We start from the raw sequence: 57,671 nt of genomic DNA, 5'->3' as shown, positions 1-57,671 counted from the left end.
GGTGATCCGCGCGGGTGGTGAGGCGGTGATCGGCTTCTGCTGCTCGGCGGGCACGCCGCTGGGCCGGGTCACGCTCGTCGGCTCGCCGCGGGCGACGTCGCGGCGGCCGGTGGAGATCCGGATGGAGGCGAACGGGACGCTGGTGTGGACGCGGGAAGGGCTGGCGGGCACCAGGACTCGGGAGCTGGAGCGGTTCGACATCCCGGCTTCGGTGCTGCGGCCCGGCCAGAACGCGCTGACGGTCCGCAACTGCGGCTCCGAGGAGTCGGTCTACCGGCTCTACAAGGTCTTCTTCGAGCCGCTGTCCTAGGGTTGGGCCGTGCGCGCACGCCTCCAGCAGATCGTGGTCGACAGCCACGACCCCGCTCGGCTTGTCCGCTTCTGGGCGGAACTGCTCGGCGGTGAGCCGGTCGACCGCGAGCTGGGCTGGTCGCACGTGGAGCCGCCCGAGTCGCCGCGGATGTCGTTCCAGCCCGTGCCGGAGGGCAAGACGATCAAGAACCGCCTCCACCTCGACGTCCGGGTGGACGACGTCGAGGCCGCCGCGGTCCGCTGCGAGGGCCTGGGCGCGACCAGGGTCGGCGGGCTGGTGGTGGACGAGTCGGGTGCGTTCCAGGTGCTGCTGGACCCGGAGGGCAACGAGTTCTGCCTCGTGGTCCCGGCGGCCTGACCCGTCAGCGGTCCACCAGCCGCCACAGCTCCTCGCCGAACCTGATGGCCAGCAGCACCAGCAGCACGCCGAACGTGAACGTCACCAGGCACCGCAGGACCACCCGCCACGCGGGTCCCTTCATGGGGTTCTCCTCTGCCCGGTCACGCGGCGACGACGGCGCGTGGGGATCCGTCGGGGGCAGTGTCGCCGAGCGGCACGCCGGTGACCAGAGCCCGCGCGGAAAATGCGTCGCGGACCGCGGTCGAGCGGCGTACGACTTCGGGATGGGCTTCACGATCCGCACTCTCGTCGAAGACGACTACCAGTCGTTCTGCGCCGTGGTCTCGGCGGCGTTCCTGGGCGACCCCGACCCGGCGGACGCCGCGTTCGAACGACCGCTCTACGACCTGGACCGGGTGCACGGGGTCTTCGAGGACGGGGAGATGATCGGCAGCGCGGCCGTGACCACCAGGGACCTGACGGTTCCGGGAGGCGGTCCCCGGCCGACCGCCGCGATCACGTCGGTCGGCGTGAGGCCCGGCCACCGCAGGCGGGGCGTGCTGACCAGCCTCATGCGCGCCCAGCTGCACGGCCTGCACGACGGGGGTCGGGAGGCGTTCGCGGTGCTGTGGGCGTCGGAGGGGTCCATCTACGGCCGCTACGGCTACGGCCTGGCCGCGCAGTTCACCGACCTGAGCGTGCCGAGGGGTGCGGCGTTCCACCGCGGGGTCGACGTCGGCGACGGCGCGGTGCGCGAGGTCTCGCGGGAGGAGGCCCTGCCCGTCGCGCGGGCGCTCTACGAGCGGGTGGCGCCGACCAGGGCGGGTTACCTGAGCCGGACCGGGGCGGAGTGGGAGCAGCACCTCGCCGACGGCGAGCGGCACCGCGGCGGTCTGAGCAAGTACCGGTACGTCCTGCACCCGAGGGGTTACGCGGTCTACCGGGTCAAGTTCGCCTGGGGCGACCGGGGTCCGGAGAACGAGCTGCACGTCCGCGAACTGGTGGCGGAGGACGACAGGGCGTACGCGGCGCTGTACCGGTACCTGCTCGACGTGGACCTCGTCGCCGAGCTGAAGTTCTACACCGGCTCGGAGGACCCGGTGCTGCACCTGCTGCACAACCCCAGGCTGGCCAGGCGGGCGAACCGCGACTCGCTGTGGGTCCGGCTCGTCGACCTCGACCGCGCGCTGACCGGCCGCGGCTACCTGTCCGATGTGGACGTGGTGCTCGACGTGACCGACGAGTTCTGCCCGTGGAACGCCGACCGCTGGCGGCTCACCGTGAGGGAGGGTGCGGCGGGTGTCCGGCGGGTCACCGACGAGCCGGACCTGAGGCTCGACGTCGGCGCGCTCGGGGCGGCGTTCCTCGGCGGCACCCGGCTGACCACCCTCGCCGGGGCCCAGTTCGTGCGGGAGCGGACGCCGGGCGCGCTGCGGTCCCTGTCGCACGCGCTCCTCGGCGAGGTCGCCCCCCATTGCCCTGAGGTGTTCTGACGTCACCACCAGTGATCTCGATCATCGCGTTTTCCGGCGGGACGCGGTACGACTTAGCGCATGAACTTCTCGATTCGGACACTGGGTGACGAGGAGTACCGGTCGTTCGCCGACCTGGTCGCCACGGCCTCCAACTTCGACCCGGTCGAGTCGGACGCCGACCGCACGAGAGCGCTCTACGACCTCGACCGCGTGCACGGCGTGTTCGACGACGGCGAGCTGATCGGCACCGCGGCCGTGCTGACCAGGGCCGTCACCGTGCCGGGCGGCGGTGTCCGCCCGGTCGCCGCCGTGACGGGGGTCGGCGTGAAGCACGGCCACCGCAGGCGCGGCGTGCTGAGCGCGCTGATGCGGACCCAGTTCCACGGCCTGCACGACGGCGGTCGGGAGCCGTTCGCCGCGCTCTGGGCCTCCGAGGCCTCGATCTATGGCCGCTACGGCTACGGCGTGGCCGCGCAGTACGCCTCGGTCCAGGTGCCCAGGGGTGCGGCGTTCCGGCCCGGCGTCGACGTCGGCGACGACCGGGTGCGCGAGGTGCCGCGCGACGAGGCCATGCCCGCGATGCGGTCCGTCTACGAGCGGGTGGCGCCGACCAGGACGGGGTACCTCAGCCGCACGGACGCCACGTGGGCCCACCACTTCGCCGACGAGGAGCACCACCGCGAGGGGATGAGCGCCTACCGGTACGCCCTGCACCCAGGGGGGTACGCGGTGTACCGGATCAAGAACGGGTGGAACGACCGCGGGCCGGGCGACGAGGTGACCGTCCGCGAACTCGTCGCCGAGGACGATCGGGCCCACGCCGCGCTGCACCGCTACCTGCTCGACCTCGACCTCGTGTCGGAGGTGCACCACAGCACCGCGTCGGACGACCCCGTGTGGCACCTGCTCGCCAACCCGCGGCTGGCCACGCGGCGCGTCGCGGACTCGCTGTGGGTCCGGATCGTCGACCTCGACCGCGCGCTCGTCGCGCGGTCCTACCAGTCCGATGTGGACGTCGTGCTCCACGTGACCGACGACCGGTGCCCGTGGAACGCCGACCGCTGGCGGTTCACCGCGGAGAAGGGCGAGGCGGTTGTGCGTCGCGTCACCGACGAGCCGGACGTGGCGCTCGACATCAGCGCGCTCGGGGCGGCGTTCCTCGGCGGCACCCGGCTGTCGACCCTGGCCAGGGCCCAGTACCTGCGGGAGCTGACGCCCGGCGCGGTCGACGCGCTCTCCCGCGCGTTCCTCGGCGACCGCGACCCGCACTGCCCCGAGCTGTTCTGAGGGAACCGCCGACGAGGGGTCCTCGTTGAACGGGTATCTACCTCAGGAGGCACCGGTGGGCACAGTCGTGTTGCTCGCGATCGTCCTTGTGATCCTCGGTGGTGTCCTCTACCTGGTGAAGTCCAGCGCGGACACCAAACGCCGGGAGTTGGAGGACGCCAAGTCGGAGGCCCGGCGCTGGGTCGAACGGCTCGGCGGGCAGGTGATGAACCTGTCCGGCACCGACACCGCGTCGCAGCAGGCCATGGCGGACGCGTCGGAGCGGTTCACCGCCGCGGGTTCCCAGATGGAGCAGGCGCAGACGAAGGAGCAGGCGAGGCAGGTCACGCAGACCGCCATGGAGGGCCTGTACTACGTGCGGGCCGCGCGCGTCGCCATGGACATGGACCCCGGTCCGGAACTGCCGGACCTCACCGGCCAGAGCCGCGCGGGCCAGGTGTCCGAGGACCGCGACGTGACCGTCGAGGGCCACGAGTACGCGGCCTCGCCGAAGCCCGGTTCCCGCACGCCGCACTACTACCCCGGCGGTGTCGTCGCGGGTCGTCCGGTGCCGCAGGGCTGGTACAGCGAGCCGTGGTGGAAGCCCGCGCTCGTCGCGGGCGCCTGGGGTGTGGGCTCGTTCCTGCTGTTCGACGCGATGTTCTCCGGCATGGCCGGGTACTCGGGCGGCGACATGGAGGCCGCCTACGCGGACGGCTACCAGGACGGCGCCGCCGCTGACGGTGGAGGCGACGTCGGCGACTCCGGCGGGTTCGACGCGGGCAGCGACGGGTTCGACGCCGGTGGGTTCGACGCGGGCGGTTTCGACTTCTAGACCGAGACCGCTCCCCCTCGGCGGAGCGGGCCGAGGGGGAACGGCGCTACTCGGGCTGGCAGGTGGGGCACCAGTACAGGTTGCGGCCGGCCAGCTCGCTCGCCGCGACCGGCGTTCCGCACAGCAGGCAGGGCAGGCCGGTGCGGCGGTAGACGTAGACCTCGCCCCCGTGCCGGTCCTTCCTCGGCTCGCGGCCGGTCGCCTCGGGCAGGTCCTCCGGCCGGACCGTGTCGATCCGGCCGACCTTCACGCCGTCGCGCATCAGGAGCACGAGGTCCGCCCACAGCAGGTCCCACAGCGCCCGGTCGATCTTCCGGCCGGGCGTCAGCGGGTGCACGCCGTGGCGGAACAGGACCTCGGCGCGGTAGACGTTGCCGACGCCCGACAGCACCCTCTGGTCCAGCAGCAGCACCGCGATCGGCGTGCGGGACTTCGAGATCCGGGCGAAGCAGAGGTCCGGGTCGGCGTCGCGGCGCAGCGGGTCCGGACCGAGGCGTGCGTGCACGGCCGCCACCTCGGCGTCCGTCAGCACCTCGCACGCCGTCGGCCCGCGCAGGTCGGCCCAGTGCGTGCGGCCGACCACCCGCATCCGCACCTGCCCCACCGGGGTGGTCGCGGGCAGCGGGTGCTCGACGAACGTCCCGTACAGCCCCAGGTGCACGTGGACCGTGGCGTCCGGGCCGTAGACGTGGAACAGGTGCTTGCCGTGCGCCTCGGCGCGCTCGAGCACCCGACCGTCCACGAGGGACGCCGAGGACGCGAAGCGCCCCTGCGGGCTGGACACCTCGACCGGTGCGCCCGCGAACCTGCGCTGGTGCAGCTTCGCGAGCCGGTGCAGCGTGTGGCCCTCGGGCATTACGGCAGCGGCGGGACGACGTGGGTGGCCTCGTACTCCGAGACGATCCCGATGCGGCGGGCGTGCCGCACCTCGCCGGAGAACTTGGTCGTGAGGAACGCCTCGACGATCGCGGTCGCCTCCTCGGTGGAGTGCATCCGCGCGCCGACGCCCACGAGCTGGGCGTTGTTGTGCTCGCGGGACAGCGTCGCGGTCTCGACGCTCCACGCCAGGGCGCACCGGGCACCGGGCACCTTGTTCGCGGCGATCTGCTCGCCGTTGCCGGAACCGCCGATGACGACGCCGAGGCTGCCCTCGTCGGCGACGACGCTGGTGGCCGTGGCGACGCAGAAGGCGGGGTAGTCGTCCTCGGCGTCGTAGACGGCCGGGCCGATGTCGACGACCTCGTAGCCGGTGGCCGCGAGGTGCTGGGCGAGGTGGGACTTCAGCTCGAAGCCCGCGTGGTCGGATCCAAGGTAAACGCGCACGTCCGGGGAGTCTGCCATCCCCGTGCAGGCATGCTTGCGGCGTGTTCGGTCAAGAGGGGTGCGGACTTCGGCTCGAATGGGGCGGGGAGGGCGTCGCCGCCCTGGGCGGGCTGTGCGCGGTGCTCGTCGTGGTGGACGTGCTGTCGTTCACGACGTCGGTCGACGTGGCCGTCGGCCGGGGCGCCGCCGTGAAGCCCGTGCGCTGGCTGGACCGGGCCTCGGCCGCCCCGGCCTCGAACCCGGCGTGGACGCTGCGCCCCTCCTCCCTCGACACCGTTCCCGCTGGTGAGCTGCTGGAACTCCCCTCCCCGAACGGCGCGACCCTGTGCGAGCTGGCGAGCGGCACCGGCGCCGCCGTGCTCGCGGGTTGTCTCCGCAACGCCGACGCCGTGGCCCTCGCCGCCCTGGAGATCGCCGACGGCGGACCCATCGGGGTGATCCCGGCGGGCGAGCGGTGGGGCATCGACGTCAACACGACCGGGGCGGAGCAGTTCTTCGGTCCGCTCCGGCCGTGCGTCGAGGACTTCATGGGGGCGGGCGCGATCCTGTCCGCGCTGCTGGAGCACGCGCCAGTGCGGGCGTCGGTGGAGGCCAGGGTGGCGGCCGACGCGTACCGGGGCACGGGGGCGCGGGTGGCGGAGGTGGTCGCCGGGTGCGTGTCGGGGCGCGAGCTGATCGGGGCCGGTCACGCGGGGGACGTGGAGGTGGCGACGCGGGTGAACGTCAGCGGGGCGGCTCCCCGTCTGGTGGACGGGGTGCTGCGGGGCTGACGCCTACCGCTGGATGGACTTGACCTCGCAGAACTCGTCGAGGCCGAAGCGGCCGAACTCGCGGCCGTTGCCGGACTGGCGGTAGCCGCCGAAGGGCGCGCTGGTGTTGAACGCGCCGCCGTTGACGTCGACCTGCCCGGCGCGCAGTCGCTTCGCGACGGCCAGCGCGCGATCGGTGTCGGCGGAGAACACGGCGCCCGCGAGGCCGTAGACGGTGGAGTTGGCGATGCGGACGGCGTCGTCGGTACCGGTGTACGGCATGATCGACAGGACCGGGCCGAAGATCTCCTCCTGGGCGATGGTCATGTCGGTCGTGACACCGCCGAACACGGTCGGCGCGACGTAGAAGCCCTGCTCCAGCGGGGCGTCCGGGCCGCCGTGGGCGAGCGTGGCACCCTCCTCGACACCCTTGCGGATGTAGCCGACGACGCGGTCGCGCTGGGCGGCGGACACGGCGGGGCCGATGCGGGTCGCGGGGTCGGACGGGTCGGCGGAGCGGTACTTCGACGCCGCGGCGACGGCCAGTTCCAGCGCCTCGTCGTGGCGGTCCGCGGGCACCAGGAGCCTGGTCCACGCGCTGCACGCCTGACCGTTGTTCATGAACGCGTTGGCGACGCCGATCTTCACCGCGCGGCCGAGGTCGGCGTCGTCCAGGACGACGCAGGCGGACTTGCCGCCCAGTTCGAGGGCGACCCTCTTCACGGTCTCGGCGGCCAGCGCCGACACGCGGCGCCCCGCCCTCGTGGACCCGGTGAACGACACCATGTCCACGTCGGGGTGGCTGACGAGCGCCTCGCCGACGACCGGGCCGGTGCCGTGGACCAGGCCGAACACGCCGGACGGCACACCGGCCGCCGCGACGATCGAGGCCAGCAGGTCGGCGGTCATCGGGGCCAGCTCGCTGGGCTTGAGCACGACGGTGTTGCCCGCGGCCAGCGCGGGGACGACCTTGGCGACCATCTGCTGGAGCGGGAAGTTCCACGGCGTGATGGCGGCGACGGCGCCGATCGGCTCGCGCAGCACCAGCGAGTTGCCGATCTCCTCGCCGTCGAAGTAGCCCTGCTCCAGCACGTCGGCGATGCCGTTCGCGATGCCGACGGGGTTCGGGACCTGCACCTTCGTGGCGAACGTGAGGGGCGTGCCCATCTCGGCCGTCATGGTGGCCGCCAGTTCGCCGGTGCGCTCGACCAGGCCTTCGGCGATCCGCCGGACCACCCCCACCCGCTCGTCCACGGACGTGGCCGACCAGGAGGGGAACGCCGCGACGGCGGCGGCGACAGCGGCGTCGACGTCGGCGGGGGTGCCCGCGACGACCGTGCCGATCACCGCTCCGGTGGCGGGGTTGACGACCTCGATGTCCATGAACCCACTCCCTGTGACACCAGAAACGCGGAACGCCCCCAGGGTGTCACATCCGGGGGCGTTCCGCGTCAGAGGGCTCAGGAGAAGTCGAGACCACCCGTCCGGGTGCGCTTGAGCTCGAAGAAGTACGGGAAGCTCGCCAGCGCGCGAGCGCCGTCGAAGATCGTGCCCGCGTCCTCGCCCCTCGGGATCTTGCTCAGGACGGGCCCGAAGAACGCGACGCCGTCGATGTGGATCGTCGGCGTGCCGACGTCCATGCCCACCGGGTCCATGCCGCGGTGGTGACTGGCCTTGAGCTCCTCGTCGTACTCGGTCGACGTGGCCGCCTCGGCCAGCTCGGCGGGCAGACCGGCCTCGTCGAGCGCCGCCTTGATGGCGCCCTCGTAGTCCTTCTCGCCGTTGTTGTGGATCCGCGTGCCCAGCGCGGTGTACAGCGGCAGCAGGACCTCGTTGCCGTGCGCCTTCTCGGCGGCGATGGCCACGCGCACCGGGCCCCACGCCTTGTCGAGGAGTTCGCGGTACTCGGCGGGCAGGTCGCGGCCTTCGTTGAGGACGGCGAGGCTCATCACGCGGAAGCTCAGGTCGATGTCGCGGACCTTCTCCACCTCGAGGATCCACCGGGACGAGATCCACGCGAACGGACACACTGGGTCGAAGTAGAAGTCGACCTTCGCCTTGGCCTCTGACGACATGCGGTGAGCCCCATTCTGTTCACGTTGTGTGCGGGCGCCGGGTACGGGACGCCCCGAACAGAGCAACAACGCCCGGTCGACAGGTCTTCCCGATCCTGGAGTCCACTTCCGGCCGCGTCACGTGATTGGATGCGGATGTCGTGTTCACGGACATGACGACTTCCCATTCCGACGACGTCGGTGTCGAGCACGGGGACGCCGGCAGACGAGGTGACCAGTGGCGGCACCCAACCTCACTCGCGACCAGGCCCAGCAGCGCGCGGCGCTGCTGGAAGTCGACTCCTACCGGATCGAGCTGGATCTCACGGACGGCGGAGGCAAGCCGGGCTCGGAGACGTTCCGCTCGACGTCCACGGTCGCGTTCCGCAGCCTGAACGCGGGGGCGTCGACCTGGATCGACATCGTGGCCGCCACCGTGCACCGGGCCGTGCTCAACGGCGTGGAGCTGGACGTCTCCGGCTACCGCGAGGAGGACGGCCTGCCGCTCGCGGACCTCGCGGAGGTCAACGAGCTGACCGTCGAGGCCGACTGCCGGTACATGAACACCGGCGAGGGCCTGCACCGGTTCGTCGACCCGGTCGACGGCGGCGTGTACCTCTACTCCCAGTTCGAGACGGCCGACGCCAAGCGGATGTTCGCCTGCTTCGACCAGCCCGACCTGAAGTCCGTCTACGACATCACGGTGACGGCGCCCTCGGACTGGAAGGTCATCTCCAACTCGGCGATCGAGTCCACTGAGGACGCTCCCGGCGGTGCGGACAAGCACCGCTTCGGGACCACGAAGCCGATGTCGACCTACCTGGTCGCACTGGTCGCGGGCCCGTACGCGGAGTGGCGCGACGAGTTCACCGACGGTGACTTCACCATCCCCCTCGGCCTGTACTGCCGCGCGTCGCTCGCGCCGCACATGGACCACGAGCGCCTGTTCACCGAGACCAAGCAGGGTTTCGGCTTCTACCACGAGGCCTTCGGCGTCAAGTACCCGTTCGGCAAGTACGACCAGTGCTTCGTGCCGGAGTTCAACGCGGGCGCGATGGAGAACGCGGGCTGCGTGACGTTCCTGGAGGACTACGTCTTCCGGAGCCGGGTCACCCGCTACCTCTACGAGCGCCGGTCCGAGACCGTGCTGCACGAGATGGCGCACATGTGGTTCGGCGACCTGGTCACCATGCGCTGGTGGGACGACCTGTGGCTGAACGAGTCCTTCGCGACCTGGGCGTCGGTGCTCGCGCAGGCCGAGGCCACCGAGTACAAGCACGCGTGGACCACGTTCGCGAAGATCGAGAAGTCCTGGGCGTACCGGCAGGACCAGCTCCCCTCGACGCACCCCGTCGCGGCGGACATCCCGGACCTCCAGGCGGTCGAGGTCAACTTCGACGGCATCACCTACGCCAAGGGCGCCTCGGTGCTCAAGCAGCTCGTGGCGTACGTGGGCCTGGAGAACTTCCTGGCGGGCCTGCGGGTCTACTTCGCCAAGCACGCGTGGGGCAACGCCACCCTGGCCGACCTGCTCGGCGCGCTGGAGGAGGCCTCCAGCCGCGACCTGTCGTGGTGGAGCGCGCAGTGGCTGGAGACGACGGGCCTGAACCCGTTGCGCCCCAAGTTCTCCGTGGACACCAACGGCAACTTCACCGACTTCGCCGTGCTCCAGAACGGTGCCCGGCCGGGCGCGGGTGAACTGCGCACGCACCGGATCGCGGTCGGCGTGTACGACGACGACGGCAGCGGCAAGCTCGTCCGCACGCAGCGGATCGAGCTGGACGTCACCGGTGAGCGCACCGAGGTGCCCGAGCTGGTCGGCCGGTCGCGCGGCAAGCTCGTGCTGGTCAACGACGACGACCTCACCTACTGCACGATGCGGCTCGACCCGGACTCGCTCACCACGCTGGTCGACCGGATCGCCGACATCGCCGAGCCGCTGCCGCGCACGCTGTGCTGGTCCGCGGTCTGGGAGATGACCCGCGAGGCGGAGCTGAAGGCCCGCGACTTCGTGAACCTGGTCCTGGGCGGACTGCACGCCGAGACCGAGGTGGGCGTCGTGCAGCGCCTGCTGCTCCAGGCCCAGACTGCGCTCTCGTCCTACGCCGACGCCTCGTGGCGCGACGAGGGCTGGCGCCGCTTCACCACCAAGACCCTCGAACTGGTGCGCGCGGCCGAAGCAGGCTCCGACCACCAGCTCGCGTTCGCCAACGCCCTGGCGGGTTCCGTGCTGGACGACGAGGCACTGGCGGTCGTGCGCGGGTGGTACGACGGCACCGACGTGCTGGAGGGCTTGGAGGTCGACACCGACCTGCGCTGGCGACTGCTCCAGGCGCTCACCGCACACGGCGCGGCGGGTCTGGAGGAGATCCAGGCGGAGGAGGAACGCGACCCCACCGCGACGGGCCGCCGCCGCGCGGAGTCCGCACGCGCCCTCCGCCCGACGACCGACGCCAAGGACGAGGCGTGGGACCGCGCGGTCAACGACGACGACATCCCCAACGCCGTCAGCGAGGCCATCATCGCGGGCATCTCGCACCCGTCGCAGAAAGAACTGCTGGCCCCGTACATGGAGCGCTACTTCGCCGACGTCAGCAGCGTGTGGGACCGCCGTTCCAGCGAACGCGCCCAATCAATGGTCATCGGCCTCTACCCGGCTTGGTCGATCACCCCGGAAACCGTGAAGGCATCAGACGACTGGCTGGCCTCAGCAGACCACCCACCAGCACTGCGCAGGCTCGTCTCAGAGGGCAGGGCAGGCATCGTCAGGGCCCTGGCAGCACAAGAATTCGACAGGTCCTAGCACAACAGGAAGGGGCGGGAACACAAAGTTCCCGCCCCTCAGCAAGAACAAGGGCGAGACAGGGCCTTCCCTGAACAACGGCCGATTTTACTCGGGGGATTTGCCCCTTGCCCTGGTGGATCGGGCGGGTGGTCACCACCTGCCCTTGAGCCCGATCACAGGGGCACATCGAGGGGTCCCCGAGTCACATCGGCCGCCCCGCTGGGGCCGACAGCCACCCGATCCGACGGGACCGGCAGCCACTCCCCGGAGGACCGGCAGCCCTCAAGCACACGAACACCAAAGGCCGCACCCCACCACGAGCGGAGCACGGCCTTCGACGAATCCGGGGATCACACCCGAGGAGCGGATCCAGCCTGATCGGTGAGCATCCGCAGGCCGCCAACCAGGCCACCCGCGATGTCACCCTCCTTGAACGAAGCCACCATGCTCATCACGGCGAGCTTCGCCCCGCGGTCGGAGATGCGCCGGCGCGATTCCTCACCGGTGACGACCTCCACGACCCGCTGCCCAGGCGACACGGCGATCAGCACCGCGTGGGGCGCACGCGCGCCGACGCTGGCGTGCATCGCCTCGGCCGTCGCGCGGGTGTCGCCCGCCAGCTCACCCAGGTACACGCTGAAGTCCAGCCCGGTCTCCCGGCTGGAGAGCGTCAGCGCCTCGTCCAGGCTGGCCAGCTGGCTCGGCGTGAAGGGCAGGGAGGGCGCGTGCGGCTCGTACATGCGCGCGACCGACAGCCTGCCGCTGTTGGTGATCACCTCGCCGACGGCGAGGTCGGACGGGTCTACCTGCGGGCGCTGGGCGACTTCACCAGTTGCCACGGGCACCTCCCCTGGCGGTGCGCGCGGGCACGCCGTCGCCGGCCTCGCCCGCGTCGGGCGTCTGGTGGGTCGAGCTGACCCCGGCCGGGTTCCCGCTCCACCACACCGGTGCGTAGCCCCACTCCTGCCCAGGGCGGTACCGGGTGATGCGGGTGGCCTTAGGCCTCAGCGTCAGTAGCGTGATCACGCCGTAGATGGCCAGCGGGATCAGCGCGAAGACGAGCACGGTCTCCACGATGGTCACGGCGGCTACGGTAACCGATCGCCCACGTGGCGGCGCCCTCAGGTGCGCATGAGCGGGCGCGCGAGGACCACGGCGGTGATCACGGTGGTCGCGCCCGCCACCAGGTAGACCACGCCGAGGGACGTCGAGGCGGCCAGCGGACCGGCGAGGCCCGCCCCCGTCGGCGCCAGCCCCCAGGCCAGGACGCGGTACGCGCTGGTGACCCGTCCCATGAGCGGCGCGGGGGTCAGGCGCTGCCTGCGGGTGGCCGACAGGACGTTCCAGCCCGCCGACGCGGCGCCGAACAGGAGCACGGCCACCAGCCCGGCCGCCAGGTGCGGCACGGCGCCGTACAGGGCGAACGCGCCGCCCAGCAGCACCAGCGCGCCGACCATGACCCGGCCCGCGCCGAGCCGGGCGGCGAGGACGGGGCTGATCCGGGCGCCGGCGAGGGCGCCGAGCGCGATCACCACCACCAGCCAGGGCACGGCCGACGGCGCCAGGCCGAGTTCGGTGATCGCGTACAGGGCGAACATCGCGTTCACCGCGGACGCGCAGATCGCCGTCACGGCCACCGCGACCACGAGCACGCGCAGCTCGGGCGACCGCAGCAGGAAGCCCGCGCCCTCGGCGAGCTGGGTGCGCAGCCGGGCGCGCGGCGGCCGGTCCGGCGCGACCCGCGGCAGCCGGAGCACGAAGCAGGCGGCGACGACGAACGTGAGGGCGTCCAGCGCGAAGCAGGCCGCGGGCTGCCACCAGAACAGGGCGCTCGCGGCGAGCGGTCCGACCAGGTCCATGCCGACCGTCTCGACGGTCACGAACCGCCCGTTGGCCCGCTCCAGGTCGTCGGGGCCCGCGAGTTCCACCAGCAGCACCTGGGACGCCGTGTCGGCGAACGTCTCGGCGCTGGTGAGCAGGAACGCGAACGCGCACAGCAGCACCACCCCGGCCCGGTCGGCGAACACCGCGGCGGCGAGCAGGGCCGTCACGACGGCGCGGAACACGTGCGCCGCGGCCACGACGGCGCGCGGCGGCCAGCGGTCGACCAGGACGCCCGCGGGCAGCGCCACCAGCAGCCACGGCAGCGCCGTCGCGACGGCCACCGCGGAGGCCGCGAGCGGGCTCCGGGTGCTGATCGCGGTGTAGAGCGGCAGCGCGACGGTGCGCACGCCGTCGCCGACCAACGACGTCGCCCACGCCCCCGTCAGCCGACGGAAGGCCGGTGTGCGCACCCCCGTGGTGCCCAACGGGTGGACCACCGGCACGACCTCGCTTCAACCGTCGACGACGAGGGAACCCAGGTGACGTTACGCACCGTGTCCAGACGGTGACAATTGCCGCAACGGAGGACGTTCGTGCGGGTCAACGGCTGCGTCCGGACGGTCTCCGACCGTCCGGCGGCGGACTGCGGCCGGTTTGGCGTCTTGTCTCCGAGCCACTCGGCTTCTAGCTTTTCACCTATACGGGTCTTGCATTTCCTCTATCGAGGGCAATCCGAGCTTCAACGAGTCCAGGAGGACACAACATGTACATGATCCCCGCTGTCCAGAGCACTGCCGTCACCCTTTCGAAGTACGGCCAGGTAGCGCAGAGCGTTACCACTGTTCAGCGGCGCGATCAGGCGTCCGCGTCCGTTCGGATCACCTGCGAGGACTCCGTTCGGATCACGGCGCGCGACTCCGTTCGGATCACGGCGGCCGCGGACTCGGTCCGGATCACCGCGAAGAGCGGCTCCGTGCGCATCACGGCCCTCGATTCGGTCCGGATCACCGCGAAGACCGGTTCCGTGCGCATCACCGCGCGCGACTCCGTTCGGATCACCTCGGAGGACTCGGTCCGCACCACCGCCCGCGACTCCGTCCGCATCACCGGCGAGGCGGACTCCGTGCGCATCACCGCGCACGACGACTCGGTGCGCATCACGGCACGTGACTCGGTGCGGATCACGGCGCGCGACTCGGTCCGGATCACCGCGACCGACTCGGTGCGCATCACGGCGCACGACGACTCCGTGCGCATCACGGCACGCCAGGACGAGCTCGCGCCGGCGGCCTAGGGGTGGACCGCCCGCGACGAGCTCGTCAGCCGACTAGGCGGCGGGCTCCCCGAGGTAGGGCAACCACAGCGGGTCGGCCTCGGTGACCCCGGCGAGCAGCCTCCAGTGCGGCCCCCTCGGCGCGTTCGGCACGACGCGGAGCCGCCACCCCAGTTCGGACAGCAGCTTGTCCGCCTTGCGGTGGTTGCACTTCGCGCAGCACGCGACGCAGTTCTGCCAGGTGTGGGGCCCACCGCGGCTGCGGGGGACGACGTGGTCGATCGTCTCGGCCCGGCCACCGCAGTACGCGCACCGGAAGCGGTCCCGGTGCATCAACCCGGCCCGTGTCAGCGGAACGCGCCCCCGGTAGGGGACGCGTACGTAGGTGCTGAGCCGGATCACGGAGGGCACTATGACCTCGGCGGACGAGGAGTGGACCATGGAACCCGCGGGGTCCCCGTGGACGACCTCGGCCTTGCCGCAGACGACGAGCACGACCGCGCGTCGCAGGGACAGCGCGGTCAGGGGCTCGAACGTGGCGTTGAGCAGGAGCACTTTTCTTCTACCCCAGGGGAACACGACCGGCGCGTGACCGGTACCCTCCCCATTGCGGTCCCCGTCCGTCACGGAGCGGACAATGGCCTGTTTTTGGCCAGGAGGGACCCTCGGCGCTACCCCGACCGTGGTCAGGGCGCCGATCGGGGTCGGTTGTCGGTCTGGCACGCGACCACCTCCACCGGTACAGCCATAGCAGACCACAGATCACCCCCAAAAGGCACGTGTGCGAGCCCACCCGAGATCGAAATGTGGGTGAACTCGGGCCTATCGGGGATGGTTGTCATACCCACGCTACGCTGGCGCGGGTGACTGAGGTTCCCCCCGCAGCTCTGCCTGCGACGATGACCTATCCCTCGGCCGAACGGCTCGACCTCGTCGAGGACCTGCACGGCTACCCGGTGGCGGATCCGTACCGCTGGCTGGAGGACCCCGCCGACCCCCGCACAGCAGAGTGGTCTGGATCACAGGACGCACTCGCGCGGTCGTGGCTCGACGCCCTGCCGGGGCGCGAGGCGCTCGGCGACCGGCTCCGGGACCTCATGCGGACCGGATCGGTGTCGACCCCGGTGTGGCGCGCGGGGAGGGCCTTCTTCACCCGCCGCGACCCCGGCCAGGACCACCCGGTCGTGCGCCTGCGCGAGGCCGACGGCACCGAGCGCGTGCTGCTGGACGTGAACGAGCTGGACCCGTCCGGCGCGACGACGCTGGACGCGTGGTCGCCGAGCGCCGAGGGCGGGCTGCTGGCCTACCAGGTCTCCGTCGGCGGCGACGAGCGGTCGGTGCTCTTCGTGGTCGACGTCGACTCCGGCGAGCGGGTCGAGGGCCCGATCGACCGCTGCCGCTACTCCCCCGTCGGCTGGCTGCCCGGCGGCGAGGAGTTCTACTACGTGCGGCAGCTCGACCCGGCCGACCTGCCGGAGGACGAGCGGCTGTTCCACCGGAGGGTGTGGCGGCACCGCGTGGGCTCCGACCCGGCGACGGACGTCCTCGTGCACGGCGACGGGCTCGACCACACCTACTTCTACGGGCTGAAGGTCTCGCCCTGCGGCCGGTGGCTGGTCGTCAACGGCGCCCCCGGCTCGGTGCGGCGCGACTCGGTCTGGATCGCGGACCTGCACGGCGACCGGGTGCTGAACCAGGTCGTCGACGTCGAGGCGGGCGCCCAGTGCACCGCGTGGGTGGCCCGCGACGGCAGGCTCTACCTGCACACCTCGCTGGACGCGCCCCGGTTCCGGCTGTGCGCGACCGACCCCGCGACGCCGACGCCCGAGCACTGGGTCGACGTGGTGCCCGAGCAGGAGGACTCGGTGCTCGACGGCGCGAGGTGGCTGGACGACGCGCTGGTCGTGCTGCGCACCCGGCACGCGGTGTCCGAGCTGCACCTGCACGACCCGGTGACCGGCGAGCACCTCCGCGAGGTCCCGCTGCCGGGCACCGGCTCCGTGCACGGGCTGTCCATTGTGGACGACGAGCGCGGCGACGACGTGTGGTTCGGGTACTCGGACTTCACCACCCCGCTGTCGGTGTTCCGCCACTCGCTGTCACGGGGCGTGACCGAGCTGCACGCGGCGGCGCCGGGCGCCGTCGAGCTGCCGGACGTGACGACGCAGCAGCTGGAGTACACCTCCGCGGACGGCACGACCGTTCGGATGTTCGTGGTCTCCGCCGAACGGACGCCGGACCACCCCCGTCCGACGCTGCTGTCCGGCTACGGCGGGTTCGCGGTCGGTCGCGGCCCCGGCTACTCCGCCACGACGCTGGCCTGGGTCGAGGCGGGTGGGGTGTGGGTGCACGCGTCGCTGCGCGGCGGCGACGAGGAGGGCGAGCGGTGGCACCGGGCCGGGATGCGCGAGCACAAGCAGAACGTGTTCGACGACTTCCACGCCGCGGCGGAGCGGCTCGTCCGCGACGGGTGGACCACGCCGCAGCAGCTGGCGATCATGGGCGGCTCGAACGGGGGCCTGCTCGTCGGGGCCGCGCTGACCCAGCGCCCGGAGCTGTACGCGGCCGTCGTGTGTTCGGCCCCACTGCTGGACATGCTGCGCTACGAGAACTTCCTGCTCGGGCGGCTGTGGGCCGAGGAGTACGGCACGGCCGCGGAGCCGGAGGAGTTCACGTGGCTCTTGTCCTACTCCCCGTACCACCGGGTACGCCCGGAAGTTGAGTACCCTTCGGTGCTGTTCACGGTCTTCGAGTCGGACAGCCGAGTGGATCCCAACCACGCCCGCAAGATGTGCGCCGCACTTCAGCACGCGACCACGTCCGACCCGGCGAAGCACCCGGTGCTGATCCGCCGCGAGACCGAGGTCGGTCACGCGGGTCGCTCGGTGAGCCGCGCGGCGGGGCTGGCCGTGGACCAGTTGACCTTCCTCGCCCACGCGACGGGCCTGGACTTGTAGGAGGAAAGCGTTCGTGCAGGGACTCGATGACGCCAAGCAGGCGCTCGCCATCGACTGGTGGGTGGAGAACGGGCCGAAGCTCGCCCAGGCAGGACTGCGCATCGCGCTGATCGTGCTGATCGCGATCGTGGTCCGCTGGCTCCTGCGCAGGCTGATCGACCGGTTGACCAAGGGCGGCAACGCGGAGCGCAAGCCCTCGCTGCTGCGACCGCTGCGGGAACGGGCGCCGCAGGCCCTGGGAGCGCTGGTCTCGGAACGCCGCGACCAGCGCGCCAAGACCATCGGCTCGGTGCTCAAGTCCGTGACGACCATCGGCGTCTTCGGGATCGCGTTCATCCAGGTGCTCACCGAGCTGGGCATGAACGTGGCCCCGATCCTGACGTCCGCGGGCATCCTCGGCGTGGCGATCGGTTTCGGCGCGCAGAACCTGGTCAAGGACTTCCTGTCCGGCATGTTCATGATGCTGGAGGACCAGTACGGCGTCGGCGACGTCGTGGACCTCGGCCCCGCGACCGGCACCGTCGAGGCGGTCGGCCTGCGGATCACCACGATCCGCGACGGGAACGGCACCGTCTGGTACGTCCGCAACGGCGAGATCCTGCGCGTCGGCAACTCCAGCCAGGGCTTCGCGGTCGCCGTCGTCGACCTCCCCCTGGCCTACGGCGCGAACCTGGCCGAGGCCAGCGAGGTGCTGGAGAAGGTCTCGCTGGAGGCGACCGAGGCGGAGCCGCTGTCCAAGGACGTCATCGACAAGCCGCAGGTGCTCGGTGTGGAGAAGGTCACCGCCGAGGGGATCACCATGCGCGTCACCGTGAAGGTGCGCCCCGGCCGCCAGTGGTCGGTGCAGCGGGCGCTGCGCGCGAAGCTCATGCCCGCGCTGGAGAACTCGGGTGTGACGACGGTCAAGGACGACTCGGGTGTGACCACCGCGAAATCCTGATCGCGCCACGACATCCGCCCCCCCGACGCGCGCGGGGGCGGGTGCGTGAGTCAGGATGGACGGGTGGCCACTCCGGAGAACTTCTACGAAGCGGTGGGCGGGTACGACACCTTCCACCGGATCGTCGCGCGCTTCTACCAGGAAGTGGCCACCGACGAAGTGCTCCGGCCGCTCTACCCCGAGGAGGACCTCGGTCCCGCGGAGGAGCGCTTCCGGCTGTTCCTCATGCAGTACTGGGGCGGCCCGCACACGTACTCGGACACCAGAGGGCACCCGCGGCTGCGCATGCGGCACCAGCCGTTCAGCATCGGCCCGGTCGAACGCGACGCCTGGCTGCGCTGCATGAAGATCGCGGTGGACGAGGAGAACCTGTCCCCCGAGCACCGCGCGCAGCTCTGGGCCTACCTCGAGATGGCCGCGAACAGCCTGATGAACGCCTGGGTCTGATTCCCCGGCCCTCCCCGCTCGATCCCGTGAACCGGGACGAACCACGCCGCCCCGAATGGCAGGATGAACACTCGTGCGACGATCCTCCGACCTCCAACCAGAGATCGCCGACGAGTCCGCCTGGTGGCGTGACGCGGTCTTCTACCAGGTGTACGTGCGCTCGTTCGCCGACTCCAACAACGACGGCATCGGCGACCTGGAGGGCATCCGCTCCCGGCTGGGCTACCTGGAACTCCTCGGGGTCGACGCGCTGTGGCTCACGCCGTTCTACCGCTCGCCGATGGCCGACCACGGCTACGACGTGGCGGACCCCAGGGACGTCGACCCGATGTTCGGCGACCTGGCCGCGTTCGACGCGCTGGTCGCGGACGCGCACGCGCACAACATGCGGATCACCGTCGACCTGGTGCCGAACCACACCAGCGACCAGCACCCGTGGTTCCAGGCCGCGCTCAACTCGCCCCCCGGCAGCCACGAGCGGGCGCGGTACGTCTTCCGCGACGGCGGCGGCTACGACGGCTCGCAGCCGCCGAACAACTGGACCAGCCTCTTCGGCGGTCCGGCGTGGACCCGCGTCCGCGACGGCCAGTGGTTCCTGCACCTGTTCGCACCGGAGCAGCCCGACCTGAACTGGGACAACCCGGAGGTCCACGCCGACCTGGAGCAGACGCTCCGGTTCTGGCTCGACCGGGGTGTCGACGGCTTCCGGATCGACGTCGCGCACGGCATGGCGAAGCCGTACAACCTGCCGAACATGGACCCGAGGGTCCTGGGCACGTCCGGCGTGCTGCACGACGACGTCCGCGACCCGCGGTTCGACGACGACGGCGTGCACGAGATCCACCGGATGATCCGCAAGACGCTCGACGCGTACCCCGGCACGATGGCCGTCGGCGAGGTCTGGGTGACCGACGACGAGCGCTTCGCCCGCTACGTGCGGCCCGACGAACTGCACCTGGCGTTCAACTTCCGCCTGGTGGAGGCGGGTTTCGACGCCGACCAGGTCCGCTCCGCGATCGACCACTCCATCGGCGCGGTCTCCCCGTCCGGCACCCCGCCGACGTGGACGCTGTCCAACCACGACGTGGTGCGGCACGTGAGCCGCTACGGCGGCGGTCCGCTCGGCCTGAAGCGCGCGCGGGCGATGATCCTGGTCGAGCTGGCGCTGCCCGGTGTCGTCTACCTCTACAACGGCGAGGAACTGGGCCTGCCCAACGTCGAACTGCCCGAGTGGGCGTTGCAGGACCCGACGTGGGAGCGTTCCGGCCACACCGAGCGGGGCCGTGACGGCTGCCGCGTGCCGATCCCGTGGGAGGGCGGCGTCCCGCCGTTCGGCTTCTCGGAGAACGCGCACACGTGGCTGCCGGTGCCCAACGAGTGGCACGACCTGACCGCCGAGGCGCAGCTGGAAGACCCCGACTCGATGCTGTCGCTGTACCGGCACGCGCTGGAGCTGCGGAAGTCCCAGCCGGGCATCACCGGTGACGAGCTGGAGTGGTACGGCGCCCCTCCCGGCTGCTTCGCGTTCCGCCGCAAGGGCGGCGGGCTCATCTGCGCGCTCAACACGTCCGGTGCCTCGGTGCCGCTGCCGCCCGGCGAGATCCTGATCTCCAGCGGGCCCATGGACGGCGCGCAGCTGCCCCCGGACACCGCGGTGTGGCTGGTCTGAGGTGGAGGGGAGTCCCGGCGGGGCGGCGGTCCGTGAGCGCGAGGTCGCCGGGATGGTCGGCGCGGGGCTGCCCAACCGCGCCGTCGCCGACCGGCTGGTGCTGTCCGCGCGGACCGCGGAGACGCCCGTGCGGAACCTGCTGGCCACGCTCGGGCTGACCAACCGGACCCGGATCGCGGGCTGAGCGGCCCGGACGACCCGATCGTGGTCGTCGGGCCCGCCACCTCGCCGGAGGCGGGCGGGCTCCGGGTCGACTCGGCCGAGCTGCTGCCGACGAGGACTCGGCGCGGCTGGTTCTTCGCGCACCGGGTCGACCACACCGTCACGCGGGGTTGAGGACGTCCTGCGGCCGGGGTTCCCTCGGTTCGCGCGCCTCCCGGCTGCCGTGCCGCTCGAAGATCGACAGCGCTTCGGTCCACGCCCGGTCGGCCGCGGACCGGTCGTCGAGGGCGACCAGGACGGACGACAGGTCGCGCAGCGTGCGGGCCCGCCACACCGGCAGGCCCAGCGCGTCCCACCACTGGAGGGAGCGCTCCAGGTAGCGGTGGGCCACCTCCGGGCGTCCCGCCGCCTGCTCCAGCTCACCGAGCGTGCGCAGCAGCAGCGCCTGGCCGAAGCCGTCCTGCATGTCGTTGCACGTGGCCAGGCACTCCAGCAGGTCGCTGCGCACGGCGTCGCCGCGGCCCTGGCGGATGCGGACCTTCGCCAGGGCCTGCACGGCGTAGGCCGACATCAGCCGGTCACCGAGCCCGCGCAGCACGTCGACGGCCGCCTCGCAGCGCTGCGCGGCCTCGTCCAGGCGGCCGGCGGCGCGGAGCGCGATGCCGACCGACCGGAGCGCGATGGCCGTGCCGCGCCGGTCGTCGAACGAGCGGTAGGCGGCGAGGGTCCGCTCGCACGTCTCCAAGGCGCCGTCCAGGTCGCCCCGCTCGGTGAGCACGCGGCCGAGCTCGTGCTCGGCCTGGGCGACGGCGTGCGGCTCGTCCAGTTCGCGCAGCTCCAGCAGGGCGAGGCTCAGCGACTCGTGGGCCTTCGTCAGCTCGCCGCGTTCGCGGCGCACGGTGCTCAGCGCCAGCCGGGCCAGGGCCTGGCCGCGGGCGTCCGCGGTGTGCGCGTACGCCTCCAGCGCCTGCTCGAAGTAGCCCGAGGACTCGTCGAAGCGGTCCTGCTCGTAGCGCAACCAGCCGAGCCCCGACAGCAGCCGCGCCTCACCGGTGCGGTCACCGACCCGGCGGGCGGCGTCCAGCGCGGCCGAGTGGGTGCGCCACCACTGGCCGAACAGGTTGCGGACGGAGAACCGCGACGAGCACAGCGCCGCGGCCAGCCTGGTCGCGATGTCGGTGAGGTCCAGTTCGCTGATCCGCTCGACCACGCCGACCAGGTCGGACTGCTCGGCGTCGAACCACGCCTCGGGGTCGGCGAGCAGCTCGTCGGCCAGGTCGGCGTCCAGGTAGGGCGACGGGGACGGGACCCCGCGCTCGCCGAACTGGGCGTGCGGCATCCGCTGCCCGGCCGTCTCCACCAGCGTCAGCCACGCCTCGGCGGCACGGGTGCAGGCCGCGCGGACCTCGGCGCCCGACTCCTCGGCGTCTCCCCGCTCCCGCGCGAACGCCCTGGTCAGGTCGTGCACGTGGTAGCGCAGCGCGCCGCTGTCGTCGCTGGTCACGACGTCGAGGAGCTGGGCGTCGACCAGCCGCTCGACGACCTCCTCCCCCTCGTCCGGCGAGCAGTCGATCAGCGGGGCGACCAGCCAGCCGCCGAACGTCGACACGTCGAGCAGGCCGAGGCGGCGCAGCGCGGCGCGTTCCCGTTCGGCCAGTCCGCCGTAGCTCAGCGCCAGGCTGCCGCGCACCTCCAGGTCGCCCAGCGTCAGCTCCTGGAGCACCCGGCGCTGCACGCGCAGCCGGTCGGCCAGGCGCGCGAGCTTCCACTGCGGACGGGCGGCCAGGCGGGCACCGGCGATCCGCACGGCCAGCGGCAGCCGTCCGCACAGCCGCACGATGTCCTGCGCGGCCTCCGGCTCGGTGCTCGCGCGGCCACCGCCGATGACCCGGTCGAGCAGTTCGAACGCCTCGGCGTCGTCCAGGACGTCCAAGCCGAACTGGGCCGCACCGCCGAGCGCGCCGAGCCGTTCCCGGCTGGTCACGAGCACCGCGCAGGAGGGGCTGCCCGGCAGCAGCTGCCGGATCTGGCGTTCGTCGGCGGCGTCGTCGAGCACCACGAGCACCCGCCGGTCGGCCAGCAGGGTGCGGTAGAGCTGGGCGCGCTCGTCGAGTTCGGCGGGCACCGCCGAGTCGGCGACGCCGAGCGCCCGCAGGAACCCCGCCAGCACCTCGGCCGGGTCCGCGCGCACGGCCTGGACGCCGCGCAGGGTCGCGTAGAGCTGGCCGTCGGGGAAGTGCCCGCGCACGGCGTGGGCCACGTGCATGGCCAGCGTCGACTTGCCCGCGCCCGGCTTGCCGGAGATCGCGCACAGCCGCACGGCGGATCCCGTCGAGGACAGGTGCTCCGACAGCCGGGTGACCTCGTCCAGCCTGCCGGTGAAGTCGGCGATGTCGAACGGGAGCTGGCTGGGCCGCTGCGGCACGACGACCACCTCCACGGCGTCCGGCGGCGACGCGGGCGGTGGGGTCGGTTCGGCGTCGGAGCGCAGGACGCGGTCGTGCGTCGAGCGCAGCGCCTGGCCGGGCTCCAGGCCCAGCTCGTCCAGCAGGACCTGGCGGCCCTCGCGGTAGCAGGCCAGCGCCTCCGCCTGCCTGCCCGACTGGTGCAGCGCGAGCATGAGCTGGCTGCGCAGGCGTTCGCGCAGCGGGTGCGCGGCCACGGCGGCGCTCAGCTCCGGGACCAGCGCGGCTCCGCGGCCGATCGCCAGGTCGGCGTCCACGCGGTCCTCCAGCGCGGCCAGCCGCAGCTCCTCCAGCCGGGACCGCTCGCCCTCGGCCCACCGGCCCTGCGCACCACCGAGCGCCGGGCCGCGCCACACCGACAGCGCGGCGGTGAAGCGCGCGGCGGCCTCCTCCAGGTCGCCGTCGGCGAGGGCCTTGCGACCCGCGACGACCTCGGTGGTGAACACGTGCAGGTCGACCTGGTCCAGTTCGGCCGCGAGCAGGTAGCCGCCGCCGTTGCGCGAGAGCACGTCCGCTTCCTCGGCGAACGCGCGCCGCAGCGTCGACACGTAGGTGTAGACGGCGGCACGGGTCTGCTCGGGCGGCTCCTCGCCCCACACGGCGTCGACGAGCTGGTCCTGGGAGACGACCCGGCCCGCGTGCACGGCGAGCAGCGCCAGCAGCGTGCGCGGTTTGGGGCCGCCGACGGGCACCGCCGCACCGTCGACGTACGCCTCGATCGGTCCGAGGACCCGGAACTCCACGCGACTCCCCCCGCCACGCCGGACGCGCCCCCCGCGCGACTACGGCGGAGCCACCACGGTAGTCGAAACCGGGGATCGGCTCACACGAGCAGCGGCAGCATGGAGTGCCTGCGGCGCACGATCGCGCCGAAGCGCGCGTCGATCCGCAGCCACGAGTCCGTCGCGGTCACGCGCACCTCGTCCTCCTCGGTCGTGCCGAGGAAGCCCATGCCGGACAGCGCGAACAGGCACCGCAGCGGCACCTTCACGTCCAGGCCGGACCCGCTGACCGTGATCACCGTCTGGTCCAGCAGCGACGCGGGCGGCGTGCCGTGCGGGCCCGCGTTCTCCCGAGCCACCGCCACGCCCTCGTCCGCGAGCCCGGACACGACGCTGCCGGGCAGCCGGTCCACGGGCAGCCAGCCCGCCGTCGGCGGGAGCGCCGACCGCCACATCAGGTCCTTCGCCGGGCCGGGGTCGACCGTCGCGCTGCGCACCACGGCCAGCCCCATCAGCAGGTCGCTGCCCGACACCGTCACGTCCGACGGTTCGAGGCGGCCCGCGACCGTGCGCGTGGCCAGCGCGTCGAACGGGGTCGCCACCCACGCGTCCACCAGCCCGCTGTCACCGCGGTTGCGCAGCCGGACCACCGCCTGCGGCTCCAGCCGGACGGCGCGGGCCACGAACGCGCCGAGGTCGTCCCGCTCGGCGGGATCGGCCAGGATCAACTCAGGCACCGTTACCTCCGGCCCGCCAGCCCGCGAGGAAGTCGCGCTCGGCTTCGTCGAGACGCCGCGGCCGTGCGGCCGTCACGTTGTAGGGCACCATCAGCGTTTCCGCCTTCGTCACGACGACGCTGTCCTCACCGCGCTGGTTCCGCACGGTGTAGTCGAGCAGGAACGACGCCGACCGGAGTTCGCGAACCGACATCTCGACCACGATCTCGTCGCCGGTGAACACGATCGGCGTCAGGTAGTCCACCACGAGGCGGGCCACCACCATGCCGTGTGTCATGTCCGTCACGCCGTGCCGGGCGGCCTCGGTGAACAGCAGGTCGACCCGCGCCTCCTCCAGCAACGTCACCGTGTTGGCGTGGTTGACGTGGCCGAACGCGTCCATGTCCGACCATCGCGGCCGGACACCCGTGACGAACACACCCAACGGAACGCGCCTCCTGCAAGTCTGTGGATTTCCCCAGCCTAACGAGTGTCCTCGCCCAGCAACCGCCGGAGTTCCCGGCCCCGCCCTGGCTCGAACGGAGCGAGCACCAGTTCACCGCCGGAGCGCTTCCACGTCCCCACGACCCGCCCGTCGAGCACCACGTGCGGTGTGAGGAAACCCCCACCCGTCTGGATCCGGGGGGCGTACGCCGGGTCCAGCGCGAGCGACCGGTCCCGGTACCCGAGCAGGTAGGTGTCGGAGTGCCCGAGCAACGCCACCGCCCCGACGGGTTCAGCGGGCTCGGTACCGGGCAGGACGAACCCGAACCCGGTGTCCCGCAGCCCGTCGAGGTCGAGACCGCGGCAGTCGGCCGCCCGCAGCCCGCTCCAGGTGACGAAGTCCTCGACGGTGGCCGGACCGTAGGCACCGAGGTAGCGGTGGAACAGTTCGGTGACACCACGCGGATCCTCGCCGTCGTCGGGCGCGAGCAGCCAGTACCGGTCGTCCAGCCCCCGCTGGACCACCCCGGAGAGGCAGGCGAACGCCAACAGGTGCGCGGGCGCCTGCCCCCCTGGGTCCACCACGACCCCGACCTCGGCCAGCGCCCGAACGACACCAGCACGATCCCGCGGTTCCTGGAGGACCTCCCGCAACGCCCCCAACGCGCGACGGCACAACTCGTCGTCCAACCCCGACCGAGCCCGCCGACGAGCACCAGCGGCAACAGAACGCGGTCCGACCACTCCCAGGACCCACCGCACATCAGCGGCGTGGAGCAGGTGCAACGTGCCCCGAAAAGCCCACGTGCGCACCCCTTCGACACCCAACCCGCGATTTCCGGCGGCAACACCGAGGGCACGGACGTCCTGAGCCTGCAACGCCACCACATCACGCAGACCACGAGCGGGAGAAACGAGCCTCTGCGCCCGCATCCGCACAGCGAGCACCTGCTCGACACTCATGGCAAACCCCACGAACACCAACCTAACGCCACACCCGAGAAGGCCAGCACCACCCAACCCGGCACGAACCGCCGCCGGATTCGCTCGGGGATTTGCCCCTTTGTCGGCAAGGGCTTTCCACCTGCCCTTCCCAACCGGACAAAGGGACAGGTCGACGGGCCCGCGTCAAACCGGTCGCACCCCGGCGTCGGCGACCGAGCCGCTTTCCCTTGACCCCGCCCCAGGGTCAACCTGAACCCTGCGCACATGCCGACCCGAACCCTGGACGACTCAGCCCGCACCCTCGTCAATCTCGGCTTCGCCAGCGCGGAACTACGCGTGCGCACCCCTCGCACCAACCGGACCAGCACCGCCGGAACCCGCGAGCAGGACACGGGAACCCCACCCCCCGCCGACGGCCGGATCCGCATTGGCAGCAACACCAAGACCTTCACCGCCGCAGTCGTCCTCGACCTGGTCTCCGAGGGCGGGCTCGCCCTCGACACCCCGGTGGCCGACCACCTCCCCCGCTTCGCCCTGGACCGGCGGATCACCACCAGGATGCTGCTCCAGAACACCAGCGGCGTGTTCAACCACACCGGCGACCTCAACCGGGACGGCACCACCGCTCCTGGGCTCCCCTCAACGGGCCAGGAATGGGTGGACAACCGCTTCCACACCTACCACCCGGACGAACTGGTGCGGCTGTCCCTCTCCAAGCCACCGCGGTTCGCACCGGGCACGGACTGGAGCTACTCCAACACCAACTACACCCTGGCCGGCCTCCTGGTCGAGGACATCACCGGCCGCCCCTTCGCCGACGAGGTGCGCCGACGAATCCTGCACCCGCTGGGACTGCGGCACACGGAACTGCCCGGCGCCGACCCCGACATCGCCGAACCGCACTCCCACGGCTACTACCACTACCAGCACGCGGGCGAGTGGAAGACCGTCGACGTCACCCGCCAGAACACGTCCCTGTTCTTCGCCGCGGGCGACATGATCTCCACCACCCAGGACCTGTCCACGTTCTTCTCCGCCCTCTTGAGCGGAGCTCTCCTCCCGGCCCCGCTCCTGGCGGAGATGCGCACACCGCACCCGAAGATCGGCTACGGTCTCGGCCTGTTCGTGGAGGAGACGGACTGCGGCACCACCGTCCTCCGCCACAACGGCAGCACCATCGGCCACGGAGCGCTGATGTACAGCACCCCCGACGGCAGCACGACCCTGACCGCGGCGCTGACGTCCGGGGCCTCCGAGATCGACCTGGCGACGGCGTTCCCGCGGGCGTTGGCCTCGCTGGTCCACGACGTGTTCTGCCCCGACCAGGAAGTCGACCACCACGGATGACGGGACACCCGACCGGCGTCACGATCGGTCAGGCCGCGGCGTTCGCCGGTGTCACGGTGAAGGCCGTGCGGCACTACCACCGGCACGGCCTGCTGGACGAACCACCGCGCGACAGCTCCGGCTACCGCCGCTACGGATCGGCCGACCTGCTCCGCCTGGTGCAGGTCCGGACCCTGGCCGCCGCGGGCGCACCGCTGGCCGAGGTCGGGTCCATGCTCGACGCCGACACCGAGCGGTTCGCGACCGCCGTCGCCGACGTCGAGCAGCGCCTCACCGACCGCATCGCCGACCTGGTGGCCCGCCGCGACACGCTGCGGCGGCTCGCCGACGGCGACCGGCTCCTGCTCCCCGACCGCGCCCTCACGCTCCTGCGCAGGCTCACCGACCTGGGCTTCAGCCCCGACTACGTGGCCGGCCAGCGGGAGGCCCTGGTGCTGGCGAGGGCACTGGCGCCGGACCTGTTCGACCTGTTCCTGACCCAGCTCGACCACCGGCTCGACGATCCCGCGTTCGTCGAGCTGACCAAGCGCGCCTGGGACGCGCGGTCGTGGGCCCCGGACGACCCCCGGATCGACGAACTGGCCTCGGCCCTGTCCGCGGGCCTGCTGGCCAACCGGGAACTGCTGGAGGTACCGGCGGGCTTCCGGCTCCCACCGGACGCCGCCGCCCGCTACGGGCTGGTCAACCACCACAGCGAGGGCGTCGGAACGAGCTGGGCGCGCCTGAACGCGCTCGTCGAGGCCGATCTGCGCGCCGCGGGGATCCCCATCCCGCACCAGTGACCCAGCGACGGGAAGCCCCCGGAACCCGCGGGGCTCCGGGGGCTTCCCGCACACCTCACGTCACAGCACCATGCCGCGGATCTGCCGCGCGGCGACCGACAGCGTGGCCAGGTCCAACCGGTTCGCCTGGTTGATCTCCTCCAGCGCCGCGCGGGCCCTGCTCAACCGGGAGGCGTTCATCTGCTCCCAGGTCGCGATCTTCTCCTCCGGGCTGTCGCCGGGGTCGCTGATGCGCAGCACGTCGAGCGTGATCGCGCGCAGCGAGGAGTAGAAGTCGTCCCGCAGGGCCAGCCGGGCCAGCGCGTGCCACCGGTTCCCGCGCTCCAGCGAACTCACCGAGCTGAGCATGTGGTCCATGCCCAGGTGCTCGGACAGCGCGTGGTACAGCTCGGCGGTCTCCAGGTGCGACCGCTCCGGGAGCAGCCCGGTGCCGTCCCCCGCCTCGCGCTCGGCCAGCTCGGCGATCTCGGTGATGTCGAGCAGGCTGTAGGTGAAGAGCTGCGACGCCACCCGGCACGCCAGGTCCTCCGACACACCGGCCTTCACCAGTCGGGCCACGTGCAGGTCGAGCGACGTGCGCTCACGCCCCTGCAACAGGTCCGGGATCCTGCCCGCCAGCTCGGTGACCACACCGGCGAACCGGGAGATCGTCGAGCCGACCTGCAACGGCTGCGGCCGGTTGGACAGCAGCCAGCGGGACGCGCGGTCGAGCAGCCTGCGCGACTCCAGCACCATCTCGTCGGCGACGGCCGTGTCGAGCAGGTTGTCGAGGCCCCGGATCTCCTCCCAGTGCGCCTTGAGGCCGAAGATCTCGGTGACCACGGCGAACGCGCGGACCGCGTCGGTCGGGGACGCGCTGATCTCCTCGGTCAGGCGGAACGGGTAGGAGATGCCCGCGCCGTCGATGACCTCGTTGACGAGCACGGTCGTCGTGATCTGCTTGCGCAGCGGGTGCGCGGGGATCACGTCGTCGAAGCGTTCGCGCAGCTCGCTGGGGAAGTACTCCGGCAGCTTGCGGGCGAACGTCTCGACCTCCGGCAGGTCGCTGGCGAGCACGTCCTCCTTGAGCGCGAGCTTCACGTGCGCGAGCAGCGTGCACAGCTCGGGCGAGGTGAGGCCGCTGCCCGCCTTCTCCATGGCGCGGAACTCGGCGGCGCTGGGCAGCGCCTCCAGCTCGCGGTCGAGCACGCCGCGCTTCTCCAGGTCCGCGACCAGCCGCGCGTGCACCGACAGCATCGGGGCCGCGTGCGCCCGGCTGACGCCCATGACGGCGTTCTGCGAGTAGTTGTCCGCCAGCACCAGCTCGCCGACCTCGTCGGTCATCTGGCCGAGCAGCTCGTTGCGCTGCTGCTGGTCGAACTTGCCGTCGCGGACGAGCTGGTCCAGCAGGATCTTGATGTTGACCTCGTGGTCGGAGCAGTCGACACCGGCCGAGTTGTCCAGCGCGTCGGTGTTGACCTTGCCGCCCTTGCGGGCGAACTCGATCCGGCCGCGCTGGGTCAGGCCCAGGTTGCCGCCCTCACCGACGACCTTGACCCGCAGGTCGACGCCGTTGACGCGGAGGCCGTCGTTGGCCTTGTCGCCGACCTCGGCGTGCGTCTCGGTCGCGGCCTTGACGTACGTGCCGATGCCGCCGTTCCACAGCAGGTCGACCGGGGACAGCAGGATCGCCTTCATCAGGTCCTGCGGCGACAGCTTCTCGACGCCGGCGTCGATGCCCAGCGCTTCGCGCACCTCGGCGCTGAGCGGGATGGACTTCGCCGTGCGCGGCCAGACACCGCCACCCGCGCTGACCAGCGACAGGTCGTAGTCCGCCCACGACGAGCGGGGCAGCTCGAAGAGCCGCTTGCGCTCGGCGAACGACGGCGCGGCGACCGGGGTGGGGTCGATGAAGATGTGCCGGTGGTCGAACGCCGCCACCAGGCGGATGTGCTCGGACAGCAGCATGCCGTTGCCGAACACGTCTCCGGACATGTCGCCGACACCGACGACGGTGAAGTCCTGCGACTGGGTGTCGACGCCCAGCTCGCGGAAGTTGCGCTTCACGCTCTCCCACGCGCCCTTGGCGGTGATGCCCATGGCCTTGTGGTCGTAGCCGACCGAGCCGCCGGAGGCGAACGCGTCGCCGAGCCAGAAGCCGTAGGACACGGCGACCTCGTTGGCGATGTCGGAGAACTGGGCGGTGCCCTTGTCCGCCGCGACCACCAGGTACGTGTCGTCGCCGTCGTGCCGGACGACCTGCGGCGCGGGGACGACCTTGCCGGAGTCGAGGTTGTCGGTCAGGTCCAGCAGACCGGAGATGAACTGGCGGTAGCAGGCGACGCCCTCCGCCAGGAACGCCTCGCGGTCCAGGCCCGTGTCGCCCGTCGAGACGGGCGGGCGCTTCACGACGAAGCCGCCCTTGGCGCCGACCGGCACGATGACCGCGTTCTTCACGGCCTGGGCCTTCACCAGGCCGAGGATCTCCGTGCGGAAGTCCTCCCGCCGGTCCGACCAGCGCAGACCACCGCGCGCGACCGAGCCGAAGCGCAGGTGCACGCCCTCGATGCGGGGCGAGTACACGAAGATCTCGAACCGCGGCCTCGGCTGCGGCAGCTCGGGGATGGCCTGCGGGTTCAGCTTCACGGCCAGGTACGGCCGGGCGTTGCCGCTCGCGTCGCGGAAGAAGTAGTTCGTCCGCAGCGTCGCCTGCACGAGCGTGAGCAGGCTGCGCAGGATGCGGTCCGCGTCCAGGCTCGTCACGTCGTCGATCAGCTTCACCAGGCCGCCGGTGAGCGACTCCGTGCGCGAGGACCGGTTCGCGTCGTCCAGCGCCGGGTCGAAGCGCGCCTCGAAGAGGTGCACCAGCTCGCTCGCCACCTCCGTGTGGCCGAGCACGACGTCCTCGATGTAGTCCTGGCTGTACGGCGTGCCCGCCTGGCGCAGGTACTTCGCGTACGCGCGCAGCATCGCGGCCTGCTGCCAGGTCAGACCGGCCTGGAGCACCAGCGTGTTGAAGCCGTCGACCTCCGCCTCACCGCGCCACGCGGCGGCGAACGCCTCCTGGAAGCGGGTCTGCACGGTGTCCAGGTCCGAGGTGTTGAGCCGGTCCAGGATCTTCGGCTCGATGCGCAGGCCGAAGTCGTAGATCCAGCACTGCACGCCGTCCTCGCGGACCAGTTCGTACGGGCGCTCGTCGACCACGACGACACCCATGCGCTGCAACATCGGCAGCACCTGCGACAGCGTGATCCGGTCGCCCGCCAGGAACAGCTTGAACCGCCGCTCCCCCGGCTCGGCGTTCTCCGGCACGTAGAAGACCATGTCCAGGTCGCCCGGCCGGAGCGCTTCGATGCGGCGGAAGTCGGCGAGGCCGTCGGCCGCGGAGAAGTCCTCCTTGTAGGCCTCCGGGAACGCCACGGCGAACCGCTGGCCCTGCTCACCGGCCGATTCGGTGCCGAGGCCGCCGTTCTGCCCGCCGTCGGCCTGCTCGGCCAGCACGGCGTCGACCATCCGGTCGTCCCAGCTCCGCACGGCCTCGGCCAGGCGGTTCTGCAACTCGGCGGTGTCGACCTCGACCGCGCCGCGGGCGGGGTCGGTGTGCACCATGAAGTGCACCCGCGCGAGGGCCGATTCCCCTATCCGCGCGCTGTACTCCAGGTTCACGCCGCCGAGCGCGTCGAGCAGCACCTCCTGCATGGCCAGCCGCGACGTCGTCGTGTAGCGGTCGCGCGGCAGGTAGACCAGGCACGAGTAGAAGCGGCCGTACGGGTCGCGGCGCAGGAACAGCCGCAGACGACGGCGTTCGGCCAGCGCGATGACCCCGGCGACGGTCGCGTAGAGCGTGTCGGCGTCGACCGAGAACAGCTCGGTGCGCGGGTAGTTCTGGACGACCTCCAGCATCCGCTGGCCCGAGTACGAGTGCAGCGGGAAGCCCGCGCGGTGGATCACGTCGCGCACCCGGCGTTCGATCACCGGGATGTCCAGCACGTCCTCGTGCAGCGCGGTCGTGCCGAACACGCCGAGGAACCGGTGCTCACCGGTCACGTTGCCGTCGGCGTCGAACGTCTTCACGCCCACGTAGTACGGGTACACCGAGCGGTGCACGCTCGACTGCGCGCTGGCCTGCGTCAGCACCAGCAGCTCGGGCGAGAGCGCCTGCGCGCCCGCGTCCGGCCCGGCGGTCAGGCTGCGCGCGGCCAGGCTGTCCTGCCGCAGCACGCCGAGACCGGAGGCGAGCACCGCGCGCAGGGCCGGTTCGCCGTTGGTCGCGGGGTCGTCGCGGATCAGCTCGTACTGGCGGTAGCCGAGGAAGGTGAAGTGGTCGTCGGCGAGCCAGCGCAGCAGCTTCGCGCCGTCGCTCGTCTCGTCCTGCGACAGCCGCGGCGGGTCGCTGTCGAGCTGGTCGGCGAGCTGGCGGGCCGTCGTGGTCATCTTGTCGGTGTCCTCGACGACCTCGCGGACGTCGTTCAGGACGGTGTGCAGCCGGGTCTCCAGCTCACGGGCCCGGTCGGGGTCCGTGATCAGGTCGACCTCGATGTTCATCCACGACTCGGCGATGGCGTCGGCCGGTGGCGCGGACGGGTCCGCGAGCGGCAGGACCTCGTGCAGCACACCGGTCACCGGGTCGCGGCGGACCACGACGATCGGGTGCACCACGCGCTGGACCTGGACACCGCCGCGCGTCAGCTCGGAGGCGACGGAGTCGACCAGGTACGGCATGTCGTCGGTGACGACCTGCACGACCGTGACCGGGCACTCCCAGCCGTCGTGCGCGCGGGTCGGGTTCAGGATGCGCACGGCCGGGCGGCCGGGCACCCGCGACTCGGCGAGTTGGTGGTTCGACCGCACGGCGCCGAGCAGGTCCACCGGGTCGTCGTCGTTGACTTCCTCGGAGGGTGCGTGGCGGTAGTACAGGCGGATGAGATCGGCGAGTTCCGGCGCGGCGGCGGCAGCCCGTTCGATCAATTCATCCCGAACCTGCTCGGGGCTCGCCGAGCGGCTTTTGCCAGGTTCGGCGCGACCGGCTTCGAACTCGGAACGGGACGGGGCTCCAGTCGAGGACATGTTCAGACGACTCTCCAAGCTATCCGGCACCTCTGTGTACCGGGTCCGAGGACCACAGTAGATGGCCGGTTCGAACGGGGTGGCAATGACCCGGGTACTGAATCGAACAACCTGGACTACTTTCGGGAAAGCCGATTATCGCGACTTTTCGCGTATTTCTCGTAGCCAAGCCTTTGTTACCAGCGGGAAACCTTATTAAAACCTCAAATCATATTCTCATGATTCGGGAAGCGTCCAACTGTCGTAGGGCGGGTGCGGCTCCCCGTCCGGTCCCGGCTCCCAGATGGGCGCGGTCGACTCGACGTCCCGCACCGGTGTGAGGTACGTCGTCTTCTCGGAATCGGTCGGCACGGCCCTGGGCCTCGGCTCGGGGTCGGCCGCCGGTTCCGGCTCCGCCACGTGGTGCCCGGCCCGCTCCAGGCGGTCCGGCGAGATCGGCGACGCGGGCGGTTCGGGCGTGCCCGGCGGCGTCGGCGTCTCAGCGGACGAGATCCAGTCCGCGATCTCCTCACCGGCCGTCTGGTCCGGGTCCGGGTCCGACCGGCGACCGGTCTCGTACGCCACCAGCGCCTCGGTGAGCAGCTCGGCCAGGCTCAGGTCGCTCTTGTGCCGCCGCGACGCCCGCGCCGCGCTGGGGACCTCGATCGTCCGGTCGCCGACCACGACGGCCGTGACGAACGGGTCCGGCTCGACGGGCGGTGCCTCGGCCGGGACCCGCCTGGGGAGTTCGGGCAGGTCGTCCTCGACGTCGGCGGACGTGAGGAACCGCGACCGGCCGAGGTCGAAGCCGCTGCTGGTCGGCGGCATCGGGATGGGGGCGGGCTGCGGGATCGGGTCGGGGTCCGGGATCGGGGGGACCTGGTCCGGCTCCGGGACCTCCGGAACCTGCCCCGGTTCGGGGACAGCCGGGACCTGCTCCGGCTCGCGGTCCGGTGTCGGGCTGCCGGGCGGCCGCGGGGCGGTGAGGGCGTCCGGCTCGGACGAGCGCGGGAAGTCGACGTCGAACGAGAAGTCCGACGGTGGTGCGCCCTTGCCGGACGCCGCGGCTCCGAACTCGGCGCCGGGGAAGATGCCGGGGTCCGCCGCGCCGGAGGAGCTGTAGCCGGGATCCCAGTTCGGCCGCGCACCGGAGGCCCAGCTCGGCGGGTCGGAGGGGGACCCGAGTCCATCGGACGGAGCCGGCCGGTCGGAGCGGGAGTCGACCGCGTCAGCGGGAGCAGGCCGGTCGGCACCAGAGCCGAACCCGTCGGCGGGGGTCGGCCGGTCGGAGTGTGAACCGAACCCGTCACCAGGACCTGACCGGTCAGCACCGAACCCGTCAGCAGAGATCGGCCGATCCGAGTGAGAACCGAACCCGTCACCAGGACCCGACCGGTCAAAGCCGAACCCGTCAGCCGAAGCAGGCCGATCCGAGCGGGAACCGAACCCGTCACCAAGACCCGACCGGTCAGCACCGAACCCATCCGCAGAGATCGGCCCGTCCGAGTGAGAACCGAACCCGTCAGCGGGAGCCCCTCGATCGGCGCCAGGACCGAAGCCGGCGGCGGAGGTCGGCCGGTCGGCGCCGAAGGTGGGCTCCTGGGGCGTTCCTGGAGCGAGGGTGGTGTGGTCGGGTGTGTCGAAGCCGGCGCCCGCGGGCTGTCGCGAGCCGGTGGTGAAGCCGTGGTCGGTCTGGTGGCGCGGGTCTGGCCGGGCGAAGTCGCTTCCGGGCGTGGCGGCCCCGGCATCGGGTTCGGGCTGGCGACGCCTGCCGGACTGAGCGGAGGCCTCGCCCGCGCCTGAGGTGTGGTGGGTGTCCGAGCCGGGCTCGTCGTTCGGCAGACCCGTGGGGGGTGCTTCGGCCGGACCCGGATCGTCGGACGGCCGGTCCGCGGGGCGGGAGCCGGTGCCGGGCAGGGCGTCCGCGGTCCAGTCCGCGGCCGAGCCCGCTCCGAAGCCGGGGCCGTCGTCGGGAACCCACGTCCGTCCCGAGCCCTGACCGAGGCCGAAGTCCGGGGGAAGACCGGCGGCCCGGTTCACCGCGGCGTCCGCGGACCAGTCCGGGGTCTGCGCACCCGACTCGGACCCGGCCCACCCCGGTTGCCGCGACGTCGACCCGTGATCGGGCGGGGACGTGGTCGGCAGGTCGGGTGCGCCGTGGCCCGACGTCGTGGTGGGGGGCCAGTTCTGCGGCGTGGTGGGGTCCGGATCGGCCGCGTTGGCGGTTCGGAAGCCGTCGCGGCCGAAGGAGTCGGCGGGCAGCCTGAAGTCGGGACCGGTGGAGCCCTGGCCCTGCGGGACCGGCGCGGAGCCCTGGGGCTCGGCCGGAACGGCGTTCTCCGGCTGAACCGGGAACGCTCCGGGTGCCACGGGCGGCTGGTCCGAGGCCGGGCGGAAGCCCGAGCGGCCCAGGGAGTCGGCACCCAGGCGGAAGTCGGGACCGACGCGCGGAGCGGCGGTCGGGTGCTCGCCCGGCGGGGTCGCGTCGGGCGTGGACCGGTGCGGGGGTTCCAGGCCCGACGACTGGGGGGTGCGCGCGGTGGGGATCACCGGCCCCTTGGCGAACGCCGCGCCGAGGCCCGCGGCGGGACGCTCCACGGGCATGCCGTCCGCGCCGACGGCCGGGTAGACCGTGGTGGGGGCGTCGAAGAGGTCCGACGGCGGGCGTTTCGGCTGGTCGTCGTCGGAGCGGAGGCGCTTCGGGGGTTCCACCCGCCACTTCGGGGTGTCCTCGACCGGCGGTTGAGCGGGCTCGGACGGCGGCTCGGGCTCGGGAGCGCTCGCCGCGGGCGCGGGATCGGCGGCGGGAGGCTGGGGGGACTCGGAGTCGGGTGCGCGCCTGCGCCCGCCCGAACGGCGCTTGTTCAGCAGGCCCGCGGCTTCGAGGGTGTCGAGGACGTTCGCGACCTCGGGCCCCTGCGCCTCCGTCCCGTGGTCGGGACCGTCGGCGGCGGCCGGAGCGGGGTCGGGAGTCTCGTCCGGCGCGGCCTGCCCCGCGGCCCAGGGAGCGGTGGGGACCGACGGTTCCGCGGACGGCGCCTGCGTGGGCGTGGTGTCCTCTTCGGCGGCCTCGCGGGCGGCGCGGCGGCGACCGCTGCGCATCGCCCCGGCGGCGGCGATCAGGCCGGTGGCGGGGACGGCCGTCTCCCCTCCCCGCTCGGACGTGGCCGGGAGGTCGGTGGCCGCGGGATCGCGGTCCTCGGCACGGCGCCTGCCGCCCGTGGACGCGACGGCGTCGGCGGGGTCCTGGGCGGGCTCGGGTGCGGTCGTGCCGAAAGGCTGGACCAGGCGCCAGCGGTCGGCCGCGTGGGCGCGGGCGGCGGAGATGCCCTCGACGGTCATGTCCTCGGCGGCGCGCAGGGCGCGTTTGACGCGCGGCCCCTCCGGTTTGGGGGTGGCCTGGGTGGGACGCCACTGGCGGAGCTGCTGCTTCAGCTCGGGCGCCAGCACGGCGTCGGCGGGCGGCTGGCTGCCGCGCATCACGCCCTGCGCGGACGGCGAGCGCCCCTCGCCGGGGCGCAGCAGGCTGCCGAGCTGCTCGTGCGGGCTCACCGGCTGGCGGTGGGCCCCGGAGAACTCCGCCGCCAGGCGGGCGCGCACGGCGTAGACGGCGCGAGCGCGACGGCGTTCGGCGGCGTGCGCCGAACGCAGGTCGGTCAGCGCTTCGGCCAGGTCACCGGAGACCTCGTGGACGTGGGCCAGCGCCAGCAGGCTCTCCGCGAGGAGGGTGTCCAACTGGTGGCGCTGAGCGCTGTCCGCCGCGTCGCGGAGCATCCCGCGAGCCAGGTCGACCCGACCGGCGGGCAGGTGGACGCGGGTGGCCAGCGCCAGCCGCAGCCAGCCGACGTCGCCCGCGGACGGGGCGCGGACCGGGAGGTCCAGCAGCGGGGACCCGACCTCGGAGGCCTCGGCGAGCCGGTTGGAGTCCATCAGCGCGCAGACCAGTTCCAGGGTCAGCTTCGCCCTGACCTGGCCGCTGTCGACGGACGGGTCGCCGAGCTTGGCCAGCAGCTCCAAGCCCCTGCCCGCGGCGTCGGTGGCGGCCTGGAGGTCGCCCCACCGCCGGTGCTGCGCCGCGGCGGAGGCGTGGAGCAGGCCGCGTTGCAGCAGGCGGGTGTCGGCGTCGAGCAGGGTGTCGGCCACGTAGAGCTGGTCGGCCTCGCTCAACGCCATGCCCGGCTGCGGGCCCCGGCCGATGGTGACCAGGCAGTCGCTCGCCTGGACCAGCGCGGCGGCGCGGAGGGCGTGCGGCACGCCGTCCGCCGCCAGCACCGGGCGGACCGCGCCGAAGCCCGTCAACGGGGCCCCGACGGCGGTCGCGCACGCGGCCAGTTCGATCCGCAGGCGCCAGGAGGTCTCCTGCTCGCCCGCCTTCTCCGACGCGCGCAGCGCGTCGAGGGCGCGGTCGGCGATGCGGACACCGCGCCCCATCCGGTTGGCCGCGAAGATCACCAGGGATTCCGCCCGCAACCGGTCGATCTCGTCACGGCGGGTCGAGGCGAGCGCGACGGCTCGCTCACCGAGCACCAGGGCAAGCTCCGGTGCCCGCCAACGCAGCCGCCAGGCGGGCACGACCAGCGTGCTCACCTCGACGTCCGCCTGCGCTTCGCCTCTCGCCGCCATGCGTCCCGGCTCAGTCCCGAGTCAGCTTGCGGTAGGTGACCCGGTGAGGCCTCGCGGCCTCGGCGCCGAGACGACTGAGCTTGTTCTTCTCGTAACCCTCGAAGTTGCCCTCGAACCAGTACCACTTGGCCGGGTCCTCGTCCGTGCCCTCCCAGGCCAGGATGTGGGTGGCCACGCGGTCCAGGAACCACCGGTCGTGCGAGATCACGACGGCGCAGCCGGGGAACTGCTCCAGCGCGTTCTCCATCGAGCCGAGCGTCTCGACGTCCAGGTCGTTCGTCGGTTCGTCGAGCAGGATCAGGTTCCCGCCCTGCTGGAGGGTCATCGCCAGGTTCAGCCGGTTGCGCTCGCCACCGGAGAGCACGCCCGCGGGCTTCTGCTGGTCGGGACCCTTGAACCCGAAGGCGCTGACGTACGCCCGCGACGGCATCTCGACGTTGCCGACGTGGATGTAGTCGAGGCCGCCGGAGACGGTCTCCCACACGGTCTTCTTGGGGTCGATGCCCGAGCGGTTCTGGTCGACGTAGGACAGCTTGACCGTCTCGCCGACCTTGACCTTGCCCTCGTCCGGCTGCTCCAGCCCGACGATGGTCTTGAACAGCGTCGTCTTGCCGACGCCGTTCGGGCCGATCACGCCGACGATGCCGTTGCGGGGCAGGTCGAACGTGAGGCCGTCGATCAGGACCCGGTCGCCGAAGCCCTTCTTCAGCTCGTTGACCTCGACCACGACGCTGCCCAGACGCGGGCCCGGCGGGATCTGGATCTCCTCGAAGTCGAGCTTGCGGGTCTTCTCCGCCTCGGCCGCCATCTCCTCGTACCGGTCGAGGCGGGCCTTCGACTTGGCCTGGCGGGCCTTGGCGCCCGACCGGACCCAGTCCAGCTCGTCCCTCAGCCGCTTCTGGAGCTTCTGGTCCTTCTTGCCCTGGACCGCGAGGCGCTCGGCCTTCTTCTCCAGGTACGTCGAGTAGTTGCCCTCGTACGGGTGGGTCTTGCCGCGGTCGATCTCCAGGATCCACTCGGCGAGGTTGTCCAGGAAGTACCGGTCGTGCGTCACGGCGAGGACGGCACCGGCGTACCCGGCGAGGTGCTGTTCCAGCCACAGGACGCTCTCCGCGTCCAGGTGGTTGGTGGGCTCGTCGAGCAGCAGCAGGTCGGGCTTGCTCAGGAGCAGCTTGCACAGCGCGACCCGACGGCGCTCACCACCGGACAGCTTGGTGACGTCGGCGTCCGGCGGAGGGCAGCGGAGGGCGTCCATCGCCTGGTCGAGCTGGGAGTCGATGTCCCACGCGTTGGCGTGGTCCAGGTCCTCCTGGAGCGCGCCCATCTCCTCCATCAGCTCGTCGGAGTAGTCGGTGGCCATCTTCTCGGCGATCTCGTTGTAGCGGTCGAGCTTCACCTTGATCTCGCCGAGGCCCTCCTCGACGTTGCCGAGGACCGTCTTCTCCTCGTTCAGCGGGGGCTCCTGCTGGAGGATGCCCACCGTGTAGCCGGGAGCCAGGTACGCCTCACCGTTTCCCGGCGTGTCCAGACCGGCCATGATTTTGAGGACGCTCGACTTGCCCGCCCCGTTGGGGCCGACGACGCCGATCTTGGCACCGGGGTAGAACATGATCGTGACGTCATCAAGGATGACCTTGTCCCCGTGCGCCTTGCGCACCTTCTTCATGGTGTAAATGAACTCGGCCATGGCCGCGATCGTAGAGCGGTGCCGATCGAGCTAGAACCGCGGTTGCCAGCAGCGCGTCTTTCGACACTGAAGAGTTAACGCGGACGAGGGTCACCCACACCTGCAACACACCCCGTTCGGGGCACGTGCTCAGTGGTCGCGCAGCGCGTTGACCAGCCCATCCTCTGACCCGCCCGACCGGCCGTCGATGTCAAGTTCCGACGTCCGCTCGCGCGGGCACTCCTCGGTCCACTCCTCACAACCGGCGGCGCGGTCACGCCCGACGCCGATCTCCGACCTTCCCTCCTCCGCACTCGCGTTCACGATCCGCGCGGGCCTTCGCCGCGCGGCTTCCGGTACATCTTGTCGTCTCGGCGGTCGGAGCGGACGACTTCTCCACCCGCGTTCGAGGGTTGCCCCGAGCGGACGCGCACCCCGCACCCGACCGCCGCATCAGGGCAGCGCGCCCACCACCTCCGGCACCCCCTCGCCCTCCTTGCGGGGAGCGACGAGGTCCGGCATGCCCGGTATCGGCACGTCGGGCGAACCGGACCCGTCGTGCTCGATCGCCACCCGACCCCACTGGAGGCTCGCGCCGACGGCCGCCGCCTCGATCTCGGAGACGTTGCGCCGGTTCCCGTCCAGCTCGTAGTCGCGGTTGCGCAGCCTGCCCGTGACGATCACCGAGTCGCCCTTCTCCAGCGCCTTGCCCACCTCGTCGGCCAGCCTCCGCCAGCACGTCACGTTCAGGAACAGCTTGTCGCCGTCCACGAACCCCTGGGCGTCGGTGTCGTACCGCCGCGCCACGGACAGGATCCGGAACGAGGTGCGGCTGACGCCCGAGGCGAGCTCCCGGTGCGTGACCTCGCTCGCCACGACACCGACAACCGTGATCGCCGTGTCATTCCAACCCATCGCCGCGCCTCCCGATTCCCTGCTGCCAGTTCTGTCCCGACAAGCTTCCGACCTGCGACGGGTACGGGACAGCGCGATCTCCGGACCTGTGGACGACCACCCCGCCTGTGGACAGGTCGCGAGCGTGGGACCGGAATCGTCGGTCCCCTGTGGTAGGCGCGGACTAGAATGAGTGAGTGCTCACTCCTTGACATGAGTGAGTGCTCACTCATACAGTCGTGACATGTCCGACGAAGGCACGACCCGACGACGCCGAGCCCCGGCGATGAGCCTGGAAGACCGCCGCGAGGCGCTCGTCAAGGCCACGATCCCGCTGCTGCTCGTGCACGGGGCGAACGTCACCACCAACCAGATCGCCAAGGCGGCCGACGTCGCGGAGGGCACGGTCTTCCGGGCGTTCAAGGACAAGCAGGAACTGCTGACCTGCGCGCTGCGCAGCGCCATGGAGCCCGACACCGAGATCGACCTGATCGACCGCATCCCGGCGACCGCCCCGATCGAGGAGCGGCTGACCGGCGCGGTCAGGGCCGTCACGGGCTACCTGGACCGCATGTGGTCGCTCATGAGCGCCCTCCAGGACACGGGGTTCGACCCGCGCGGGGAGGGCGGCGGGCGCAAGGGCCCGCCCGAGGAGATGCAGCGGGTCATGCGGCGCGTCGCCGAGCTGTTCGAGCCCGACGCCGAGCGGCTGCGGGTCGAACCGCTGCTGGCCGCCCGGCTGCTCATGGGCTTCGTGTTCACGAACCGGATGCAGCACAACGGGTTCGGCGAGGGCGCGGCGGAAGCGGACCAGCTCGTCGAGCTGTTCCTGCACGGCACCATCCGGACAGGGGAAGAGCAATGACCGACCTGATGATCGAGGCGCGGGACGTCGTCAAGGCGTTCGGCGACGTGAAGGCGCTCGACGGGGTGAGCGTCGCCGTGCCGAGGGGCACGGTGCTCGGCCTGCTGGGCCACAACGGCGCGGGCAAGACGACCCTGGTCAACGTGCTGACCACGTTGCTGCCGCCCGATTCCGGCACCGCGCGGGTCGGCGGGTTCGACGTGGTCGCGCAGGGGCACGACGTGCGCAGCAGGATCGGCCTCACCGGCCAGTTCGCCGCCGTGGACGAGCAGCTGTCCGGCACGGACAACCTGGTGCTGATCGCCAGGCTGCTCGGCGCGAGCCCGAGGGAGGCGCGCGAGCGGGCCGCCGAACTGCTGGAGGTGTTCGACCTGGCGGACGCGGCGAAGCGCCCGTCGCGCACGTACTCCGGCGGCATGCGCAGGCGCCTCGACCTCGCCGCGGGTCTGGTCGGCCGCCCGGACGTGATCTTCCTGGACGAGCCGACGACCGGCCTCGACCCGTCGAGCCGGTTGAGCATGTGGGAGATCGTGGAACGACTGGTCTCCGAGGGCACGACGGTGCTGCTGACCACGCAGTACCTGGACGAGGCCGACCGGCTGGCCGACTCGATCACCGTCCTGGCCGAGGGCAGGGTCGTCGCCTCCGGCACCAGCTCGGAGCTCAAGGCCCAGGTCGGCCAGCGCACGGTCACCGTGACGCTCGCCGCCGCCGCGGACCTGCCGAAGGCGATGCGGTCGCTGGAACAGGCGGGTCTCCAGCCCGTGCTCGACGTCGAGCACAACAGCCTCACCGCACCCGTGACCGCCTCGCGCGAGCTGGCCGTCGTGGTCCGCGCGCTGGACGAGGTCGGCCTGGAGGCCAGCGAACTGGCCCTCGGCGAGCCGACGCTCGACGACGTGTACCTCACCCTCGCCGCCGACCAGGCCGCCTGAACAGGAGATGGGCATGACCTCCACACTCGCTCCAACGCCCGCCGCGGCGGCCCCCACCGCGTGGCGCGGCAGCGGTTTCGCCACCCAGGTGCTGGTGCTGACGCAGAGATCGCTGCGGGCGGTCGTCAGCGACCCGCGCATGGTGATCTTCAGCGTGCTCCAGCCGCTGATCATGCTGACGCTGTTCAGCCAGATCTTCAGCAGCATCGCGAAGACGCCGGGGTTCCCGCAGGGCGTGGCCTACATCGACTTCCTGATGCCCGCGATCCTGGTGAACACGGCGATGCAGTCCGCGCTCCAGGCGGGCGTCGGGCTCGTGACCGACATGAAGAACGGCGTGCTCGCCCGGTTCCGCTCGCTGCCGATCCAGCTGGGTTCGGTGCTGATCGCCCGCAGCCTGTCCGACCTGGTGCGCTCGGCGTTCCAACTGCTGATCATGATCGTCTTCGCGGTGACGATCTTCGGGTTCGCCCCCGCGGGCGGGATCCTCGGCGTGACCGCCGCGCTGGCGCTCGCGCTGGTCGTCGGCTGGGGCCTCGGCTGGGTGTTCCTGGCCATCGCCGCCTGGCTGCGCAACGCGGAGCTGATGCAGACCGTCGGCTTCCTGGCGATCTTCCCCCTGATGTTCGCGTCCAGCGCCTACGTGCCGGTCAGCGGCCTGCCGAGCTGGTTGCAGGCCGTCGCCACGGTCAACCCGCTCACGCACGCGGTCGACGCCGCGCGCGGGCTCGCGCTGGCCCAGCCGGTCACCGGGGCGTTCGCCGCCATCGCGACCAGCCTCGTCATCGCGGCGGTCGGCGGGGCGTTCGCGGTGAAGGGGTTCCGCAAGCCCCTCTAGTCGCCCGACATCTTCTTCAGCATGGCGTTGTACGCGGCGAGGTCCGCGTCCCCGTCGCCGTCCGCCCGCCGGTCCGACCGGCGGGCGTCGCGGTTGTCGGACCTGGCCCACTGCACGAGCAGCGCCACCATCACCACCAGGAGCGGCAGCTCACCGGCGGCCCAGGCGATGCCGCCGCCGAGCCGCTGGTCCTCCAGCAGCGACGAGACCCACGGCAGGCCGAGGCCGCGGTAGAAGTTCTCGCCGATCACGGTCTGCGAGCTCATCAGCGTGATGCCGAAGAACGCGTGGAACGGGATCGACGCGAACAGCAGGCCCAGCCTGCCCAGCGGGGGCAGCCGGTTCGGGGCGGGGTCGATGCCGATCACCGGCCAGTAGAAGACGTAGCCGACCAGGATGAAGTGGGCGTTCATCGCGAGGTGCGCCCAGTGGTTGGGCAGCGCGGCGTCGAACAGGCCGGAGAAGTACAGGCCGTAGAACGACCCCACGAACAGGAACAGGGCGACGAACGGGTTGGTCAGCAGCTTCGCGAGCGGTGACTGCACGAACGCCAGCAGCCAGTCGCGCGGACCGGGCGGTCCGTCCTTGCCGGACGTCGGCAGGGCGCGCAGCGCCAGCGTCACGGGACCGCCGAGCACCAGCAGGATCGGCGCCAGCATGGAGAGCAGCATGTGCGCCCCCATGTGCACGCTGAACATCGCGGGCGCGTACCGGCCGATGCCGGAGGACGTGCCGACCAGGATCGTGGCGCAGCCGAGCACCCAGGCGACCGTGCGGCCGACGGGCCACGCGTCACCGCGCCCGCGGAGCCTGCGCACGCCGAGCAGGTACAGCACCGCGAGCACGACGGCCGCGGTGCCGAAGATCAGGTCGAAGCGCCAGTCGAAGAGCAGCCGGAACGCGGTGGGAGCGCCGTCGAGGTCGTAGCCGATGCGCAGTTCCACCCGGCTCGGCAGCACCCTGCCGTCGGTCGGCGGAGGCGTGCGGCTCAGGGCCGCCGCGATGCCGAGCGTGACGAACATGATCAGGACCTCGATGCCCGCCAACCGCAGCAGCGCGGCGCCGGAGCCGGTCCGCACGACGTCGCGCACGCCGCGGGTCCGGTGCAGGTAGCCGATGCCGCCGAGCAGGAGCAGCGCGGCGATCTTGGCGACCACGAGCAGGCCGTAGTTCGTGGTGAACAGGTCGCCCAGCGGCAGCCGCACCAGCGCGTTGACCATCCCGGAGACGGCCATCACGATCCAGCAGACCAGCGCGAGGGCGGAGAACCTCGTCGTGGCCAGCGCCAGGTCGTTGCCGCGCCTGCGGCCGTGCGCCAGCAGGGCGATCAGCCCGCCCACCCACAGCGCGGCGGCCACGAGGTGGAACAGGAGGCTGTTGGTGGCCACGTCGTGCGAGCCGCCGCCGGAGGAGTGCCCGGTGACCGCGACCGGCACCAGTGCGAAGAGGGACGCGGAGAACAGCACCGCCGTCCAGCCCCACGACAGGACGATCGTGCTGCCCAGCGCGATCAGCGCCACGACGACGGCGGTGATCATCCACGCGCGGGCCTGCTCGATGAACCCGGCGGCCTGGAACAGCTCGGCCGGGTTGAACATGACCGACACGGGTTGCCCCATCGCGTCGGCGGCGGTGAACGGCACGGCCAGCACGGCGCCGAACGTCCACAGCAGCGCCGTCCACCCCGCGGTGCGCAGCGCCGCGTACCCGTCGGCCGCCAGCAGCCCGGAAGGCTGCGGGGGCACCAGGAACGCGGCCAGCAGCAACGACCCGATGGTCACCACCGCGGCGGACTCGGTGAGGACCCGCACGACGATCAGACCGGTGCGGTCGTTGCCCGTCGCGCTCAGGAGCCCGGCCGCGACGAGCGCCGCGACGCCGGACCCGACCACCAGCAGGGGGACGAGTCCCGTACGCCTCCTGCGGGGGCTCGGCGGGGACTCGGCGTCGGTGAGGGCTTCGGAGGGCACGCATCGAGCCTAGGCGGCTTGTCATCCCCCCGTGCTCCGGCCTGTTCGCCCACGCGGGCGCGGCAGCCGGGGTCCTGCTCCGACCCACTACCGTTCCGACCCGTGACCCGCCCTCCTCGCGCACTGCCGCTCGTGCTGGCGGCCTTGGCCCTCGCGGGCTGCAGCTACTCCGTCAACGGCTCCGCGCTGCCGGACCCGAACACCTCGGCCACGACCGCGACGAGGACGACGGCGCCCTCGACGTCGGTCGCGGCGGGTCCGGCGCCGAAGATCGCCAAGCCGCGCACGGTCGCGGGCGTCGACCCGTGCAAGGTGCTCGACGCGAACGACCTCAAGGGCATCGGCGTGTTCAAGCGCGACCCGCGCCGCCAGGACGACACGATCCAGGAGTCGTGCCAGTACCTGCTGAACGACGGCAGCCCGACCGGGCGGACCGTCGTCACCGCCCTCTACCAGCGCTACGAACAGGTGCGGGACCGGCAGAAGGGCGGCAAGGAGCAGTTGGTGGAGGGCCACTCGACGTGGATGTTCTGCCAGCTGACCGGTCCGGAGGAGGTCTGCACCGCCACGATCGCGGTGAACGCCAACCGCAGCGTCCTGGTCGCGATGGCCCAGACCGGCGGTGTGCCGGACCAGATGGTCGTCGTCATGGCACCGCTGCTCAAGGCCGCGCTGGCACGGATTCCGGTCGCCTAGCGGCCAGTTCGCGGGCGCGGGAGCGGGCGGCGAACCACACCGTCGGCACCATGAGGGCGCAGACGAGCGCGACGACGCCCAGCGACACCGTGAGCGAGCTGAGGTGGGCGAGCCCGCCGACGATCGGCGGCCCGGCGAGGAACCCGGTGTAGGCGATGGTCGTCACCAGTCCCAGCTCGCGCTCGCCGCCGGTGCCGTCGGCGCGGCGACCGGCCTCCCCGGCCAGGTCCATGATCACCGGGAAGGCGAACGCCAGCCCCAGTCCGGCGAGCGCGAACCCGACGTAGCCCGAGGCGGGCACCGGGACGAGCACGGCGGCGGTGAGCCCGACCGAGGCGACCACCGCTCCGCCGACGAGCAGGCGGTAGGGACCCCAGCGGCGTTGGACGGGCTCGCCGGACAGCCGCGCGAGCGCCATCGTGATGGAGAACACCGCGTACGCGACGGCCGCGGCGGCCTCGCCCATCCCCCGCTCCCGCACCAGGAACAGCGCGGACCAGTCGGCCGACGCGCCCTCCGCGATGGCCGAGCAGAACGCGACGCCCGCCAGCAGCCACAGCACCGGACGGCGCAGGACGGTCGGCTGCGGACCGACGGCCACCTCGCGGTCGCGTTCACCGGACTCGCCGGGCACCCTGCGGTGCACGAGCAGCAGGACCAGGAGTCCGACGGCGCTGGCGACCAGGAAGTGCGGCAGCGGGCTCCACGACGCGGCGGCGGCGAGCGCGGCGCCGATCGAGCCGATCAGACCGCCGAAGCTGAAGCCCGCGTGGAACTGCGGCATCAGCGGCCGGTCCAGCTCCCGCAGGACGCCGACCGCCGCGATGTTCATCGACACGTCGAGCGCGGCGATGCTCGACCCCAGCAGGAACAGCACCAGGCCCAGGTGCACCGGCGTGGCCGTGAGCGCCAGCAGCGGGAGGACGAGGGCGCTGGCGACACCGCTGACCAGTACGACGCGGCGAGCGCCGAACGCGGCGCAGAGGCGCGCGGCGAACGGCGCGGTGAGCGCGAGCCCGATGCTGGCGCCGAGGAGCGCGAGGCCGAGCGTGCCCTCGCCCGCGCCGACCTGGGACGCCAGCGCGGGGACGCGGGCGGCCCACGAGCCGAAGACCGCGCCGTTGAAGACGAAGACGATGAACACGGCCAGTCGGGGTGACGGCAAGGCGGTCCTCCTCATCGGGTCTCACCCCAGCATGACTGAAGCGCTTCAGATCCGTCCAGTCCGATCTTCGAGGTCGATGGCTACCCTCTGCGGTGTGGACACAGCCCGACCGCGCAAGCCGACCCTCGACACCGTCGCCGGTGTCGTCGGGGTGTCGCGCGCGACCGTGTCCAACGCCTACAACAGGCCGGACCAGCTCTCCGCCGCGCTGCGCGAGCGCATCCTGGCCGCCGCGCTCGAACTCGGCTACGCCGGACCGGACCCCGTGGCCCGCAGCCTGGCGACCAGGTCCAGCGCCGCCGTCGGGTTCATGCTCGGCCAGCCGCTGACCGCGGCGTTCTCCGATCCGGCGGTCAGCGTGTTCCTCGACGGACTGGCCTCCACTGTGGACGGTCGTGACCACTGCCTGGTGCTGATGCCGGGCAACGAGACCGGCGGACCCCGGCCGGAGACCGTGGCCAGGGCGCAGGCCGACGTGTTCGTGGCGTACTCCCTGCCCGACGACGCGCCCGCGCTGGCCGCCGTGCGCGCCCGCGGCCTGCCGATGGTGGTCGTGGACCAACCGGTCCTCGCCGGCGCGGCACGCGTCGAGGTGGACGACACCGGTGGCGCCCGTTCGGCGGCGGAGCACCTGCTCCTGTTGGGGCATCGGCACTTCGGCGTGCTCACGTTCGCCCTGCGCCCCGGAGGCAGGACCGGCCCGGTGGACGAGCGCCGCCGGACCGAGGCGTCGTTCCGGGTCACCAGGGACCGGCTGGCGGGCTACCTCGACGTGCTGGCCGCCGCGGGGATCACCGGCGTGCCGATCTGGGAAGCCAGCGGCAGCAGACGGGAACTGGGCCGCGCGGGCGCGAGATGGCTGCTGGAGCAGGACCCCAGACCCACCGCCCTGCTCTGCGCGTCCGACGAGCTCGCCTTCGGCGCGCTGCGGGCCGTGCGCGACGCCGGGCTCACCACGCCCGACGACGTGTCGGTCACCGGCTTCGACGACGTGCCCGACGCCAAGCACGCCGACCCGCCGCTGACCACGGTTCGGCAGCCACTGGCCGAGAAAGGGCGAAGAGCGGGCGAACTCGCCCTCAGGCTGCTCGACGGCGAGAGCCCCGGCGGACCGATCAGAGTGCCCGTGGAACTCGTGCTGCGGGCCTCCACCCGGCCACCAAGGTGATCTGCGTCACTTTCGGCCATTCTTAACAGTATTCGGGTCTCTGAACGGAAACGGTCACACGTCCTCCGGCGATGAGACCGTTGGGGACGGCTACGCTGCTACGGCACGTGGTCGGCATCCCCTCCAGCCTCCGTAGCTCAGTGGAGAGAGCGAGGGACTTCTAATCCCGAGGTCGCAGGTTCGAATCCTGCCGGGGGCGCTGCTGGTCAGAACGATTCGGAACACCGGGCACGGTCGAAGTTCGCCCGATCCCGAATCGATCGGAGCGGGACCTGTGGTCGCATGTGGACGGTATTACCGGTCACATGCGACCACAGCCGCGGAACGCAAACGAGCGACTGTCACCGAAGGTACGCGGCAACTCACGCAACGCTGCGCGAACGGTCACCCATTCACCACCGGTGACGGTTTCCCGTCACCATTCGTCCGGTTTCAGGACTGCCCGAAGTCCGCTCGGTGGTCGCGCGCCCACTCGACGAGGGTCCGCCCCGGCCTGCCGGTGACCCGCTCGAAGTCCGGCGAGACCTCCGGCGGCTCCTCGGCGAACTCGGCCTGGTAGCTCAAGATGTACTCGGCGATGGCCATGGGGTACCCGCCCTCGATGAGCATCCGCCGCGCCTGGCCGAAGGTGAGCGGCTCGAACCGCAGCGGCCTGCCGATGCCCTCGGCGACCGCGGCGGCCTGCTGCCGGTGGGTGAGCCGCTCCGGACCGGTCAGCGTGTACGCCCTGCCCCGGTGGCCGTCCTCCAGCAGCGCGGTCGTGGCGACCTCGGCGATGTCGGCCTCGTGGACCGGGACACCCGTGCCGTCGGGGAAAGCGTTGCGCACCACGCCTTCGGTGCGGACCGAGTGCGCCCAGACGTCGAGCTTGTTCACGGCGAACTCGTGCGGCCGGACGTGGGTCCACTCCAGTCCGGATGCCTCAACCCGTTGCTCCACCTGGAGGAGCAGCTCGAAGCTGCCCGGTCGCCGCGTGGTGACGGCGCTGCCGGTGAGCGTGACGATCCTCCGCAGCCCCGACGCCGCCGCCGCGGCGAGGAAGTCGTCCGCCAGGTCGACCCCGCGCTCGTCGTGGACGGCCACGGGCAGGTAGTAGGCGCGGTCGACGCCGTCGAGCGCGGCGGCCAGGTCCTCGGGGCGTTCGAGGTCGCCCCGGACGACCTCGACACCGTCGGGCAGGCCCGCTTTCGCCGGGTGTCGGGTGAGTGCTCGGACCTGCTGACCCGCGGCCAGCAGTGCGTGCACGACGGCGCGGCCGGTGGTGCCGGTCGCGGCGGTTACCAGGACGGTCACTGGACTTCCCTTCGGTATTCAAACTTGAGTACCGAAGGCTAGCGACCCCGGCAGCTCACGTGCACATGGAAATCCTCGTGACTCAGGTCACCAGTTCGGCGCAGGATCCGGGCGGGGGCGGCTCCCCCACCCCCGACGGAACGCGACGCAGCAGGGCGGCGGCCGCTCGTGCCAGGCCACCCGGTCGTCGTGCGCGGACCTGCGGGCCAGCGCGTGGCGGAAGGCCGCGACGCGCGCGATCCACCGCCGCAGCGCTTCGGGTACCCGAAGGACCCGCTCCTCGAAGCCCACCCGGTCGACGGTCAGGCCGGGCCGCGGCGCTGTTCGACTAGCCGTCGAGCCTGCCCGGCGCGCGGTCGGGCTGGGTGCCGACCCGGCCCACGGTCAGGTCGCCGGTGGCGGCCGGGACAGCGCCGACCACCGGCAGCCGCACGGAGGTCCGGGCGAGGTCCAGCGAGACCGAGGGGAGCCTGGCCGGGGCGCTGATCTGGCTGGTGTCCGCGCCCGCGACCACCAGGCCCAGCCGGTGCCCCCTCGGCACGACGTGGTCCGTTGTGGACAGTCGGAGGGTCATCGTGTACTTCGTGCCGGGCACCAGGGTGGTCGGCGCGGTCAGCGACGCGTGGTTGGCCAGGTCGGCCCAGCCGCGCGCGATGATCTCGGCGTTGACCGCCGTGGTGGTCGTCGCGGTGTCGCGGTAGCAGGAGTCGTCGCCCGTGCGGCTCTCGCCCCAGCACGATTCCGTCGCCAGCGTGCGGATGCCCTCACCGCTGCGGATCGTGGCCGGGCCGTAGTCGACCAGGAACGCCGACAGGTGCGCGGTCGACGTGGACGGCGTCGCCGCCACCGTGAGGGAGGAGGTGCCGGAGAGCCGGAGGTCGGCGGTCAGCGCGCCCGTGCGGTACAGCGTGCGGGAGGTGGACGTGCTGTCCGGGGAGGCGATCCAGGAGTTCGCGGAGCCGCTGCCGTTGTCGGTGAACGTGCCGGTGCCGCTCGACGCCGTCGTGGTCAGCGCACCCGTCGCCGACGGGTGGAACGTCTGGCGAGCGGTCCCGGCGGGCGGCCAGCTCTGGTCCTGGACCCAGGTGTCGGGGGTGCGCTCGATGCTGGCCTGCGGCTCGGTGTCGATGCCGTTCGGCACGTCGAGCAGGTAGTGGTCGAACCAGCGGTGCAGGGTGTCGACCCACGCGCCGCGGCGGAAGTCGAACGGGTCGACGTGACCGGTCTGGGACAGCCACAGCTTGCGGGGCGTGCTCGCGGGCAGCGCGTCCCACCACTGGCCGTAGTTCAGCGTCTTCACGTTGAGGTCGGCCTGGCCGTGGACGGCGAAGACGCTGGCCTTGACGTTGGCGGCGTTGCGCACGAAGTCGCGCTGGACCCACATCGGCGTCACGTCGCCGTTCGACGGCGAGCCGTTGGTCATCTCGGTGCGGACGGCGGCGCAGCGGGAGCGGGCGTTGGCGTTCTCGTGGCCCGAGGCGAGGCTCGTCGGGGTGCCGAAGCTCCTGAACGAGACGCCGTCGGAGCGGAACCAGTCGTACCAGGAGCTGATCGCGGCGATCGGGACGATGGTGCGCAGACCCGCCACCCCCGTCGCGGCCACGCCCTGGGTGATGGTGCCGTCCCACGACTTGCCGATCATGCCGGTCGCGCCGGTGGACCAGGACGCCGTCACCGCGGTGCCGCCCGTGACGGCGGTGTAGCCGGCGGCGCGGCCGTTGAGCCAGTCGACGACCGACTTTCCGGAGGAGATCTCGGCCCTGCCACCGGTGTCCAGGCACCCCCTGGAGCGGGAGGTGCCCGCGAAGTCGACCAGCACGACCGCGTAGCCGCGGGGGACGAAGTAGTTGTCGTAGAAGAGCGGGAACTTGACCGGCTTGCCCGCCGAGTCGTAGGTCTTCGTCTCGCCCTCGTTGCCCCGGCCCGCGGACTGGTAGTACGGGCTGGCGTCCATGATCACGGGCACCTTCTCGGAGGTGGCCGGGCGGATGACGTCCGCCGCCACGCGGTCCTTGGTGCCGTCCGCGTCGAGGTCGAGGCCGGTGTCCACGTAGACGGTCTCGCGGATGGCGTCCGCCAGGGGGAAGACGGGTTGGGTCACGCCGTCCCTGACGGTCGTCGCGGGCGCCGCGGCGGTCGCCGGGGTCACCCCCGCCGTGAGGGCTACCAGCGTGACGACTGCACCGATGAGCGATCCGCGACGCGTCATGGTCCGGACAGTACGAAGCCGACGGGCAGGGGGTTAGAGCCGAAAGTCTGATGCCGGGCGGCGGACGGGTTTCGTCACATCCGCGCTGCCGACTCGGGGTGCGCGGGCCGCGAGGGCTTCGAGGCTGGTCAGTCGTGCTGCCGCTGGTGCGAACGGCCTAGCGCGCGGGGCGTTTGGTGCGGCCGATTTTTGTCGTACCCCCGCAGTAACGTCAGGGACAGCGGTTCGGTCGTTCGAAGGGGGCGGTTGGTCCATGGACACCATCAGCGTGACGGCTCTGTCGTTCACCGAGTACGTGATGAGCGGGCAGCGGGGGCGGATCACCATCCTCGGCGAGCAGCGGGCGATGTACCTGGCCGAGGACCCGAGGATGTGCGGGTTCTACAACCCCGTGCGGGACGCGATGCGGCGGGCCGTGTCGTCGCCGACGCCCGAGGTGGAGCTGCGCGGCGCCGTGCTGGCGGCCAACCGGAACGGGCAGCTGAGGGCGTTCGAGGAGGTGGCCGAGGGGTTCCTGCCGTGGCTGCGGAAGGCGCGGGTCACGGGGGTGCCCGTGTCGTCCGCGCGGTGGACCGCCGGGGACCTGACGTTGAAGGTGCGACCGCACCTGGGGTTGCGGATGGCTGACGGGTCGCTGGCCGCTGCGCTGGTGTACGTGAAGGAGGCGCCGCTGACGCGCGAGGCCGCGACGGTGGGGTTGCGGATCCTCCAGCAGACGATGGACGAGACGCTGCCGGGCGGGGAGCCCGTGGTGCTGGACGCCCGGCGGGGGCGGGCGTTCCGGTTGGGGAAGAGGACGAACCTGGGGAAGCTGGACGCCCTGATCGCCGCCGAGGCGGCCGGGTACGTGCTGCACTGGCGGCTGAGCGCGTGACGGGGGAGGGCGGCCGTCCTGGTGTGATCCTCGATCGGGCTGGTGGGAGCTGTCCGGTCCTCGGGTTCGGTGGTCGGGTGCCCCAGTAGGATCGGCCGCGTTTCGCGTTGGCCCGCTCGCCGGCGCCGTGGGGGCCGGTCGTCTTCGTGCGGGTGGGCGAGTCGCTTGTTCAGCCGTGCGCGGGTGTGCGCGTCCTGGTGTTACCGCTCAGGAGTGCGCCGCCCGTTGTGCGGCTAGAGGTTCTCCGGGTTGTGGACCGGGTCGCCCCCGACGATCGTCGCCAGCACCCGGATGCCGTTGATCCCGCTGGTGTCGTGGGTCCTCGGGTCGTCCGCCAGCACGGCGAAGTCGGCCAGCTTGCCCCGTGCGATGGTCCCCCTGGTGGCGTCGACGTTGCAGGCGTAGGCGGAGCCGGTCGTGTAGGCGGCCAGGGCCTGGTCGATGGTGATCGCCTCGGCCGGGCCGATCTGCCCGCCGTCGCGGGCCGTGCGGTCGACCATGAACTGGATGGCCCGCAGCGGTGAGCCCTCCGTCACCGGGCGGTCCGAGCTGCCCGCGATGGTGATCCCGTGGTCCAGGAACGACTTTCCGCGGTAGAGCCACGGCGTGCGACGCTCGCCCATGATGGCGCTGTAGTCGTCGCCGTTGTCGTAGAGGAACGTCGGCTGGATGACCGGGACGGCGTTGAGGGCGGCGATCCTGGTCAGCTGTTCCGGGCGGGTGGTGCCGCAGTGCTCGATGCGGTGCCTGGTGTTCTCGCGCGGGTGGCGCCTCCGGGCCTCTTCGAGGGTGTCCAGGGTGAAGTCGAGCGCCCGGTCGCCGATGGCGTGGACCGCCAGTTGCCAGCCCGCGGCGTGGCCGTCGAGGATGGCCGCGGTCATGCGCTCCGGGTCGTCCTGGAGCTGGCCGCTGTTCCCGGTGCCCTCGTAGGGTTCCGTCATGGCGGCGGTCCTGGCCATCATGCCGCCGTCGGTGAAGACCTTGAGGGCGCCGATGCCCAGCCGGTCGTCGCCGAGACCGGTGTGCAGGCCGAGGTCGACCGCCCTGGTCACGCGGTCGTCCCGGTGGGCGGCGACGGGGTGCAGCGCGTCGGCGGAGACCATCAGCTGCACGCGCAGCGGCAGGCGGTTCCGCTGGTAGGCGGCGATCTCCACCGGGCTGCTGCCGACGATCCCGCCCGCGACACCCGCCTCGGCGGCCGTGGTGACGCCCTGCGCGAGGCACTGCCGGGCGCCGAGGGCGACGTGGCCTGCGATCTCGTCGATCGAGTAGGGCAGGCGGAGGGCGCGGACGGCCGTCTGGGCACCCTCGGCCAGTCCGCCGGTGGGGTTGCCGTCGCGGTCGAACTCGACGCCGGGGGTGCCGGGGCTCAGCAGGGTCGCGGGGAGTTCCCGGAGCACGGGGGTGTTGACCACGCAGGCGTGGCCGGAGCGGTCCTGGACGTAGATCCGGCGGTCCCGCGCCACGGCGTCCAGGTCCTCCGCCGTCAGGGGGCGGTCCAGCACGCGGTGGTCGTAGCCCGCCACCTCAAGCCAGTCGCCCACGGGGGTGACCTCGCGCAGGCGGGCGACGACCTCGGCCACCGAGCGGCAGGAGGAGACGTCCGGGGTGACGCTGGCGCGCCCCGCCCAGGCGAGGTGGTTGTGGGCGTCGACGAACCCCGGCAGGACCACGGCGCCGTCCAGGTCGACGACCCGTTCGGCGTCGAGGTGGGCGACCTCCTCGTCCAGACCGACGACCTGGCCTCGCCACACGCCCACGGAGGTCGCCTCGGGTCGAGCGGGGTCCATCGTGATGATTCGGCCGCGCACCAGCTTCATATCGAGGATCACGAACCGCCAGGTTACGCAGGCTCGGCCAGTTCGGTTAGCCTTCCGTTACTTAGGTAAGGCTGACTTGTGTTCGAGGAAGGGATGGCCATGCGGGTTGTCATGTTCGGGTACCAAACCTGGGGGCACCGGACCCTGCAGGCGCTGCTGGATTCCGAGCACGACGTCGTCCTGGTGGTCACCCACCCGAAGAGCGAGCACCCGTACGAGCAGATCTGGAGCGACTCGGTCGCGGACCTGGCCGCCGAGCACGGCGTCGAGACGCTGATCCGCAACCGGCCGGACGACGAGGAGCTGCTGGCCCGCCTCAAGGAGGTCGAGCCGGACGTCATCGTGGCGACCAACTGGCGCACCTGGATCCCGCCGCACATCTTCACCCTGCCCAAGCACGGCACCCTGAACGTGCACGACTCGCTGCTGCCGTCCTACGCCGGGTTCTCGCCGCTGATCTGGGCGCTGATCAACGACGAGAAGGAGGTCGGCGTCACGGCGCACATGATGGACGAGACGCTGGACGCGGGCGACATCGTGCTCCAGCGGTCGGTGCCGGTCGGTCCGCGCGACACGACGGCCGACCTGTTCCACAAGACGGTGGAGCTGTTCGGGCCGATCACGGTCGACGGGCTGGCGGAGATCGCCTCCGGCAAGACCGGGTTCGTGAAGCAGGACCGGAGCAAGGCGTCGTTCTTCCACAAGCGCGCGGACGAGGACCTGCGGATCGACTGGACCTGGTCGGCCGAGGAGCTGGACCGGCTGGTGCGGGCGCAGTGCGCGCCGTACCCGAGCGCGTACGCGTTCCACCGGGGCAAGCGGCTGGAGATCGTGGAGGCCGAGGTGTCCGGGGCGAAGTACGGCGGCACGCCGGGCCGGATCTTCTACCGCGAGGGTGACGGCGTCGCGATCGTGGCGGGCTCGGACGCCCGGCGGGGCCGCAACCACGGACTGCTGGTGAAGCGCGTGCGGACCGAGGACGGCACCGAGCTGAGCGCCGCGCAGTACTTCACGACCATGGGCGGCTACCTCACCAGCCGTCCGTAACGGGACCTGCCCGCGGCCCGTCCTCGGTGATCGCTGATCATAGGGCCGTCGACCACCGAGGACGGGAGGGCCCAGCGCATGGACCGCAAGCAGGCCACGGCGTTGACGAGCCTGGTCATCGTGATCGTCCTGGCGGCTCTCGCGTGGTACCTGGACAGGGCGGGCACCGACTCGCCCACCAGCGCCCCTCCCCCGTCCGCGGGTGATTCGGCGGCGCAGCTCGCCGGGCTGGTGATCGGCCCGGAGGGCAAGATGGCGGGCTACAGCCGGGACCGGTTCCCGCACTGGTCGGGCCAGGGGAACTCCTGCGACACCCGCGAGGTCGTGCTCCAGAAGCAGGGCTCGAACGTGAAGAACGACAAGGACTGCAAGGCCGTCGAGGGCACCTGGGTGAGCCCGTACGAGGGGCTCACGATCACCAGCGCGGGCGAGATGGACATCGACCACACGGTGCCGCTGGCCGAGGCGTGGCGTTCCGGCGCCGCCGCGTGGACCGACGACCAGCGCAAGGCGTTCGCCAACGACCTCGGCGGCGTCCAGCTGATCGCCACGTCGGCCAAGACGAACCGGTCCAAGGGTGACCAGGACCCGGCGAAGTGGAAGCCACCGGCCCAGGGCTACTGGTGCAAGTACTCGAAGGACTGGATCGCCGTGAAGTCCACCTACAAGCTGACGATCGACCAGGCCGAGCACGACGCGCTGGCGTCGATGCTCACCTCCTGCGCCCCCTGATCCGCCGTGCCGCTCGCGGTCCGGGGCGGCCTGCGCGGCACGGTCAGGGGCGCAGTCCCTTCATCTGCTCCGCCACGTCGCCGTAGATCTCCGTCCGCCGCACCCACGCGGCGGAGCCTGAGGACGCGGACGGGATCGGGCCGAGGGGGCGGACCGGGTCGGTGACCCCGTACTCCAGGCGGTACGCCACCAGGCCGGTGGCCGCCAGCAGCCACGGGGCCGGGTCGGGGCAGGTGATCTCGCCGAGGCCGACCCGGAACCACACCGGCAGCCGCAGGTCGGCGGCCAGCGCCCGGTCGATCCTGGTGCGCGCGGCGGCCCACATCTCCTCCCGCGCCTTCTCCCCGGCGACGATCGCCTCCAGCCGCCACGCCTCCTGGGTCGCGCGCTGGTCGGCGGCCAGCCGGTCGGCCGCCTCCTGGGCGCTGCTCGTCCGCGCGCCGATGTGCCAGTCCAGCTGGTGGATCTCGTGGACGATGCTGTCGCGCTCGAACTTGGGCTTGCGCCCGGACTCCAGCCTGCGCCTGCCCGCCTCGCGCCGGTTCTGCAACTCCTCGAACTCGGCGACCTCCTGGCGGATCCGCACGCGCACCGAGTCGGCCAGCACCTCCTGCTCGGCGTCCCACGCCTTGCGCAGCGCCTCCACGACGTCCGCGATCTCGTCGTCGACGGCGTCGAGGTCCTCGTCCGGACCGGCGCCCGCACCCGCCAGCCTGCGTTCGAGCACCAGCAGACGCGCGCTGACCCTGCCCAGTTCGGCGGTCAGCACCTCGGTGACGGTCTTGAGGTCGGCGATCGCCGGCTCGACCACATCGAGCCGTTCCTTCTCCGTGGGTGCCACACCGCCAGCCAACCGCACCGGGGACCCCTGCCAAGGGGTTGATCAGGAAAACCACGCGGACGGGCCCACGACTACCCCCGGCCAGGTCAACGGCACACACGGAACGTGACAACCAGCGCGAACAGGAGTGAACCGGGCGCCGGGGGTGTATTTCTAGAAGATGGCGACCTCCGTGCACGAGACCGAACGCAAGTACGAGGCCCCGGCGGGCAGCGACCTGCCACCGCTCGACGGGTTCCCCGGCGTGGCCGCGGAGGCCGGGCCCGAGCGGATCGACCTGGAAGCCGTCTACTACGACACCGCCGACCTCCGGCTGGCGCGCGGGGGCGTGACGCTGCGCAGGCGCACCGGGGGCGACGACGCGGGCTGGCACCTGAAGCTCCCGGTCGGGGAGGACACCCGCGAGGAGGTCCGGGTGCCGCTGACCAAGGCGCGGAAGAAGCCGCCGGAGGAACTGGTCGACCTGGTGCGGGTGCACGCGCGGGGCGAGGCGCTGGAGCCGGTCGCGCGGATCAAGACCACCCGTGAGCGGTGGCAGCTCGTCGACGACCGGGGCGACCTGCTGGTCGAGGTGGTCGAGGACCTGGTGCTGGCGCGGGTCGTCGGCGACGACTCGGCCGGGGACGAGTGGCGCGAGATCGAGGTCGAGCTGGGCGCGGGCGGTGACCGCGCGCTGCTCGACGTCGTGGAGCGGCGGCTGTCCACCGCGGGCATCACGCGGTCCACGTCGTCGGCGAAGCTGACCCGCCTGCTGGCCGACCGGATGGGGCCGAAGCCCCGCGGTCCGCGCACCGGCCGGAAGGCGACCGCGGGTGACGTCGTCCTCGCCTACCTGCACGAGCACACCGCGGCGCTCAAGCACCACGACCCGGCGGTGCGGCGCGACCGGGAGGACGCCGTGCACCAGATGCGCGTGGCGACGCGGAGGCTGCGCAGCGCGCTCCAGGCGTACGGCAAGGTGGTCGACCGCGAGCAGACCCGCGAGCTGACGACCGAGCTGAAGTGGCTGGCGGGCGTGCTCGGCGAGGCCCGCGACCTGGAGGTGCTGCGCGAGCGCTTCACCGGCGCGGTGGCCGACCTTGACCCCGACCTGCTGCTCGGGCCGGTCGCGGCGAGGCTGACCAGGCACTTCGCCCCGCTGGAGACCGCGGCCCACGAGGCGGGCGTGGCCGCGCTCA

Annotated in this window: 47 protein-coding genes and 1 tRNA gene (2 of these 48 cut by a window edge); 26 read left to right on the top strand and 22 right to left on the bottom strand. The window is 72.0% G+C overall.

The genetic code is table 11. The annotated features are described in order from the left end of the window. The 5 genes from VFZ92_RS19445 to VFZ92_RS19425 all read left to right on the top strand — a co-directional run. Nucleotides 1-310: the 3' portion of a hypothetical protein gene (locus tag VFZ92_RS19445; protein ID WP_330877384.1), read on the top strand. It extends 65 nt beyond the left edge of the window; 310 of the gene's 375 nt are visible here — the last part of the coding sequence; its start codon lies off the left edge, out of view; the stop codon is at nt 308-310. 9 nt (nt 311-319) lie between these two features. After that, nucleotides 320-670, top strand: a complete 351-nt coding sequence (locus tag VFZ92_RS19440) for a VOC family protein (RefSeq protein ID WP_330877382.1) — start codon at nt 320-322, stop codon at nt 668-670. 266 nt (nt 671-936) lie between these two features. Beyond that, nucleotides 937-2,145, top strand: a complete 1,209-nt coding sequence (locus VFZ92_RS19435) for a GNAT family N-acetyltransferase (RefSeq protein ID WP_330877381.1) — start codon at nt 937-939, stop codon at nt 2,143-2,145. Between the two features lie 60 nt (nt 2,146-2,205). After that, on the top strand, nt 2,206-3,414 hold the full coding sequence (locus VFZ92_RS19430) for a GNAT family N-acetyltransferase (protein WP_330877380.1): 1,209 nt from the start codon (nt 2,206-2,208) through the stop codon (nt 3,412-3,414). Nucleotides 3,415-3,469: 55 nt separating this feature from the next. Next, a complete protein-coding gene (locus VFZ92_RS19425; protein ID WP_330877379.1) occupies nt 3,470-4,228 on the top strand; it encodes a hypothetical protein in 759 nt (252 codons plus the stop codon). A 46-nt stretch (nt 4,229-4,274) separates the two neighbouring features. On the opposite strand, the gene VFZ92_RS19420 is transcribed toward VFZ92_RS19425, so the two are convergent. Together VFZ92_RS19420 and VFZ92_RS19415 are read right to left on the bottom strand one after the other, a co-directional pair. Continuing rightward, nucleotides 4,275-5,084 (bottom strand): Fpg/Nei family DNA glycosylase, encoded by an 810-nt coding sequence (locus tag VFZ92_RS19420; protein WP_330877378.1) that lies wholly within the window; start codon nt 5,082-5,084, stop codon nt 4,275-4,277. Then, a complete protein-coding gene (locus tag VFZ92_RS19415; protein WP_330877377.1) occupies nt 5,084-5,551 on the bottom strand; it encodes a ribose-5-phosphate isomerase in 468 nt (155 codons plus the stop codon). Before VFZ92_RS19415 ends, VFZ92_RS19420 begins: the two co-directional genes overlap by 1 nt. Nucleotides 5,552-5,592: 41 nt before the next feature. Between VFZ92_RS19415 and VFZ92_RS19410 the strand changes: the two genes are divergently transcribed. Next, a complete protein-coding gene (locus VFZ92_RS19410; protein ID WP_330877376.1) occupies nt 5,593-6,321 on the top strand; it encodes a 2-phosphosulfolactate phosphatase in 729 nt (242 codons plus the stop codon). Between the two features lie 3 nt (nt 6,322-6,324). Here VFZ92_RS19410 and VFZ92_RS19405 read toward each other — a convergent pair whose 3' ends face one another. Together VFZ92_RS19405 and VFZ92_RS19400 are read right to left on the bottom strand one after the other, a co-directional pair. Beyond that, the gene (locus VFZ92_RS19405; RefSeq protein WP_330877375.1) at nt 6,325-7,683 is read right to left on the bottom strand and encodes an aldehyde dehydrogenase family protein; all 1,359 of its coding nucleotides are present in this window, start codon (nt 7,681-7,683) and stop codon (nt 6,325-6,327) included. A 77-nt stretch (nt 7,684-7,760) separates the two neighbouring features. Then, nucleotides 7,761-8,375: a DsbA family protein gene (locus tag VFZ92_RS19400; protein WP_330877373.1), complete on the bottom strand. Its 615-nt coding sequence runs from the start codon at nt 8,373-8,375 to the stop codon at nt 7,761-7,763. Nucleotides 8,376-8,592: 217 nt separating this feature from the next. Between VFZ92_RS19400 and pepN the strand changes: the two genes are divergently transcribed. Beyond that, nucleotides 8,593-11,157 carry an aminopeptidase N gene (gene pepN / locus VFZ92_RS19395; protein WP_330877372.1) on the top strand — a complete coding sequence of 855 codons (2,565 nt, stop codon included), beginning with the start codon at nt 8,593-8,595 and terminating at the stop codon, nt 11,155-11,157. Nucleotides 11,158-11,489: 332 nt separating this feature from the next. Here the strand turns inward: pepN and VFZ92_RS19390 are convergent, their stop codons facing one another. From VFZ92_RS19390 to VFZ92_RS19380, 3 genes are read right to left on the bottom strand one after another with little or no spacing between them, the layout of a single operon-like run. Then, nucleotides 11,490-11,978 (bottom strand): DUF5130 family protein, encoded by a 489-nt coding sequence (locus VFZ92_RS19390; protein WP_330877371.1) that lies wholly within the window; start codon nt 11,976-11,978, stop codon nt 11,490-11,492. Further along, nucleotides 11,965-12,222: a hypothetical protein gene (locus VFZ92_RS19385; protein ID WP_330877370.1), complete on the bottom strand. Its 258-nt coding sequence runs from the start codon at nt 12,220-12,222 to the stop codon at nt 11,965-11,967. Before VFZ92_RS19385 ends, VFZ92_RS19390 begins: the two co-directional genes overlap by 14 nt. 38 nt (nt 12,223-12,260) lie before the next feature. Then, the gene (locus tag VFZ92_RS19380; protein WP_330877369.1) at nt 12,261-13,460 is read right to left on the bottom strand and encodes an MFS transporter; all 1,200 of its coding nucleotides are present in this window, start codon (nt 13,458-13,460) and stop codon (nt 12,261-12,263) included. Between the two features lie 266 nt (nt 13,461-13,726). Between VFZ92_RS19380 and VFZ92_RS19375 the strand changes: the two genes are divergently transcribed. Then, a complete protein-coding gene (locus VFZ92_RS19375) occupies nt 13,727-14,257 on the top strand; it encodes a DUF2345 domain-containing protein (RefSeq protein WP_330877368.1) in 531 nt (176 codons plus the stop codon). Nucleotides 14,258-14,290: 33 nt separating this feature from the next. On the opposite strand, the gene VFZ92_RS19370 is transcribed toward VFZ92_RS19375, so the two are convergent. Then, nucleotides 14,291-14,959 carry an HNH endonuclease gene (locus VFZ92_RS19370; RefSeq protein WP_330877367.1) on the bottom strand — a complete coding sequence of 223 codons (669 nt, stop codon included), beginning with the start codon at nt 14,957-14,959 and terminating at the stop codon, nt 14,291-14,293. A 176-nt stretch (nt 14,960-15,135) separates the two neighbouring features. Here VFZ92_RS19370 and VFZ92_RS19365 point away from each other — a divergent pair, with 176 nt between their 5' ends. The 6 genes from VFZ92_RS19365 (at nt 15,136) to VFZ92_RS19340 (ending at nt 20,585) form a co-directional block, all read left to right on the top strand. After that, nucleotides 15,136-17,193: a prolyl oligopeptidase family serine peptidase gene (locus tag VFZ92_RS19365; RefSeq protein ID WP_330877366.1), complete on the top strand. Its 2,058-nt coding sequence runs from the start codon at nt 15,136-15,138 to the stop codon at nt 17,191-17,193. Nucleotides 17,194-17,206: 13 nt separating this feature from the next. Further along, complete coding sequence (locus VFZ92_RS19360) at nt 17,207-18,133, top strand: mechanosensitive ion channel family protein (RefSeq protein WP_414719948.1); 927 nt, start codon at nt 17,207-17,209, stop codon at nt 18,131-18,133. A gap of 63 nt (nt 18,134-18,196) precedes the next feature. After that, nucleotides 18,197-18,580 carry a globin gene (locus VFZ92_RS19355; protein ID WP_330877365.1) on the top strand — a complete coding sequence of 128 codons (384 nt, stop codon included), beginning with the start codon at nt 18,197-18,199 and terminating at the stop codon, nt 18,578-18,580. A 73-nt stretch (nt 18,581-18,653) separates the two neighbouring features. Continuing rightward, entirely contained in the window at nt 18,654-20,249 is a 1,596-nt protein-coding gene (locus tag VFZ92_RS19350) for a glycoside hydrolase family 13 protein (RefSeq protein ID WP_330877364.1), read from the top strand. 1 nt (nt 20,250) lies between these two features. Next, nucleotides 20,251-20,433, top strand: coding sequence for a response regulator transcription factor (locus tag VFZ92_RS19345; RefSeq protein WP_330877363.1), 183 nt, complete (start codon nt 20,251-20,253; stop codon nt 20,431-20,433). A gap of 20 nt (nt 20,434-20,453) precedes the next feature. Then, nucleotides 20,454-20,585: a hypothetical protein gene (locus tag VFZ92_RS19340; protein ID WP_330877362.1), complete on the top strand. Its 132-nt coding sequence runs from the start codon at nt 20,454-20,456 to the stop codon at nt 20,583-20,585. On the opposite strand, the gene VFZ92_RS19335 is transcribed toward VFZ92_RS19340, so the two are convergent. The 4 genes from VFZ92_RS19335 to VFZ92_RS19320 all read right to left on the bottom strand — a co-directional run bounded on the left by VFZ92_RS19335 (nt 20,572) and on the right by VFZ92_RS19320 (nt 25,691). Next, a complete protein-coding gene (locus tag VFZ92_RS19335) occupies nt 20,572-23,619 on the bottom strand; it encodes an AfsR/SARP family transcriptional regulator (protein WP_330877361.1) in 3,048 nt (1,015 codons plus the stop codon). The two genes, VFZ92_RS19340 and VFZ92_RS19335, sit on opposite strands and share 14 nt — an antisense overlap. A gap of 80 nt (nt 23,620-23,699) precedes the next feature. After that, the gene (locus tag VFZ92_RS19330) at nt 23,700-24,335 is read right to left on the bottom strand and encodes a hypothetical protein (RefSeq protein WP_330877360.1); all 636 of its coding nucleotides are present in this window, start codon (nt 24,333-24,335) and stop codon (nt 23,700-23,702) included. Then, nucleotides 24,328-24,759: a thioesterase family protein gene (locus VFZ92_RS19325; RefSeq protein ID WP_330877359.1), complete on the bottom strand. Its 432-nt coding sequence runs from the start codon at nt 24,757-24,759 to the stop codon at nt 24,328-24,330. Before VFZ92_RS19325 ends, VFZ92_RS19330 begins: the two co-directional genes overlap by 8 nt. A 38-nt stretch (nt 24,760-24,797) precedes the next feature. Further along, on the bottom strand, nt 24,798-25,691 hold the full coding sequence (locus VFZ92_RS19320; RefSeq protein WP_330877389.1) for a DNA glycosylase AlkZ-like family protein: 894 nt from the start codon (nt 25,689-25,691) through the stop codon (nt 24,798-24,800). 276 nt (nt 25,692-25,967) lie between these two features. On the opposite strand from VFZ92_RS19320, the gene VFZ92_RS19315 reads away from it, so the two are divergent. After that, complete coding sequence (locus tag VFZ92_RS19315) at nt 25,968-27,050, top strand: serine hydrolase domain-containing protein (RefSeq protein ID WP_330877358.1); 1,083 nt, start codon at nt 25,968-25,970, stop codon at nt 27,048-27,050. Continuing rightward, the gene (locus VFZ92_RS19310; RefSeq protein WP_330877357.1) at nt 27,047-27,832 is read left to right on the top strand and encodes a MerR family transcriptional regulator; all 786 of its coding nucleotides are present in this window, start codon (nt 27,047-27,049) and stop codon (nt 27,830-27,832) included. Before VFZ92_RS19315 ends, VFZ92_RS19310 begins: the two co-directional genes overlap by 4 nt. Nucleotides 27,833-27,892: 60 nt before the next feature. Here VFZ92_RS19310 and VFZ92_RS19305 read toward each other — a convergent pair whose 3' ends face one another. The 4 genes from VFZ92_RS19305 to VFZ92_RS19290 all read right to left on the bottom strand — a co-directional run bounded on the left by VFZ92_RS19305 (nt 27,893) and on the right by VFZ92_RS19290 (nt 40,061). Beyond that, on the bottom strand, nt 27,893-32,878 hold the full coding sequence (locus VFZ92_RS19305; protein ID WP_330877356.1) for an NAD-glutamate dehydrogenase: 4,986 nt from the start codon (nt 32,876-32,878) through the stop codon (nt 27,893-27,895). 216 nt (nt 32,879-33,094) lie between these two features. Then, nucleotides 33,095-37,480: a hypothetical protein gene (locus VFZ92_RS19300; protein ID WP_330877355.1), complete on the bottom strand. Its 4,386-nt coding sequence runs from the start codon at nt 37,478-37,480 to the stop codon at nt 33,095-33,097. Nucleotides 37,481-37,490: 10 nt separating this feature from the next. Further along, nucleotides 37,491-39,167, bottom strand: coding sequence for an energy-dependent translational throttle protein EttA (ettA, locus tag VFZ92_RS19295; protein ID WP_330877354.1), 1,677 nt, complete (start codon nt 39,165-39,167; stop codon nt 37,491-37,493). A 432-nt stretch (nt 39,168-39,599) separates the two neighbouring features. Next, nucleotides 39,600-40,061, bottom strand: a complete 462-nt coding sequence (locus tag VFZ92_RS19290; protein WP_330877353.1) for a single-stranded DNA-binding protein — start codon at nt 40,059-40,061, stop codon at nt 39,600-39,602. Between the two features lie 223 nt (nt 40,062-40,284). Here VFZ92_RS19290 and VFZ92_RS19285 point away from each other — a divergent pair, with 223 nt between their 5' ends. From VFZ92_RS19285 to VFZ92_RS19275, 3 genes are read left to right on the top strand one after another with little or no spacing between them, the layout of a single operon-like run. Continuing rightward, nucleotides 40,285-40,905, top strand: coding sequence for a TetR/AcrR family transcriptional regulator (locus tag VFZ92_RS19285; RefSeq protein WP_330877352.1), 621 nt, complete (start codon nt 40,285-40,287; stop codon nt 40,903-40,905). Next, the gene (locus VFZ92_RS19280) at nt 40,902-41,840 is read left to right on the top strand and encodes an ATP-binding cassette domain-containing protein (protein WP_330877351.1); all 939 of its coding nucleotides are present in this window, start codon (nt 40,902-40,904) and stop codon (nt 41,838-41,840) included. The genes VFZ92_RS19285 and VFZ92_RS19280 overlap by 4 nt, the downstream gene beginning before the upstream one ends. Nucleotides 41,841-41,853: 13 nt before the next feature. Further along, on the top strand, nt 41,854-42,678 hold the full coding sequence (locus tag VFZ92_RS19275) for an ABC transporter permease (RefSeq protein ID WP_330877350.1): 825 nt from the start codon (nt 41,854-41,856) through the stop codon (nt 42,676-42,678). On the opposite strand, the gene VFZ92_RS19270 is transcribed toward VFZ92_RS19275, so the two are convergent. Further along, nucleotides 42,675-44,648 carry a cytochrome c oxidase assembly protein gene (locus VFZ92_RS19270; protein ID WP_330877349.1) on the bottom strand — a complete coding sequence of 658 codons (1,974 nt, stop codon included), beginning with the start codon at nt 44,646-44,648 and terminating at the stop codon, nt 42,675-42,677. The genes VFZ92_RS19275 and VFZ92_RS19270 overlap by 4 nt on opposite strands. A 102-nt stretch (nt 44,649-44,750) precedes the next feature. Between VFZ92_RS19270 and VFZ92_RS19265 the strand changes: the two genes are divergently transcribed. Next, nucleotides 44,751-45,344, top strand: coding sequence for a DUF3558 family protein (locus tag VFZ92_RS19265; protein WP_330877348.1), 594 nt, complete (start codon nt 44,751-44,753; stop codon nt 45,342-45,344). Here the strand turns inward: VFZ92_RS19265 and VFZ92_RS19260 are convergent. Further along, nucleotides 45,310-46,509 carry an MFS transporter gene (locus tag VFZ92_RS19260; RefSeq protein ID WP_330877347.1) on the bottom strand — a complete coding sequence of 400 codons (1,200 nt, stop codon included), beginning with the start codon at nt 46,507-46,509 and terminating at the stop codon, nt 45,310-45,312. The two genes, VFZ92_RS19265 and VFZ92_RS19260, sit on opposite strands and share 35 nt — an antisense overlap. Before the next feature lie 94 nt (nt 46,510-46,603). On the opposite strand from VFZ92_RS19260, the gene VFZ92_RS19255 reads away from it, so the two are divergent. After that, nucleotides 46,604-47,677 carry a LacI family DNA-binding transcriptional regulator gene (locus VFZ92_RS19255; RefSeq protein WP_330877346.1) on the top strand — a complete coding sequence of 358 codons (1,074 nt, stop codon included), beginning with the start codon at nt 46,604-46,606 and terminating at the stop codon, nt 47,675-47,677. A gap of 126 nt (nt 47,678-47,803) precedes the next feature. After that, nucleotides 47,804-47,876: transfer RNA gene (locus VFZ92_RS19250), tRNA-Arg, on the top strand. Between the two features lie 233 nt (nt 47,877-48,109). Here the strand turns inward: VFZ92_RS19250 and VFZ92_RS19245 are convergent. Together VFZ92_RS19245 and VFZ92_RS19240 are read right to left on the bottom strand one after the other, a co-directional pair. Continuing rightward, nucleotides 48,110-48,970 carry an NAD(P)H-binding protein gene (locus VFZ92_RS19245; protein WP_330877345.1) on the bottom strand — a complete coding sequence of 287 codons (861 nt, stop codon included), beginning with the start codon at nt 48,968-48,970 and terminating at the stop codon, nt 48,110-48,112. A 328-nt stretch (nt 48,971-49,298) separates the two neighbouring features. Continuing rightward, nucleotides 49,299-51,179: a Xaa-Pro dipeptidyl-peptidase gene (locus VFZ92_RS19240; RefSeq protein ID WP_330877344.1), complete on the bottom strand. Its 1,881-nt coding sequence runs from the start codon at nt 51,177-51,179 to the stop codon at nt 49,299-49,301. Between the two features lie 253 nt (nt 51,180-51,432). Between VFZ92_RS19240 and VFZ92_RS19235 the strand changes: the two genes are divergently transcribed. After that, on the top strand, nt 51,433-52,053 hold the full coding sequence (locus VFZ92_RS19235; RefSeq protein WP_330877343.1) for a hypothetical protein: 621 nt from the start codon (nt 51,433-51,435) through the stop codon (nt 52,051-52,053). Between the two features lie 233 nt (nt 52,054-52,286). Here the strand turns inward: VFZ92_RS19235 and VFZ92_RS19230 are convergent, their stop codons facing one another. Then, on the bottom strand, nt 52,287-53,885 hold the full coding sequence (locus VFZ92_RS19230; protein WP_330877342.1) for an amidohydrolase: 1,599 nt from the start codon (nt 53,883-53,885) through the stop codon (nt 52,287-52,289). Between the two features lie 87 nt (nt 53,886-53,972). On the opposite strand from VFZ92_RS19230, the gene VFZ92_RS19225 reads away from it, so the two are divergent. Further along, nucleotides 53,973-54,920, top strand: coding sequence for a methionyl-tRNA formyltransferase (locus tag VFZ92_RS19225; RefSeq protein ID WP_330877341.1), 948 nt, complete (start codon nt 53,973-53,975; stop codon nt 54,918-54,920). Between the two features lie 78 nt (nt 54,921-54,998). Then, on the top strand, nt 54,999-55,652 hold the full coding sequence (locus tag VFZ92_RS19220) for an HNH endonuclease family protein (RefSeq protein ID WP_330877340.1): 654 nt from the start codon (nt 54,999-55,001) through the stop codon (nt 55,650-55,652). 43 nt (nt 55,653-55,695) lie between these two features. Here VFZ92_RS19220 and VFZ92_RS19215 read toward each other — a convergent pair whose 3' ends face one another. Beyond that, nucleotides 55,696-56,493 carry a hypothetical protein gene (locus tag VFZ92_RS19215; RefSeq protein WP_330877339.1) on the bottom strand — a complete coding sequence of 266 codons (798 nt, stop codon included), beginning with the start codon at nt 56,491-56,493 and terminating at the stop codon, nt 55,696-55,698. 160 nt (nt 56,494-56,653) lie between these two features. On the opposite strand from VFZ92_RS19215, the gene VFZ92_RS19210 reads away from it, so the two are divergent. Beyond that, nucleotides 56,654-57,671: the 5' portion of a CYTH and CHAD domain-containing protein gene (locus VFZ92_RS19210; protein WP_330877338.1), read on the top strand. 494 nt of this gene lie beyond the right edge of the window; 1,018 of the gene's 1,512 nt are visible here — the first part of the coding sequence; the start codon lies at nt 56,654-56,656; its stop codon lies beyond the right edge, outside the window.

Source organism: Umezawaea sp., from assembly GCF_036375055.1.
Taxonomy (GTDB): Bacteria; Actinomycetota; Actinomycetes; order Mycobacteriales; family Pseudonocardiaceae; genus Umezawaea.
Note: the sequence above shows the minus strand (reverse complement) of the source record. Positions and strands in the feature narration are given on the sequence as shown.

Excerpts from the sequence above, each read along its gene's own strand:
- VFZ92_RS19280 (WP_330877351.1), top strand. The coding sequence starts at position 40,902 with ATGACCGACCTGATGATCGAGGCGCGGGACGTCGTCAAGGCGTTCGGC.
- VFZ92_RS19365 (WP_330877366.1), top strand. The coding sequence starts at position 15,136 with ATGACCTATCCCTCGGCCGAACGGCTCGACCTCGTCGAGGACCTGCAC.
- VFZ92_RS19220 (WP_330877340.1), top strand. The coding sequence starts at position 54,999 with ATGGACCGCAAGCAGGCCACGGCGTTGACGAGCCTGGTCATCGTGATC.
- VFZ92_RS19375 (WP_330877368.1), top strand. The coding sequence starts at position 13,727 with ATGTACATGATCCCCGCTGTCCAGAGCACTGCCGTCACCCTTTCGAAG.
- VFZ92_RS19290 (WP_330877353.1), bottom strand. The coding sequence starts at position 40,061 with ATGGGTTGGAATGACACGGCGATCACGGTTGTCGGTGTCGTGGCGAGC.
- VFZ92_RS19235 (WP_330877343.1), top strand. The coding sequence starts at position 51,433 with ATGGACACCATCAGCGTGACGGCTCTGTCGTTCACCGAGTACGTGATG.
- VFZ92_RS19225 (WP_330877341.1), top strand. The coding sequence starts at position 53,973 with ATGCGGGTTGTCATGTTCGGGTACCAAACCTGGGGGCACCGGACCCTG.
- VFZ92_RS19240 (WP_330877344.1), bottom strand. The coding sequence starts at position 51,179 with ATGACGCGTCGCGGATCGCTCATCGGTGCAGTCGTCACGCTGGTAGCC.
- VFZ92_RS19285 (WP_330877352.1), top strand. The coding sequence starts at position 40,285 with ATGTCCGACGAAGGCACGACCCGACGACGCCGAGCCCCGGCGATGAGC.
- VFZ92_RS19305 (WP_330877356.1), bottom strand. The coding sequence starts at position 32,878 with ATGTCCTCGACTGGAGCCCCGTCCCGTTCCGAGTTCGAAGCCGGTCGC.
- VFZ92_RS19310 (WP_330877357.1), top strand. The coding sequence starts at position 27,047 with ATGACGGGACACCCGACCGGCGTCACGATCGGTCAGGCCGCGGCGTTC.
- VFZ92_RS19405 (WP_330877375.1), bottom strand. The coding sequence starts at position 7,683 with ATGGACATCGAGGTCGTCAACCCCGCCACCGGAGCGGTGATCGGCACG.
- VFZ92_RS19435 (WP_330877381.1), top strand. The coding sequence starts at position 937 with ATGGGCTTCACGATCCGCACTCTCGTCGAAGACGACTACCAGTCGTTC.
- VFZ92_RS19400 (WP_330877373.1), bottom strand. The coding sequence starts at position 8,375 with ATGTCGTCAGAGGCCAAGGCGAAGGTCGACTTCTACTTCGACCCAGTG.
- VFZ92_RS19275 (WP_330877350.1), top strand. The coding sequence starts at position 41,854 with ATGACCTCCACACTCGCTCCAACGCCCGCCGCGGCGGCCCCCACCGCG.
- VFZ92_RS19315 (WP_330877358.1), top strand. The coding sequence starts at position 25,968 with ATGCCGACCCGAACCCTGGACGACTCAGCCCGCACCCTCGTCAATCTC.
- VFZ92_RS19420 (WP_330877378.1), bottom strand. The coding sequence starts at position 5,084 with ATGCCCGAGGGCCACACGCTGCACCGGCTCGCGAAGCTGCACCAGCGC.
- VFZ92_RS19430 (WP_330877380.1), top strand. The coding sequence starts at position 2,206 with ATGAACTTCTCGATTCGGACACTGGGTGACGAGGAGTACCGGTCGTTC.
- VFZ92_RS19300 (WP_330877355.1), bottom strand. The coding sequence starts at position 37,480 with ATGGCGGCGAGAGGCGAAGCGCAGGCGGACGTCGAGGTGAGCACGCTG.
- VFZ92_RS19320 (WP_330877389.1), bottom strand. The coding sequence starts at position 25,691 with ATGCGGGCGCAGAGGCTCGTTTCTCCCGCTCGTGGTCTGCGTGATGTG.
- ettA (WP_330877354.1), bottom strand. The coding sequence starts at position 39,167 with ATGGCCGAGTTCATTTACACCATGAAGAAGGTGCGCAAGGCGCACGGG.